This is a genomic window from Psychromonas marina (assembly GCF_030161115.1).
In the GTDB taxonomy this organism is placed as follows: domain Bacteria; phylum Pseudomonadota; class Gammaproteobacteria; order Enterobacterales; family Psychromonadaceae; genus Psychromonas; species Psychromonas marina.
Genome location: NZ_BSPQ01000001.1, coordinates 634,384 through 692,054 on the forward strand (window position 1 = coordinate 634,384; position 57,671 = coordinate 692,054).

Here is a 57,671-nt window from a genome sequence, read left to right on the forward strand (position 1 = left end):
CATCTTCTATTGGGCTTGGTGGATCTCGTGGTCACCATGTGTCGGCATGTTTATCGCACGCATCTCTAAGGGGCGAACAATCAAAGAGTTCTTATTAGGCGTTTTGTTTATCCCAACAATTATCACGATGTTTTGGATGACGGTATTCGGCGGTAACGCAATTGATCAAATGGTGAACAAAGTGGGTGAGCTAGGTCAAAACGGGCTATCTGACATTACATTATCTTTATTTCATGCTTTCGATGTGATGCCGATGAGCATGGTTACTTCGCTATTATCGATTCTCTTAATCATGGTGTTTTTTATCACCTCATCTGACTCTGCAACACTCGTTATCGACAGCATTACGTCAGGCGGAAAAGTTGATGCACCGGTTCCACAACGTATTTTCTGGGCTACAACACAAGGCGTTGTTGCAGCGGCATTATTATGGATTGGTGGCACGGAGGCAATTCAAGCACTGCAAGCAGGAACGGTTTCAACCGGGTTACCGTTTACGATTATTCTGCTACTGATGTGTGTCAGTTTGTTAATGGGATTAAAAACAGAGTTACAACTTCAAAAACAAGGTTATGCTCAATCAGCAACGGTTTAATGCGACTGAATAGTTTTTAGCATCTGGCATCGTGATGATACCTGAATGGATAATCATGCTCTCTATAGCGAATAGAGAGCATGCGAGAGCTTCTAATATAATACATTCCCCCCACATATTTAGATAAAAATAGGTGGAATATGGTAATTTTTCTATCGCCAGAAAAATCAAACTAGTTTCCGTATTAAGACTTTTTTATTTGCTTGTCTGCGCTGGACGGACTTGAACTTTTTTGTCTCGAGCCGCTAAATTAGCAAATAAAGTACATAATAGTGCGACGGCAGCAATAGTGAGTACCGGCACAGCCCAGCTTTCAGTCTCCGAGTGAAGATAACCAATAAGCGAAGGCCCTGTTGCCGCCAAGCCATAACCAATACATTGTGAAAGCCCGGACAGCGCAGCCGCTTGCCCTGAATTTGCCGTTCGCATACCAACAAATGAAATAGCGATAATAAACGTGGCACAATTACTTAATCCAAATAGGCTAACCCAAAGCAGTGCATATTGTGGAGAAAAAACCATTCCTACTAGCGAAACAAAAACAGAAAATGCACAGATTGAAATAAGTGATCTTTGATTGTTGGTTTTTGAAAGAATAGGAAGTAATAAAAGCCCAGGAATCATGGTTGAAAATTGTAGTAATCCATATATGTAGCCAGCATCTATCTCATTATACCCCTGATCACTCAATATTTTGGGTAACCACCCTGCCAAGGAGTAAAATGTGAAGGAGTTTAGTCCAATTCCTAGCGTCACTTGCCATGCAACCGGACATCTAAGCAATTGAGTAATAGTCGTTTGATTATGATCCGTTTGTATTTTTTGCTTATTAGTTTGTGTTTTTTTCTTATGACTCAACACTAATGGCAAACAAATCGCTATTGCTAAAACTGGAAATATTAAATTAAATAATAAAGCTATTTGCCATCCCCCCATATGAGCAAAGCTGATATTTGAAAGCGGCACCATTAAGCTTGCACTTAACGTCGAACCAATCCCCATAGTAAAAACATAAAGTGACGTTATAGTGGCGATTCTAGTTGGAAAGTTTACTTTGACCACAACAGGAAGCAAAACATTGCCAGTGGCGATGCCTGCACCTATCAAGATAGTGCCTAAATATAAGGGGATTTCAGTCCCATAAGAACGAAGTACAATGCCACTAGTTATCGCTACAAGAGCAGCTAATAAGCTTGGGTACAACCCTAACTTACGAGATAAACCTGCCGCTAAGGGAGAGAAGAAAGCAAATGTCAGTAGAGGCAGCGCTGTTAACATACCAGCGGCAGATGCTGAAAGAGTGAGGCTTTCCATAATTTGACCAAGAACAGGCGCTAAGCTGGTAAAAGGCCCTCGAAGGTTTAAGGCAATAAATAAAATCGCAGCAAAGGCGAAGATTTTTCCTTTATTAGAAGTTGGCATTAAAATATCCGAAATATGAGAAGGTTTATGGGCATATAAAAACAGAAAAGTCCTAAAAGGGCGAGGACATATATTTAGAGCATATTACCATAGCGTCAAAAGTTAGCTTAAAAATAAAACACTATTCATCAATTTTTGCCTTTGCCGTACCACTACATGCTCACCATCGTAAATTTCAATTTCAGAGAAAATTTCACCGTTATTTTTATGACTTAGCTTCGATGCTTTACCACCAGTATCAAACCATAAGCACATAGTTGAGTACCAAACGAGAAGAAAATTAGGGGGGTAGAGGCCGGTTGGGATTAAGGCAATTCGCGAAGTATCTACTTATAATTACATTTTTGTAGATATAACAAAGCCCCAATATTTATTCTTATAAGAGATCGAGGCTTCATCCTTTGTATGGTACCGCTGGACGGACTTGAACCATCACTTCTTTCGCATACTTTGAGGTATAGAGATTTTGAGGCTGTTAGTTACTTCCTTACAGATACAAAAAAACCGATATTCATTTACATAAATATCGGTTTTTTTGTTTGTTTGGTACCGCTGGACGGACTTGAACCGTCACTTCTTTCGAAATCGGATTTTGAATCCGACGTGTCTACCAATTCCACCACAACGGCATTTAGTTAACTAAATAAAATAGCTGACTAGTTAGTGAGATTGATTATACCCATCGATAATATACAAACAAGTATTTTTAACCCAGCCACCACTAACCGCTCAAAAAGAGAGCAATCAGGCTAACTTATCTCAATTATGTTAATCACATAATTAATATTTGCGCTCTTATAATTGCATAACAAAATGCTACACTGCTGACTTCTATTTTCAGAGGAACAATCATGGCTAAGCGTAATCAGAAAAAAGTATCGAAAAAAACTCTCCAAGAACAATATCAAACCTGCCCTCGCGCAAATCTATTTAAGCGCTTAGGTGCCTATATTTATGATCTCTTTGCACTGGCTGCGGTATTAATGTTCTCGGTGATTTTTGCAATACTGGTGGTTATTATCATTAACAATATGGGTTTAATTAACTTAGACGCTTACCAAGATATCGCTGATTACCTTTCACGAAGTGGTGTATTCGCGGCTTACCTAACCCTTGTTATCGTGGGTTTCTATGGTTACTTTTGGAGTAAAGGAGGTCAAACCATTGGTATGAAAGCATGGCGTTTACGTGTGCAAAATAGTGATGGAAGCAACATTGGCTTCACCCAAGCACTGATTCGTATGGCAACCTCTGCATTCGGACTAGGCAACTTGCTAGTACTAATGAAAAACCGTAATGCATTCCAAGATTTATGGGCTGAATGTGAAGTGGTTGTATTAACCAAAGAACTCAGCACTTGGAAAGGCTTTAAAGGGATGGGTTTTATGGACGAAGATAAAAAATAGCTGTAAGGCTTTAAGGCTGTTGCGCATTATGCGTTCCAGCCTTCTAGCTTTAAGCGTTTTTTAGCTTTGCCTTTTAAGTAGATACATCGCAATTGCTAATACCAATATACTCGGTAGCAACGCCCCTAATATTGGCGGCAGCCCAAAGACCAAACTCGCAGGACCAAATAACTCCCCCGACACATGGAAAGTGAAGCCACTAGCGATACCAAAAATAAGGCGAGTTCCCATCGTTACTGTTCGTAACCCACCAAAAATAAATGATACAGAAAGCATCATCATAACAACGATGGTAAAAGGCAGTACCGCTTTACGCCAAAAAGTTAACCAATAACGGTTGGCATCTTGATCATTGATCTCTAGATAAGTGATGTAGTTATAAACATCGCGCATCGACATTTTATCCGGATCGCTTAAAACAACCTCTAACTTTTTAGGGGTTAATTCAGTTTTCCAGGTATAGTCATCCATCACAGACACTTCCATTTTATTGGCTGAAAAATAAGAGCTGCTGACATTAGTCAAATCCCAGTTCCCCTGTTGATAAACCGCTTTTCTTGCTAAAACAGCACGCTCAAGTTGCATCGTCTTATCAAAGAAATACAGCTGCAGATCAAATAGCTCTGACTGACTATTCATGCGACCTATGCTAACAAATGCGTCGCCATCTTTTACCCAGACACCATATTTATTGCTCACTTTCACTTCGCCATTACGCGCTTGATCACGCATCGAATAGGCTTCTTTATCGGTTGCAGGAGCGACAAATTCACCTAATACCATCACAGCGAGCACCATCGGTATCGCCGTTTTCAATACTGCGCCAGCGATACGCATTTTAGATAGCCCAGCTGCTTGCATCACCACCAACTCACTACTGCTTGCCAGGCTTCCCAAGCCAATTAATGCACCAATTAATGCCGCCATAGGAAAAAACACAGCAATCTCAACGGGCATTTTAAGCAACACAAAGTAAGCGGCACTCCATACATCATAAGTACCTTGGCCGACATTTTTCATCTGCTCAACAAACTTGATAATGCTGCTTAATCCAATTAAAACAAACAGGCTCAAAAAGGTAGAAGCAAAAATTGTTTTACCCACATAGCGATCGATAATTCCCATCATATTATGCTTCAGCCTTGATTATTTTTTTACGCTTTTTAGGACCTGAAAATTTACCTAATGCTTGTAAGTGCAATATAATACCAGCCCCCAAGAAAAGTAACTGCACCATCCAAATAGTGAACGCAGGTAACGTGCCGTCTTCAATTAAGCTCCTTGATGTACTTAGCAAAAGGAAAAACGTCAAATACAGTGCAAGTGCTGGTAGTAGTTTTGCATATCGCCCCTGTCGAGGATTCACTTTAGCCATTGGAACAGCTAAAAAGGTGATCATTAATATCGAAATAGGGATCGCAAAACGCCACTGCAGCTCAGCTTGGTAACTTGGATCTTTAACGGAAAATAGTTGCGCTGTTGTTAATGCCTCTACACCACGTTTCTTTTCAGTCACTTCACGGTTGGCAATATGTACTTCGAATTTATCAAAGTGACTATTATCAAAATCAGCTTGTCCAACGATGCCGGCATAACGTTGCCCATCATTCAATGTTAGCCAGGTGCCATCTTGTTTATTATCAACACTGCCGGTCAATGAGGTAATCACAGAAGGTGCTCTATTTTCCTCTTTAGGCCAATGCGCCGCAAAGACACGCTCTAATTGTTGCCCTTTATTAAATTTTTCAACATACACAACACCACCTTTATCGGACGTTTGATGGAAACGCCCTTCGATGAGTGTTGCTGCACCGGCATCGGATTCAGCCTCTTCAATCACGCTAACCATTTTGTTTTCAGCAAGAGGAGCAAGATATAAACTATTAAATGATGCAAAAGCAAAGGTAAATAGTGATAACACCAAGGTCGCTTTTAATACTTTATTAGGGCTATAACCACATGAGGTCATCGCCACCATTTCGCTCTCGCCATGCAAGCGACCATGCGCAAAAAGTATTGCCAAGTAAAAACTAATTGGCAGCATGAGTGTGCCAAGTGTCGGTAAATTAAGATAAAGCAATGTTAAAACAAGATCTGGAGGGATAACGCCATTAATCGCCTTTTCAAGAATCACAATAAATTTTTGGCTTACAAAAATAAGCAGTAAAACAAATAGAATACCCACTTGGCTTTTAAATGTTTCTAGCATGAGGTAACGAAGAAGTATCACCCTGTTCTCCAGTCTGAAATTAGAATTATTAAAATGGTGGATTAAGCAAGTAATTACGGTAAAATTGCTGTTTATCGAATTTAAATATAATGACTATATTGTAACGACTCAAACTTACAAAAAACAGATAAGTTTTTGTAAGTTGAATAGTAAATAGTCAGAGCGAAGCTATTTATAGTTCATTCAAACTAAAAAAGTGTAGTTGAATGTTTTAAATAAGCATTTCGCAATTTATAAGTGAGCTTAAATAACAATCACCTAAGTGATTACTTTTCAAATAACGGCTCTCTATTTTTGTAAATATAGCATTATTAATATAATTAAAATCACCGCATTAAGGGTATATATGGAATTTCTTGTAAAAAGTGGTAGCCCAGAAAAACAGCGTAGCGCATGTATTGTTGTTGGCGTATTCGAACCTCGTCGATTATCAGGTGCAGCTGAATTATTGGATGAAATCAGCGATGGCTACTTAACGGCACTATTACGCCGTGGTGATATTGAAGGAAAAGTTGGGCAAGTACTATTTTTGCATCATGTGCCTAACGTGCCAAGTGAACGTGTATTATTAGTAGGTTGTGGTAAAGAACGCGAATTAACAGAAACACAATACAAGCAAATTATTGCTAAAACGATTGCAACCTTGAACGATACGGGCTCTTTAGAAGCAATCTGTTTTCTTTCAGAGCTGCATATTAAAGGGCGTGATACTTACTGGGCAGTACGCCAAGCGGTAGAATCGGCACAGGACTCGTTATATAGTTTTGATCAGTTCAAAACCAATAAAGATAAGTCACGTCGCCCACTGCGCAAACTAACCTTTAACGTACCAAGCCGTAAAGAGTTACCCCGCGCAGAACTTGCACTGCAGCATGGTATTGCCATTGCATCGGGTTCAAAAGACTGTAAAGACTTAGCAAATATGCCGCCAAATATCTGTACGCCGCTGTATTTAGCAGAGCAAGCACAAGCATTAGCAGAGCGTTTTGATAAAATTGAAACTGAAATTGTTGATACAGAGCAAATGACTGAACTGAAAATGGACAGTTATTTAGCGGTGGCACGTGGTTCTGATAACCCTGCATACATGTCTATCATGCGTTATAACGGTGGCGAAGCGGATCAAAAACCAATCGTATTGGTTGGCAAAGGTTTAACCTTTGACTCAGGTGGTATTTCACTCAAACCAGGCGCAGGCATGGATGAGATGAAATACGACATGGGTGGTGCAGCTTCTGTTTTTGGTACCATGAAGGCATTAGCAAAATTAGATCTACCGATTAATGTTATCGGTATTTTAGCGGGCGCAGAAAACATGCCGTCGTCAAATGCTTACCGTCCAGGTGATATTTTGACGACTATGTCAGGACAAACCGTTGAAGTATTAAATACCGATGCAGAAGGTCGTTTAGTATTATGTGATGTACTCACTTATGTTGAGCGTTTTGAACCTGAATGCGTTGTTGATATAGCAACACTAACAGGTGCGTGTATTATGGCATTAGGTCATAATATCAGCGCAATGTTAAGCCCACATAAAGGCTTAGCACATGAACTATTAACTGCAGCAACGCAGTCTAGTGATAAAGCATGGCAATTGCCGATGGATGACGAGTTCCAAAAACAGATTGAAAGCCCGTTTGCCGATATGGCTAATATTGGCGGACGACCTGCAGGTACTATCACTGCGGCTTGCTTCCTTTCTCGTTTCACTAAAAAATATAACTGGGCACATTTAGATGTGGCTGGGACTGCATGGCGCCCAGCGGGCGCTAACAAAGGCTCAACAGGTCGCCCTGTTCCTTTGTTAACGCAGTTTTTGATTAACCGTAGCGAAAACGAAAATAGCGAAGTATGAGCCAAGTAACTTTTTATATTCTCGATGAGTCTCCTAGCGAACAAATTCCTGCGCATTTTGCGCAGGCCTGCTCGTTAGCGGCTTTTTATTATCAGCAGAATAGAAAAGTCTTTATCTATACCGATAATCAACAAGACGCGTTTATGGTCGATGAATATCTTTGGCAATTTGATGGGGATAGTTTTGTACCCCACAACTTGCTTGGCGAGGGGCCAGCGTTTGGCACGCCCGTAGAGATAAGCTGGATGCCACCGACACATCCGTGCCCGGTATTGATAAATTTAAGTTTACAGTTGCCCGATTTTTCCAGTAATTTTCAACAAATTATTGATTTTGTTCCCAGTGATGAACAATTAAAAATGGCAGCACGTTTACGCTATAGCGCCTATAAAAAATTAGGCCACTCACTATCAACAGAAAAACTTTCAGCAGATGAACCTTCAAAAGAAGTGTCATCCACCGAAACTGCTGATACTCCAAATTCAAACAACCAAACAGAAGATAAGTAATGGAAAAGACATATAATCCAAGTGCGATAGAGCAAAAGAACTACCAAGACTGGGAAGAGAAAGGTTATTTCAAACCACACGGTGATACGAGCAAAGAAAGCTACTGTATCATGATCCCACCGCCAAACGTCACGGGTAGTCTGCACATGGGTCATGCTTTCCAAGATACGATCATGGATACCTTGATTCGTTACCAACGTATGCAGGGTAAAAATACCCTTTGGCAAATGGGTACGGATCACGCAGGTATCGCAACACAAATGGTTGTTGAACGTAAACTGTTTGCTGAAACAGGTCAAACACGTAAAGAGCTCGGTCGTGAAACCTTCATCGACAAAATCTGGGACTGGAAAGCAGAGTCAGGCGGTAACATCTCTAAGCAGATGCGTCGTTTAGGTACCTCTGTAGATTGGGATCGTGAGCGTTTTACGATGGATGCAGGTCTATCGGAAGCAGTTAAAAAGACCTTCGTTGACCTCTTCAACGATGATCTTATCTACCGTGGTAAGCGTCTGGTTAACTGGGATCCAAAACTACAAACTGCGATCTCAGATCTAGAAGTTGAAAACAAAGATGTTAAAGGTTCAATGTGGCATTTCCGTTACCCACTTGCTGATGGCGTATTAACTGCTGATGGTAAAGATTACATTGTTGTTGCAACAACACGTCCAGAAACAATGCTCGGTGATACCGGTGTTGCGGTAAATAAAGATGATCCACGTTACCAATCAATTATCGGTAAATTTGTAAAATTACCATTTACTGATCGTCTGATTCCAATCATGAGCGACGAACACGCTGACATGGAAAAAGGCACCGGCTGTGTGAAAATAACACCAGCTCATGACTTTAACGATTACGAAGTGGGTAAACGTAACAAACTTCCAATGATCAACGTATTAGATTTTGAAGCAAACATTCGCACTGAAGCAGAAGTGTTTAACAGCAATGGCGAAAAAAGCGATGATTACGCAACTGATATACCTGAACAGTTCCAAGGTTTAACACGTGAAGCTGCACGTAAATTAGTTGTTGCTGAACTTGAAACATTAGGTCTATTAGACGAAATCAAACCACACGATTTAACCGTTCCTTATGGTGACCGTGGTGGTGTTGTTATCGAACCGATGCTAACTGACCAATGGTATGTACGTGTTGCACCACTAGCTAAAACAGCTTCTGAAGCGGTAGCTAACGGCGATATCAAATTCGTACCACAACAGTACGAAAACATGTACAACTCTTGGATGAACGATGTACAAGATTGGTGTATTTCGCGTCAACTTTGGTGGGGACATCGTATCCCAGCTTGGTACGACGAAACAGGTAAAGTCTACGTTGGTCACGATGAAGCGGCTGTGCGCAGCGAAAACAACCTTGATGACTCTCTCGTATTAACACAGGACGAAGATGTATTAGATACTTGGTTCTCATCTGGCCTGTGGACATTCTCTACGCTAGGTTGGCCACAACAAACCATGGATCTTAAAACCTTCCACTCGACTGACGTTTTAGTAACTGGTTTTGACATCATCTTCTTCTGGGTTGCGCGCATGATCATGATGACCATGCACTTCATGAAAGATGAAAATGGCAAACCACAAGTGCCGTTCAAAACCGTTTATGTAACGGGATTAATTCGTGATGAAAATGGCGATAAGATGTCTAAATCTAAGGGTAACGTATTAGATCCGCTAGACATGATCGACGGTATCGATTTAGAAAGCCTAGTGACAAAACGTTGTGGCAACATGATGCAACCACAAATGGCGAAGAAAATTGAAAAGCAAACGCGTAAAGCCTTTGAAGGTGGTATTGAAGCACATGGTACCGATGCACTACGTTTCACACTAGCAGCAATGGCCTCTACGGGTCGTGATATTAACTGGGATATGAACCGTCTAGAAGGTTACCGTAACTTCTGTAACAAACTATGGAATGCAAGCCGTTATGTATTGATGAGCTCAGAGGAAAATCCTTCTGGTTTCGGCGCAGATGCAGGTAACGAAATGCAACTTAGCCTTGCGGATCGCTGGATCCAGGGTCAACTGCAAAATACCATTGCTGAATACACGCATGCTCTCGATACTTTCCGTTTCGATTTAGCGGCGAACATCTTGTACGAATTCACTTGGAGTCAGTTCTGTGGCTGGTACCTAGAACTAACTAAACCGGTATTGTTCAAAGGCAGTGAAGCGGAGCAACGTGGTACACGTAATACGCTTATCTCAGTTCTAGAGACACTGCTACGTTTAGCACACCCAATCATGCCGTTCATGACCGAAGAGATTTGGCAGCGCGTGAAAGGTGTTACTGGTTTAGGTGGCGAGAGCATCATGCTTGAAAGCTTCCCTAAAGTAGATGAAGCACTTAACGATGCACAAGCGGTACAAGATCTTGAGTGGGTTAAACAGGTTATCGTTGCGATTCGTAACATCCGTGGTGAAATGGATATTAGTCCAAAAACACCGCTTAACTTGTTAGCTAAAAACGCATCTGCGGAAGATCAACGTCGTTTCGCTGAAAACGACGCTTTCCTAGCAGCACTTGCCAAACTTGATTCGGTAACGATTGTTGCAACGGGCGAAGAAACGCCTGTTTCTGCAACCGCATTTGTGGGTGAGCTTGAGCTATTAATCCCAATGGCGGGATTAATTGATGTTGATGCTGAGCTTGCCCGTTTATCTAAGCAGTTAGAAAAAGCGGATAAAGAGCTAGGTAAAATCTCAGGTAAATTAAGTAACGAGCGTTTTGTTAGCAATGCACCAGAAGCGGTTATTGCGAAAGAGCGTGCGAAACAAGCTGAGTTACAAACAACTTGTGACAAGCTAAATGAGCAAATTGCGACAATTAAAGCACTTTAATAAGTGCATTAATTACGCGCATTAAAAAAGGGATAATCGCTAAGCGATTATCCCTTTTTTTGTATCTGTCTTTTATTAATACAACAAATTAATCCTGCGCTTTGGAAATATAAAAGTGCTGCACATCATTACTCCAGAGCTGTAAAAACTTACGTTTTTTATCCTTACTCTGTACGCATTTTGCGAACATAATAAACCCTGCGCCCTCTAGATCCCGAGGTTCATGAATATCAAAACGTGTTAATAGTTGATCACGATATTTAGCAATAGGAATTGAAACGCTGCGCTCCTCTGCTGGATTCAACCAATTCAGGTTTTTATCTGCATGAGAGATGGTTCCCCAATACATTCTTGGTGCAGCATTATCCGTTGGAACGGCTTCATTAACATTCACAAACAGGTTTTTAGCACGCCACTTATGCTTTTCACTGGTATAGACCCAAACATCAGAGCTAGCTAGCGAACTACCACGTAATAAACTTACTAGCAGTTTTTTCAACCCCTGTTTATTAACCGTTAACTCACTCTGTGTATTACCACCCTCACTCTTTTTTTTAGCGTCCGGCTCTTTCTCTGCCGATTCGTGTACTCGTTTAGGGTCTATTTTCTGTATTTTTTTTGATGAGATAGGCGCATTAAAATTTATCTGTAATGAATCAGCTTCAAGTAATAAAGCTTCCACTTCCAGTATCTGCTTTTCCTCCTCCGATTTACGTGCAGAGGGATTAAACTCAGTACAATCACTATTATGGTAACGGCTTCCAAAACAGGCCTGCTTACCATCCCGAGATGCCTTTCTGAAATACGCTTTCTGCCTACAAACAGGACATAACAGTGAGTAGCGTAACTTATCTATCTCGGTTTCAGGTAATGCCTTAAACTCAAAGATAGAGAATACTTTTTCTCTAATATCGCTATCATTATTTTCAGTAAAGTAACAAATCGCATCTAGCATCAGTAGCTCCTTTCCTTTGTGCCTGAATCAATAGGTTACGTGGTGTCATCTGTTCATCGCAAAAAGTAGATAGTGTAACGTGATAACCCGATTCTTGCAGTGACAGTGCTCGATCATGAACTAACCAAAGTTCTAATGGACGTACAAAGAATTGGCTAATAAGTTCCATACGACGAACTTTTTTAAGCCGCTGCTGCGCTGACAGTAAAAAGGGTTGTAACGATCTTGGTAGTGCAAATGAGAGAGACTTTTCCTGCATTGCCCATAAAACAAAAGCATTAAAATCTTCTGATAATAGTGTTTTAGGAAAACTAGGCAGTGGAAAATAGGATGTGGTGTTCAGACACTGTTTTTGTAATTCATCAAAAGCTAAGCGCCATAAAACCTCTTGCTCACTCAAACGACTTTGGCGTTTGCCAGTAGTGGTTTGCTTATTTACCGCCAACTTTAACCTTTGTTTAGTAATGATTAATGATGATTTTTTTCCTGATGATGAGCAAGGTTGATAAATAGGCTGACTAGTTAAATGATAACAGCAAGGACTAATGGTGAGTTGCGCGGGTTTATGTGTTTTAGCTAACGCGATAAGGCGCAGGTGCAGATCCCCACAAGCATGTAAGGCAACCGCATGACAATTAGCATCAATACAACTATCAGCCTCACCCTTTAATACATCTGCCTGCTTAAACTGCTGCATCAATTGCATTTTGTTGGCTTCTGCAGCACCTAAATCACACAGTGTTTGTTGCCATTCAATAGAGGTCACGGATAGCTTTTGTTGCCAACTAATCAAGCGTCCTAAATGCCCTTTACCTGCACACCACTCAACGACAGGGTTTTGATCTTGTATCTGCAAGGCAAACGCAGAAATTTGAGACCACTTGCGCCCTTTAATACCGTTACTTAACCAAAATGGTGTATCGGGTTCAACGAACGAAAGTGGTTTTACATTAAACAACGGATCATTAAGCGCACGTAATGATCCTATAAAAGCGTTTAATAAAGGCTGAAGCTTTTCAGGTTGTTGCTGATAAAGTTGCAACTCCTGCTCAGATAGATTATCTAAAAAATCGCAAAGGGCAGGATCACTAACGTGCCAAGGATAATCATGATGGTGAAACGCTTCAAATTGCCAGAAGCGCTGTAAACTCACCAAATAGCTATCTAATTGTTGAAAGGTGTTATTGTACAAACTTTATTTTTCCATCTTCAACATCAACTAAAATTTTCTTTCCTTTAATCAATTTTTCAGAAATTATCATTTCCGCTAATTGATTCTCAAGCAACTGCTGAATCGCGCGTTTAAGTGGTCTTGCACCATAAAGCGGATCATAACCAGCATTCACTAATAGCTCAATTGATGCATCGTTAAAGGTCAGTTGATAATCGAGGCCTTTCAAACGTTGTTGTAGCTGATGCAGCTGAATCGTCGCAATCGATTTAATATGCATCTCAGCTAACGGATGGAAAACAACCGTCTCATCAATTCGATTTAAAAACTCAGGTTTAAATTGCCCGCGTAATATTGTTAATAGCTGCTCTTTTACCTGATCGTAGCTATTTCTGCCAAACTGCTCATGAATAATATCTGAGCCAATATTCGAGGTCATGATAATGACCGTATTTCGAAAATCAACGGTGCGCCCTTGCCCATCGGTTAAACGGCCATCATCAAGCACTTGCAGTAAAATATTAAACACATCGGGATGCGCTTTCTCTATCTCATCCAGTAAAATCACCGAGTAGGGTTTACGACGTACCGCTTCAGTCAGATAGCCCCCCTCCTCATAACCCACATAACCCGGAGGTGCGCCAACTAAACGCGCAACAGAATGCTTCTCCATAAATTCAGACATATCAATGCGCACCATGCAGTCTTCGCTATCAAATAGGAAATGCGCAAGTGCTTTGCAGGATTCTGTTTTACCCACCCCAGTTGGACCTAAAAATAGGAATGATCCAATTGGACGATCCGGATCACTCAAACCTGCACGACTACGGCGGATCGCATTAGAGATCGCGTCGATCGCTTCATTTTGACCAATCACACGGCTATGCAGATGTTTTTCCATTTTCAGCAATTTATCGCGTTCACCTTCCAACATTTTATCCACTGGAATACCCGTCCAGCGCGCAAGGATCTCGGCGATCTCATGCTCTGTTACGCTATGCTTAAGTAGCGTCATCTCTTGCATTTCAGCTTGAGCTGCAAGATCGAGCTGTTTTTCAAGCTCAGGGATCTTACCGTATTGCAGTTCAGACATACGTGTTAAGTCGCCGGCACGTGTGGCGATTTCTAGATTTAAACGTGCTTGCTCTAATGCTTTTTTAATATTCTGTGTACCAGAAAGTGCCGCTTTCTCCGCTTTCCAAACTTCATCAAGCAGTTGATACTCTTTACCTTTTGTTTTTAAAGACTTTTCAATGCTATGCAAACGCTCAACCGTGGCTTCATCGGTATCATTTTTAAGTGCTTTTTGCTCGACAGTTAATTGGATTATTTTCCGACCTAACTTATCTAAACTCTCTGGTTTAGAGTCCATCTGAAGACGAATGCTTGATGCAGCTTCATCAATCAGATCGATCGCTTTATCTGGTAACTGTCGATCCGAGATATAACGGTGTGACAAAGTAGCTGCAGCAACAATGGCAGGATCGGTGATCTCTACTTTATGGTGTAACTCATAACGTTCTTTTAGTCCGCGTAAAATAGCAATGGTATCTTCAACGCTTGGTTCATCAACCTGTACTTTCTGAAAACGGCGCTCAAGTGCGGCATCTTTTTCAATATATTGACGATATTCATCTAAAGTAGTTGCACCCACACAATGTAGCTCGCCACGTGCAAGGGCAGGTTTAAGCATATTACTGGCATCCATCGCACCATCAGTTTTACCCGCGCCAACCATGGTATGCAACTCATCGATAAACAGGATCACTTGCCCCTCCTCTTTAGAGAGTTCAGCAAGTACTGATTTTAAACGCTCTTCGAATTCACCACGATATTTTGCCCCTGCGATCAGCGATCCCATATCCAACGATAATACACGTTTGTTTTTGAGTCCTTCTGGGACTTCACCGTTGATAATGCGTTGTGCAAGGCCTTCCACGATCGCTGTTTTACCGACACCTGGCTCACCGATAATTACTGGGTTATTTTTGGTGCGGCGTTGTAAAACCTGAATCATGCGGCGCACTTCATCGTCACGTCCGATCACCGGATCTAACTTACCCTGCTCGGCACGCTCGGTGAGATCGATAGTAAATTTTGCTAATGCCTGCTCTTGCCCATCACTATTCTGATCGTCTACATTTTGCCCATCTCGGATCTTATTAAGGGATTTATTTACCTTCTCTTTGGTTAAGCCAAGATCTGAAAGTAATTTTCCAAGTGATCCTTTATCTTCACAAGCTGCCAATAAAAACAGTTCTGAAGAGATAAATTTATCTTTATTTTTTTGTGCAAATTTATCACAAAGATTAAACAATATGCCTAATTGAGCAGAGAGCTGTATATCTCCACCAATGCCAGAAACAGCAGGAATACGATCTAATTCGGCAGAGAGTTGTGAGCGTAGTTGATTAAGGTCGATCTCAAGATCGGCCAAAATGGGACGGATTGATCCACCATTTTGATTGAGCAACGCCAACATAAGATGACTCGACTCGATATATTGATGATCTCGTCCTAATGCGAGCGATTGCGCATCGGAAATCGCTAGTTGGAATTTACTGGTCAGTTTATCTAAACGCATAATCGCCTCCTGAAATGTCCCACTGCCCAAGCAACCACTTGAAAATAAAAGGAACTAAATTTGGTATAACTATAAGATGAGGACTAATCGACGATATTACAAGGTGGCTGTTTAAATTTCGTGCTGTTCAATATAAATAATAGTTGCCATACGCCCGGTTTTTCCATCACGACGATAAGAGTAAAAAAGATCCGCTTCAGAGAAGGTGCAATGGTCGCTAGCGGTGATCTGTGCAACATTAAAAGGAGCTAAACGTAATCGAGCAAGCTGGTGAAGATCCGCCAGATAACGATCTTGGTGAACAGTAAAAGCAGACGTAGCTTGTGCATCAAATTGAATAAATTCATCTCTGACTTCACTGCCAACTTCAAAAGCGGTTTTACCAATACAAGGACCAAGCCAAATCAAACAATCTGTCGTTGCTACTTTTAATTTAGAACAAACTTCCTGCAATGATTTTTCGATAATACCATCACATAACCCACGCCAACCAGCATGAATGGCACAGACAAAGCTACCCTGTTTATCAGTAATCAATACCGGTAAGCAATCTGCTGTCATCACAACACAAACCTGTTTATTTAGATCTGTCCATGATGCATCAGCCTCTATACCTTGCTGAGTATGATTATCTATTTTTAATAGCAGTGTGCTATGAGTTTGATTTAACCAACAAAGTGGGGATGGTAAAGCGAGGTGTTGATTTAACAGTAGACGGTTTTGTTGTACAACTTTAGGGTTGTCATCAACGTGTGAACCTAAATTTAATCCTTGAAAAGCCCCCTCACTTACTCCACCAATGCGGGTAGTTGAAAAGGCTTTAATATGCGCAGGCGCCGACCAGTTAGGAGTGATTAAATTAAGCATAAAAAGGCTCCTGAAAAGCTATCAGCTATCAGCCGAAAGATAACAAACTAACGACTAATAACTATCATCTAATATCTAATTTTTACTGTTCGTAGAAAATAGCATCCGCACGTAACACTGCAGCTAATTTTGCCATATCTTCTGGCACTGGCGCATGCCATTCCATTAACTCACCCGTGATTGGATGCTCCAAACGTAACATTGTTGCGTGTAACGCTTGGCGTTTAAAGGCACGTAGTGTTGTTGTTAACTCTTCAGCAGCCCCTTTTGGTGGACGAGGACGACCACCGTAAACTGGGTCGCCAGCCAGTACATGACCAAGATGTGCCATATGCACACGGATTTGGTGTGTACGGCCCGTTTCTAAACGTAAACGTAAACGTGTATGCGCACGGTATTTTTCAGCAACACGATAATGAGTAACGGCATGTTTACCGCCCACAGTTGCAACAGCCATTTTTACACGATTCACTTTATCACGACCAATAGGCGCCTCAACACGACCACCGGCAGTAAAGATACCCATCGCAATAGCATCATATTCACGTGTAATTTCACGTGCTTGTAAACTTGTTACTAGATGAGTTTGTGCAGGAATTGTTTTTGCGATAACCATTAGACCCGTTGTGTCTTTATCTAAACGGTGCACGATACCTGCACGTGGTACTTCAGCAATTTCTGGGTAGCGGTATAACAGCGCATTTAATACAGTGCCGTCTGGATTACCTGCACCAGGGTGAACCACTAAACCAGCTGGTTTATTGATTACTAAAATATGTTCATCTTCAAAGATAATATCAAGCTCGATATTTTGCGCTTTAAATACAACTTCGTCTTCTAGAAAGGCATTTACTTCAACTGCTTGATGAGTATAAACTTTTTCACGAGGAACATTGATCACTTCGCCATCAATTTGAACCATTCCTTCTAAGATCCATTCTTTAATGCGCGTGCGAGAATAGTCAGGAAATAACGACGCTAGCGCTTTATCTAAGCGGAAACCTAATTGTTGTTCGGTCACTTCGGCGGTTAGGTGTAACTCTTGACTCATATTATCTTCTCTTCTTTTCACATTTAGCACGACTATAAGGCGCTAATATCTATTAATAAACTTGGATTTGCGCATTGTAGTGCAATCTTGTCACATTTTGTCTTTTTTAACTTTTCTTTTTTAGGTCGATAGCAGATACTGTGTCCCTATCAACTCGATTTTTAGAAAGGCATTACAGGCATTATAACACTTATGAAAAAGATCCTCAGACTAATAACGACCTCTACTTTCATTATTTTTTTTACCGTAGGCTGCTCTTCTAAAAAAAATGAAGCTCCTAAGGTTGATGATAAGCCACCCGTTGAACTTTATCGTGATGCACAAGATGCACTTGAGTCAGCAAACTATGAAAAGGCAGCTGAAGTATTAGAGGCCTTAGATAGCCGTTATCCTTTCGGCCCGCATTCAGATCAAGTTCAAATGGATCTCATTTATGCTTACTACAAACGCGATGAAACTGCGTTGGCACTGGCAAATATAGACCGATTCATGCGTCTTAATCCGGCTCACCCTGATCTTGATTATCTTTATTACTTACGCGGCTTAACTCATATGGGAACGGATCAGCAGTTTTTCCAGAATATGTTTGGTATTGATCGTCATAATCGCGATCCTAGCCATTCAATACAAGCCTTTAAAGATTTTAACCATCTTATTAAATACTACCCAAATAGTCGCTATGCGGTGGATGCACAGCAAAGAATGGTATTTATTAAGGATCGCTTAGCACGTTATGAAGTTTCTATAGCAGAATGGTATATTCGACGTGAAGCTTACGTTGCGGCAATTAATCGTAGTAAATTAGTGTTAAATAACTATCCTGATACATCATCAGTACAAGATGCACTTAATCTGATGATCATCGCTTATGATGAATTGGGTTTAGTGGAACCGAAAGAGAATGCATTAGCGGTATTAAAATTAAACTACCCAAATAGCCGAACAGTCAAAAGAAGTGAGCGTTGGACACTATTTGATTGGTAGAAAACAGATTAATGAATACTCACTATTTTTAGAATAAAAAAAAGCTGTCAGCAAATTACTGACAGCTCATAATGAAGTAAATACTACAGCGGTTATACCGCTTCAGCATCCTCTTCACCGGTACGGATACGAATAACACGCTCTACTGGCATTACAAATATTTTACCATCGCCAATCTTACCTGTTTGAGCAGTACTCATAATCGCTTCGATACAACGCTCAACATCTTCTTTATTTACCACTAGCTCAATTTTAACTTTTGGTAAAAAGTCGACCATATATTCAGCACCACGATACAGTTCAGTATGACCTTTTTGACGGCCAAAACCTTTTACTTCCGATACCGTCATCCCTGTAATATCAATATCAGCCAACGCCTCACGTACATCATCCATTTTAAAAGGTTTAATTATCGCTTCAATTTTTTTCATGACACTCTCTTTATTATTAAATAATTATTTTCTACTTAAATACTAACTGATAACAATATACAGATAGAAAATTAAAAACAACATAACACTCAAACATTATACTTTTCTATCAACAATTTCACAGCTATGTAGCTCACTTTTCCCTCATAGAACAGAGTAAACTAATAAAAAAGGCTACTCGCTTTAACCGATATGATTAATACGAGCAGCCTTTTAATATATAACTTCGATTATGGGCACAATAAAAATAACGCTTTGATATTTATATATATTACGACGCTATTAATCAAAAATTAGGTTAAGTAATAAAACCCTCACTATGGCTAGTATAACTGGCGCCAACTGATTCTCCCTGTTGGGATCATATCGTCTTCAATACAAAAGGACTTACCTGTACTCAACATCGCACAGTTCATTATCTTTAATTCCTCTTGAACGCGTTCTTCGTCTCCATCCTCATTAATAATTGTAGTAAAAGGAACTGCAATCACAGATCTTATATCGGTCGCAATTCCGTCTACATGTCGATGAGAACTATCACTAGGGATTGATTCATCAACATCAGGGGTACTAGGATCATCTTCTTCCACTGTGCCTACATTCCAAGTTTGTCCCGTATATAAATTTAATTCCATATACCATCCAGAACCGCCAAACTCACAAGCATCTTCATTAGGAAGTAGCGTTATAAAACTCACTTTATTAGAAAATAACGCGCTATTACCAACTTGTCGCTCACCATAGTTGTCACTATTACTATCTGCGGTATTCACTAAATCAAGATAAAAGCCACTCACACTATCCCAATCTACAGCATTAGAAGATAACACTCGACCAGTGTCATTCTGTTTTACAATTGATTGTGCTTGCAAGTCAGTAAACTTATTCTCGTCACTGCTATCTCTCGATGCATTAACCACAGTACCATCTAATTTATCAGCGATAACATAAAAGCTCTGTGTCGCTTGATTCGATACCTCGGTATCTGAAAACTCAACATACTTACCCGTACCAAATGCGACCAATACGCCACTACCACTTGGATGACGAGCGACAGAAGGGCGACTTGTTATTGATTGTGGCAGGTAAACACTATTTTCCATGGTTGGACTATAAGCGGTAAATAATGGGTAGTTATCCTCATTTAATATCCCCCAGTCATCAGTATCATCACTAGAAATATCAAATACCCACATATTACCAAATAGATCACCAACGAAAATATGATCCCCAATACCATCACCATCATTATCGATAATAGTCGGCTGAGCTAATGCATTAGGTCTACCTAATCCAGTTGGATCTGTTTGATCACCCACACTTAGCTTTTTAATTAAACGACCATCGCTAAGATTGGCAATATAGATAGCGCCATCCGTTTCACTTGAGTTATAACCATTATTGAAAATAACACCAACTTTAGAAACACCACTATCTTCAATCGCTAATTTAACTATTGTCGGTGATGAAATACTGTAACCAAGCCCTTCGAAACCGGTTGTCTTCTCAGTTATCTCCCAACTCATCATCGCTGCAGTAGGGGTTCCTATTTTAGATACATCAATGGCATATAAACCTTTCACCCCAAGACCTAAACGCCCCACAACGGTTGTTCTGCCAACTTTATCCGTCAAACCAATATTAATTAAATCATTCTCATCAGAGTAAGCGCTTATACCACCATCCACAGAATATTCATGGATATACTCATTCTGCGCGTAGTTGGCTAGCGTGTCGTAGATACCACTCGGTATATAAGCAGCAAGTTCTCTACCATTAGCCGCGTTAACAATATGTACCATGCCATCGTTAGCACCAAAAACAAGTACCTCTTTTTTTACATCATGGCCATTTTGGCTAGACACATGGTAAGGCGTTGAGTTAATAATATCCCCTAAGCGACTGCTGCGCTCTCTAAAGTCATAATTAGTATCTTCAGCTTCGTGGTAACGTTTCCCTTGGATATATTTAATAAGTTGTTCACGGTAATTATTTTTATTTTCAGTCGTTCGACCAATCAATAAACTAGCCCATTGTGAATCGGTAAAAATAGTCTTGGCTTCTGCGGCATCTCCTGACGGCCATTCAAATTTGAATACAGTGCCCTGAACATCATTACGGCGGCTAAATATATTGCGCTTCCCCCAGCCCATTGCATCTAACTTCTCTGCGGCACTCCATGTTTCAGTTGTTGGATATACACCATCAGTATCTGCTACATAAGCCTTAACATCGCCACTCCAATTAATCTCTTCAAATGCGGTCTGATACACTAATGTACCACTTACTAAAAAATTTGAAGAGAATACAGGCGCAGTACCACTTGCAGGACCATCAAAAGCAAGGTCAAAAGCCGCAGCAAGCTGCCCTCTTAACTCACCCGCATTAGTCACTGGGAAGTAATTATCTGGATCACCATCGGCACCACCGTCCTTTGCACCACTTACATCCCATTCTGAAGATTGATCCGGTGTTCCGCTATTATTGTCATCAACGAATCCCCCCCATTTAGCCGCATACCAAAGTGGAGAGGGCAAAAATTCAGCGGCGTCAGTTTCACTTGGAAAAAAGTTTCGTGTCGCTGTTAGCCCTAAGTTTTCATTACTATCAGTGGTATCACGGTTACTAAAAACATCACTATCCGGAGTATCTAGGTAATACTTAACATCGCGACCATGTAGATCTTTTACTTCAAGATACATTCCATCATTCGTCGTACCAGAAATAATATAACCAGCATGTTGATCAATACCACCAGCCGCATAGGTAGAATCAAGTGATATTTCTACGCCCTTTTTAGTTTTACAACGGCCATTATTGTATTCAAAGCAGAGGTCTTTCACTTCATAGCTATATTTAACGATCATATCCATATCGTGATCGGCGCCCTGCTCAACATCTTCAAAGTTGATACGAAAAGTACCTTTGTCTGTTCCAATTGATTCAACATACCAATCAACAATTGTATTAGTTGGCTGGTAGCTACTTTCACTGCTATTAATACTACTCCCGCCAACAGACTTGGCAAAAGGAACAATTTTTACAGTATCACCATCAACATTTATAGAAATTTCTGGCAGATTAGAAGCGAGGGCGACGACCATCGTAGTGACATTTTGCTCCTCTGCTTTATTCGGATGTATGTCGTTATTAAGGCCAAAATAAGCGACCGCAGCAGAGCTATAACTGCCTTGTTTGGTTGGCTCTGCAGGCGCTAACCCGCGTATAGAACTGAGCCCTAAAATATTTTTCTCGGTAGGAGCACCATCATAAGTCGTACCAGACTGACCAATGAAATAGTCCCCAGATATACTTTCAGCACCTGATATAGCATTCAATAATGTAGTGAGATTAAAACCGGTGCCATCATCCCCTTGCAAAACACTACCGCTATAAGTTGAAGCAAAGGTTGAATAAGCACCTGGTAACTGATCGGAGTCATATGACGGGTTTATATCACTAACTAATAAGGTATTAGGTCGCGAGCATGTACCACGGCTTTGATAGGGGTCATCCCATGTAACTGCAGTTAAATTCAATGAAGCATCGTAAGTATTATTACCATTAGTATCATAGGTTGCGCTCGGACTTGAAGCACCGGAAAAATAACGCATAGTTTCATAAAGCATCTCGCCAACAGGGTTCCCCCAAGAGGCACACTCCCCTTCATTAATAGTCCTTGTTGTTATCCAACCACAATTGGTATTATAATCTTGATTACTGTATCGAAAACCATGAATTTTTAATTTATCAATCGTTGCAACAATGCCTTCTGACGCTGAAGTGAATTGTCCCGTATCAGAATTTATCTCTTCAGAAAACTGACTAATCGCTTTTCTTAATACCCCTCCAGATAGATTTTTATCATAGCTACCGGTCAACAACCCAAATAACATTTGATCATCTTCACCATAATCATGCAATAGCCCTGTCGGTTTATAAGTAATAGCTCCATCATCATCGGTATAAGGTTTACAGTTACTTTCAAGTAAACCATCTACACAGACCTCAACGGTCACTTTAAAATTCTCTTTATCAACATCACCTTGTTGATGCAGATCATAAAGAGAACTTATCCCATCTTTATTAGCCTTATTCTTATCTAAGTTCAAAACAGGGCGCTCAGTCGATGCCCACGTCCATACTCCCCAGTCGTCTAAGTTATTCACATTTTTAGCATTTTTTATTACTTGTAATGATGGTAACTCACTTTCGCTCGTATATGTGACAGAAGCAAAGAAGTGTTGAGCATCACTATCTGGCAGATCGAATGGTGTATAATCACGAATATCATAACCATCTATAGCTATAGAGCTATAAGCCTTAGCCCAACTATGCGCATCTTGAGGAATAAACATACGCTCTAAAATGGTTTGATCCTCATCATCAATTTTGCGCATCCCACCATAAAGCACCTTACGTAATACATCCATGCGAGTCATGGTTACATAATTAAGAAAGTTACCACTCCATTCATTGGACTCAGTACAGGTATCGGCAATACGCTTAGGTACAAAAACATTAGATTCTTGTTTATAACACTTCACTGAATCAAAATAACCTTCGTAGACGTAACCGGGTTTAAATTTAATATCAAGCCCATCAATATTATCGAGATCAGAGGCATCATTATATGCTTCGTAGTATAAGGTGTGATCGCGCCCCATCACCAACATCATCATCGGTGCTTCGGTTGTTCCTGTATATAATGGTTTATTCGCTAACGCCATATCACCGGCATTTACCATACTCGCGGTAAAAAAGAGAGACGATGCTAATAATGTTCTATTTGATAATAACTTATTCACAATAAATTCCTTTTTCTACCAACAACCGGTAGTACTCGCACTGGTAATGCCCGTATTTGTAATGGTCAATGTACCGCAGTCATCACCGCTTTGTGCGCCACTTGCAATTGGTGTCGCTGTTAAAGTAAATGACGTTGCTGCAGTAACTCCCGTTAAATTATAATACTCATCAAAATCTGCATTGGTTGTAAAAATAGTAACCGCACTAGCAGATACCGCATTACTATAATTCAAATTCATCGCATAATAACTTTCCATTATTTGTGAAGCTTCAAGCAATGTTCTCTTCGCTTCTTCGCGTCGCGCTTTTTCCATTACGCTAGTATAACTAGGGTAAGCAACTGCACTTAGAATGCCGATTATCGCAATTGAGATTAAGAGTTCAATCAGAGTAAACCCTGCTATGTTGTTTTTTTTATGTTGAATATTCAAATAATTACTCCGGCGTCGCATAATAAGCTTGTAGGAAAGCCACTGACTCCCCTTTTCCCTGTGCCCTTGCCGTCACTCGATAATAATGCATTCGAATAACAGTCGGATCCCCAATGGCAAGGTTGATGGTATCTAGTCCAGAATCCTCAATAAGATAAGCAGGTGACACAGCTACATCTTCCACCTGTGTTACATCCGTCGCCGCCCCCCAGTTATTAATATCGCGCCACCAACTACCTGCTTGCAAAGGTGTAGAAAGTGCTTCGATGACATCAGGCGAAGTTATGTTAGCGTCAAAAACACTACCTACAGTTGCTAAAGCGGACTCAGCGTGATCAAGGCTTAACGTATAATCATAATTAACCGTACTTACTTTTTTTAAAGCAATAACTTGTTTACCAACTGCAACACCTAATATCGAGATAACCACAACAATTAATAAAGAGGTAATTAATGCAGCGCCTCTTTGCTTATTATTATTAATATAATTCACATCACCCTCCTTGGTTTTCAATAATGACAGTTTCGACAACGACTGTTCTATAGTTGGTATCATTAGCCGCACTCACAGTGTGATTAAAAAGTGTATAGCTATTGTTATTCTCTAAATGATTTGCAGAAACCTCTTGAGATAATAATAAGCCAACCTTAATACGATTAACCGAGCTCCAATCAGCGACATCATTTGCGCTAAAATAACGTGTTGGGTTATCAGTTGTGCCATACATTAGCTCTAAAAACTCTACCGCCTCATCTAGAATTAATGCTGCATCTGTATTATCTCGACACCTTAGCTGATCATGATCATCAACATATAGGGTTATTTCATGCATCACTGCAGAAGCAATATCATCACCTGCGCAAGAAACGATGCCATCAGTAGCGGCACCTGAAAAGCGTAACGCAATGATATCTGAATCTGTTTTATTATCTGTGATCGTTGCAGAGCTGGTTGTTCCTTGCATTATTTGCCCTGCCTCCCAATTCCAAATTGTTGCAGCAGAAACATCTGCGTCATAAACAGTATTTGCTTTTAATGCTTCAATATCTCTGAATCCAGCTTGTTGAATGTAAAGCCTTAATGTATTAACTGACATCCTACTTTTAGCAACTAAATTTTGTGTTCCTCTGGCAGACTCATAAGCTTTTAAATCACCAATCACTGAATAGAAAAGACTCGCAACGATTAACAACGAAGCAACCATCGCGATCATTAATTCAACTAAGCTAAAGCCCTTATTGGATTTTTTTAAGGAATCCATACTTCCATACTCCCACATTTATATGAATCATCATTAGCCATAACACAGCCTGCAGTCCCAGTCCCAGATTGTGCTGTATCCCAAATTAAAGTGAGGGTATAAAGGTCAGTGCTTTGTTCGACAGAGAAACGGGGAGAGGGAAGATTATTTTGCAGATGATTAAACCACTCCGCTAGCTCTGATTGTGCAAATTGTGCATTAGTACAAACAGCTGCTGAGCAATCCACATTCGCCGCTATATCGTTACCATTAGCAAGATTGGTGACAACGAAATCGCTTGCTAAATCAGCATTGGCTCGCATTCTTTGTGATAAATCTAACAGAGCTGTATTAGCGACCTGAGAAAAACTAGCTTGCTGCGCCACATCCATTGATTTCATCTGCATTTTTGCATGCCCCAGCACACCAATAGCAACAATAAATAGTGCAATTAACACCTCAATTAACGTTGTTCCTTTTTGAGTATTCATGGGCAACCTCCAGTTGGAGTCAGGTAACTAATTCGTCCCATACGCGTTAATTGTATTTGATAAGCAGCAGTGCTTTCTGTATTACTGCAAATTTGGAATATATTAGCGGTTGAGTGACCAGTAGGAGAAAAAGCAATTTGTAATTCATTACTAATGATTAGATCTGTTTCAGAAGATACATTTGCAAAAACAATATCACCATTACTCAGGTCATCGGAATCATCTTCATCTTCATATGCAAGCCAGTTACTACCCCAACTATTAGCACAATTAATATCATCAGTTGTTGGGCAAATGTAAACGGTTCTGCGCTTACTTTGTGCTTGCTGTTTTGCTGCAAAGATTGAACTCACGAGCAAGTCACGTGTTGCACGCTCCTTGCTAGATTCAATAATCCCTGAAAATGAGGGTACAACAACGAACAATAAGATCATGGCCACTGCGATAGTGACCATTAGCTCTACTAAGGTAAAGCCTTGTTTGTTTGTATTAAACCGATTCATAACATTCCTTGTTATAACAGTAAAAAAAATGTCACTCAAACAACATAGAATAACATTTATACAACTATTTGAAACAAAATTAAATATCTAAATCTATTATTCTGTGATCCATCACTAAACAGGTGTACGAATACCTAATATTAACTTTTAGTTTACCTCTCTAATACGCAGTTCAGGTGGCACTTCAAAAACGGTATTTTCTTGTACACCTGGATTTTCAATGATTAAATTACCACCGAGTGTTTTTAACTTATCAATCACTGCTTTTACCAAAACCTCTGGCGCAGAAGCACCTGCTGTTACCCCGACTTTCGATACGTTTTTAAACCAGTCATGGTTGATGTCAGACGCGTTATCAATCAGGTATGCATTCACCCCTTCACAACTTGCTTTTTCACGTAGACGGTTAGAGTTTGAAGAGTTCGTAGAGCCAACCACCAACACCAGATCGGTAATATTGGCAAGATCCTTCACTGAGTCCTGACGGTTTTGCGTTGCGTAACAGATATCATCTTTACGAGGCCCTTTAATCTCAGGGAATTTTTCACGTAATGCATCGATTATATTAGCAGTATCATCAACAGACAGGGTTGTTTGTGAGCTATAACAAAGGTTACTCTGATCTTTTACCTGTAATTTAGCCACATCTTCAGGTGACTCAACTAAATAGATGCCACCCTCAATATTATCATATTGCCCCATCGTACCGACCACTTCAGGATGTCCTTCATGGCCAATTAAAATACACTCTTGGGCACGACGACTAGCACGCGTCACTTCCATATGTACTTTAGTTACCAATGGGCAGGTTGCATCAAACACTTTCAAATCACGACGTTTCGCTTCATTTCGCACTGACTGCGCTACACCATGAGCACTGAAAATAACAATATTATCGTCTGGTACTTCATCGAGTTCTTCAACAAAAACAGCACCGCGTGCTTTTAAGCCGTCAACTACATATTGATTGTGTACGACTTCATGACGCACATAAATAGGCGAAGGAAAAAGGTCTAATGCACGCTCTACAATTGAAATAGCACGATGCACACCGGCACAGAAACCACGTGGGTTAGCTAAAATAATTTCCATAAAAACTCCAAACTAAGTACTTAAAGTACTTCCAGTACATCAACTTCAAAAGTCAGTGTTTGCCCTGCAAGTGGGTGATTGAAATCAACCGTTACACTATCTGCAATCACATCACGAATAATACCTGGTAATTCACTACCATCTGGTTGTGTGAAAGTAATAATGGTACCTACTTCAGCAGGGACATCATTACTAAATTTACTCAGTTCTAAGTGATGAATATTGTCAGGATTAGGTAAACCAAAGGCATCTTCTGGTGGTAGCGTAAAAGTTTCAGACTGCCCCTCTGCTAAGCCCAGCAAACACTTTTCAAAATTAGGCGTTAAACTGCCATCGCCCATCACAAACTTAGCGGGTTTATCGTCGACCTTGCTACTGTCTACTGCAGAGCCATCGGCTAAACGAATCGAGAAGTGCATCATCACTTCGCTGTTTGAAGATATTGTATTTACAGCATTAGTCATTATTTGTTTTCCTTTTCATCTAATTTTTCATCTGCCGCATCGGCTTTTTGTTCAGGGTAGATAATAGAACCAAGAATAATCATCGCAGCACCAATAAATATCGCAATATCTGCAACATTAAAGGTTGGCCAACGGTAGAAACCTAAATCAAAATCTAAAAAATCAACCACATAACCAAATATTACGCGATCCATCGCATTACCTATCGCCCCAGATAGTACCAGACTAAAAGCGATGTTTTCCCAACGCTTATCAAAACGGTTTTGCTTTAGCGAGTAAAGTAAAAAAGCAGAAACAGCAAAAGCAATGCCTGTAAATAGGTATTTCTGCCAGCCACTTGCATCACCTAAAAAACTAAAAGCGGCACCAAAGTTACGTGCATAGGTAAAATTAAAAAATGATAACACTTGGTAAGACTCATAAAGGTCAAGTGCCTGTACCGTCCAATATTTAGTCGCCTGATCTAAAATTAATAGAATTACTGTAATCCATAACCAGCGTAATCCTGTTTTTTCTATTATCTCTGTCATCTAATGTCTCTTAATTAAAAGCTAAAAAAAACGCCTTAATAGTAAGGCGTTTTATAGAATAATGAGTGCTTAGTATTTATTAAGCAAACTGACGTTGCTCGCCTTCACCTTCAATATTAGTGATACAACGAATACATAGTAACGGATGTGTTTCATCCTTGCCTACTGTTTCGTTATGGTGCCAACAACGATCACACTTCGCATGTACACTTTTAGCAACGCTAACAACTAAACCATCAATCTCTGTTTTAATTGCATCTTGCGGTGCTTCAGCAAGTGGTTTAACAGCAGCTTTAGACGTGATTAATACAAAACGTAACTCATCCGCTAAGCCATTTAATAGACTCGTCGTTTTATCATCAGCGTAAAGTGTCACTTCAGCTTCTAGACCACCACCAATGACGCTCTCTTTACGCGCAAGTTCTAATGATTTATTTACTTCAGCACGAACTGCGATCAGTTGATCCCATGCTTCATTTGAGATCGCTTCGTTATCGCTTAAACCGAATAAACCGTCATACCAAACACCAGTGAATACAAATTCATCACGTTCGCCCGGCATGCGTCCCCAAATTTCATCAGCAGTGAAGCTTAAGATAGGTGCCATCCAACGTACTAATGCTTCTGCTAAATGGTACATGGCAGTTTGACAACTACGACGTGCAATACCGTCTGATTTAGCGGTGTACTGTCTGTCTTTAATGATATCTAAGTAGAAGCTACCTAATTCAATTGAACAGAAATGCGTTAGTTTTTGATGTACTGCGTGCAAGTTGTAATCATTGTATGAAGCAATAATCTCTTCTTGTAACGCATCTGCTTTTGCTACGATCCAACGGTCTAAAGCCACCATTTCATCATTTGCTAGCATATCTGTTTTTGGATCAAAACCGTTCAAGTTAGACAGTAAGAAACGCGCAGTATTACGAATACGGCGGTAACTATCTGCGCTACGGTTTAAGATTTCATCTGATACTGTAATTTCGCCAGTGTAATCTGTAGAAGCAACCCATAGACGTAATACATCAGCGCCTAAGTCATTCATTACTTTCTGAGGAGACATTACGTTACCCACAGATTTAGACATTTTCTTACCGTGTGCATCAACCACAAAACCGTGCGTTAATACCTCTTTGTAAGGGGCTTTATCTTTAATCGCAACACTAGTCATTAGTGAAGATTGGAACCAACCGCGATGTTGATCTGAACCTTCAAGGTAGAGATCGATATCAGCAACTTTCTCGCCATCTTTATATTCATCACGAGCATCAACAACAGCCGAGTGAGTAGTACCTGAGTCAAACCAAACATCTAGTGTATCTGTAACTTTACGGTATTGGTCAGCTTCAAAACCTAATAGTTTCTCTGCATCTAAATCCCACCAAGCTTGAATCCCCTCTTTTTCAATTTTAAGGGCAATCAGTTCCATCATTTCAACACTGTTCGGGTGTAATTCATCTGTTTCTTTATTTACAAACAGTGTAATTGGCACGCCCCATGTACGTTGACGAGAAACACACCAGTCAGGACGACCTTCAATCATCTTCTGAATACGTTGCTCACCCCAGCTCGGGATCCACTTAACGTCTTTGATTTCACCTAATGCGCTATCACGTAAACCTTTTTGGTCCATCGAGATAAACCATTGTGGCGTAGCACGGAAGATAATTGGCGTTTTGTGTCTCCAACAATGCGGGTAGCTATGCTTTAATACTTGCTGATGAACCAGTGCATTTTTTTCAGTTAGCACTTCAAGTACTTTATCGTTCGCTTTAAATACATGTAAACCAGCAAAAAATTCAGTATCTTCACGGAATACGCCGTTATCAGCAACAGGGTTAGCCACTTCTAAGTCGTATTTTAAACCAACAGAGTAATCGTCTTGACCGTGGCCAGGCGCGGTATGTACACAACCCGTACCTGCATCAATCGTTACATGATCTGCAACAATCGCTGGTACTTGGATGTTTAAGAATGGGTGGTTGAATAGTTGTTTCTCTAAATCAGCACCAGTACAAATCGCTAATGTTTTAGCGTCTTCAATGCCGTAACGCTGCATTGCACTATCAACTAAATCAGTTGCTAAAATCAGACGACGTTCGCCAGCTTGTACTAATGAATATTCAACTTTAGCTGCTAATGCAACCGCACGGTTAGCAGGCAGCGTCCAAGGTGTCGTTGTCCAGATAACGGTACAAACATCGCCATGGCCTACGTCATCACCTTCAGGATTAAAACAAGCAATAACCGCTTCATTATCAACAGCTGTAAATGCTACATCAATAGCTGGTGAGTTTTTATCTTCATACTCAACTTCAGCTTCTGCTAATGCAGAACCACAGTCTGTACACCAATGCACAGGTTTAGAGCCTTTATGCAGGTGATCATTTTTAATGATTTTAGCTAACGCACGCACGATGTTTGCTTCAGTGTCAAAATTCATTGTTAGGTATGGGTTTTCCCAATCACCTAATACACCTAGACGTTTAAAGTCTGTACGTTGACCATCAACTTGACGCGCAGCATATTCACGACATTTAACGCGGAATTGAGCTGCTGTTAGTTTTTTACCTGGCTTGCCGTGTTTTTTCTCAACTTGAAGCTCTATTGGTAAACCATGACAGTCCCAACCTGGGATATATGGCGCATCAAAATCAGAAAGCGTTTTCGATTTAATAATAATATCTTTCAGGATTTTATTTACCGAGTGACCGATATGAATATCACCATTTGCATAAGGAGGGCCATCATGCAAAATAAATGTTTTTTTACCTTTTTTAGCCGCACGAATCTTTCCATAAAGATCGTTGCTGTACCAGTTTTTCAACATGTTTGGTTCACGATTCGCCAAGTTTGCGCGCATCGGGAAACCTGTTTTAGGCAGGTTTAATGTACTTTTATAATCACTCATCGGTTTTTATTCCATCTTACGATTTAATTGTTAATTGTGTTGATGCTAGCGTTTTGATGCCATCGCTTAGCGTCTTCTATATCTTTATCGATCTGAACCTTTAACTCGGCAAAGGAATCAAACTTTACTTCACCGCGTAATTTTTTCTCTAATATCACTTCAAGTTGCGCTCCGTAGAGATCCCCCTCAAAGTTAAAAACATGTACTTCTAATTGCTGTCTTTCACCGTCAACGGTGGGGCGAGTACCAATATTAGCAACACCATGATAATTGTTATTATTAATGCCTTGAACAGTAACAACGAATACGCCGGAAACAGGTGATACACGGCGTTTTAAAAACAGATTCGCAGTTGGCACACCAATCGTGCGCCCTAGCTTACGACCATGACCAACTCGACCGGTAATACTGTATTTTCGCCCGAGCATGTTAGCGGCAGAGTCTAGTGCGCCCTGCGCTAATGCATCACGAATACGTGTGCTACTAATACGCTGCGATTGTTGTACGAGACTTTGTGTATCAACGACTTCAAAACCGTGCTTTTTACCCGCTTCTTTTAGAAGCTGAAAATCGCCCTTACGTTGGTAACCAAAATGGAAATCATCACCGATTACCAGAAACTTCACATTCAACTTATTAATCAATAACTCTTCAATAAAATCTTGAGCACTGATATTGGCAAATTGACGTGTAAATGAGACACACAACAAACGGTCTAATTTTAATTTTTCAAGTTGTACAAACTTGTCACGCAAACGACTTAACCGAGCAGGCGCATTATTGCCTAAAAACAACTCTTCTGGTTGCGGCTCAAAGGTCATCACCGTCGCAGGTACATTAAGACGCTTAGCTTCACTTAACAAACGCGATAAAACCGCATTATGCCCAAGATGAATACCATCAAAATTACCAATACTTAAAACACAACCTTGATGCTGTGCTTTAAGATTATGAATGCCACGCACTAGTTCCATTGTTCTACTTTTATAAACAGACGCAAAAAAGGGGATTATATAGCATAGTGGTCAACTTATCAGCTCTCATTTTTTGTCTTTTGGGCACTAATTTTAAAGTGCCTCATGCGTAAACCAATTAAGCCAGCGCAGACAAAATAGGTCGCAACACCCGTTGCGATCAATGCAAACAGCCTAGTCGCTGATTCAAATAGATTAAATTCAGCCCATTGTTGTAGCGTAGGGTTAAAATAAAGCATCACTGCAGACATCACTAAACCGGACGCGATAATGCGTAATAATACTGAGATAGTCTCTGGTTGCTTCCGGTAAACACCAGCTTTGTATAACCCCCCCCATAACATGCCGGCGTTTAACGTTGCTGATAATGAAGTCGCAATTGCAAGTCCGACATAACCAAAGGGAATGGCAAAAATAATATTCAAAACCATATTACTCACCATCGCAATGATGCCAAATTTAACCGGCGTTTTAGTATCTTGACGCGCGTAATAACCCGGAGCCAATATCTTCACCATCATAAAACTCAACAAACCAGAGCCATAAGCAAACAGACTCATCGACGCCATGCTGACATCATCAACACCAAATTCACCACGCATAAACAGTACGCGTAACATGGGCTCTGCGAGTACGATTAATCCAAGCATTGCAGGGAAGCCGAGCATGCAAACCATACGAATGCCCCAATCAATCGTTTTGGCAAAATGGTCATCTGACTTGCTAACATGTGATGAAGAAAGACTAGGTAAAATAACCGTCGCAATCGCAATACCAAATAGACCGAGTGGGAACTCTAACAAACGATCGGAATAATAGAGCCAACTGATCGATCCTGTTTGTAAGAAGCTGGCAATAAATGTATCGAGCAATAGATTAATCTGACTGACCGACACACCAAATAGTGCCGGAATCATCAAAGTGCGGATTTTAACTACGCCAGGATGATGCCAATCCCATTTAGGCTTCACTAACATGCCCTCTTTTGCCATAAATGGAAGTTGGAAAAAGAACTGAATAGCACCACCTAAGAAAACGCCAATTGCTAAACCAAATTCAGGCTGTGCTAACTGGGGGGAAACAAACAGTGCACAACTGATGATGGCAATATTTAAAAATACTGGCGTGAAAGCAGCGATCGCAAATTTTCCAAGGGTGTTTAAAATCGCACCAGAAAGCGCAGTAAAGGTAATAAACCAAAGATAGGGGAAGGTGATTTTTAACATATTTGACGCTAATTCAAACTTATACGCCTCTGCGCCGTCATGATACCACTCTAAAAACCAACCAAAACCAAACATCGCAGTCAATACGCCAGAGCCTAACACCCCTAAAATAGTGATCACCGTGACAATGGTTCCCAGAGTCCCCGACACCGCAGCGATTAACTGTTTGACTTCATTTGGAGACTTGGTTTTTTCATACTCAGTTAATACCGGTACGAAAGCCTGCGCGAAGGCACCTTCGGCAAATAAACGGCGTAAAAAATTGGGGATTTTATTAGCAAAAAAGAAAAGATCCGCTGATGCACCAGCACCGAGTAAATTTGCGACAACCACATCACGCACTAAACCTAGCACGCGAGATATCAGGGTCATCGCACTGACTATCATCCCTGATTTTAATAATTTTTTACTCACAGCAGCACTTCCTCGCTAAATTTGGAAGGTCATTTTATAGCGAAAGGCAGATAATACCAACTTCACTAATGAGATGATTAGTAAGCCTGCTTAAAAAAACAAAATAACATTGATAATATTGGCGAACTTGCTTCAAGTTAGCTGTTTTTTATACACAAAACATGAGCACTAACCAAATGTAACGGTGCTAATGTAAATAAGTAACAAAATTAATCGTAAAAGAACACGAATAAATTGACTGTAAATTTGCATCTAGCCACCGTAGAGTATAAAATGCGCGCAGTTTAACCACCTGTCAGGATTCATCGCAGTTTTTTCAGCGGTTAAAAACTACTTCTAAACTGTGACAACTTAGCACTAAGCGATTACGCTTAGTTGAAGGCAAAGGGCAGTTTAGTCGTCTCAAGCAAACATTATTCAATATTGAATGGGTTTAATGACGACGGAATGAGTAGTTAAAATAAGAAACCATTTGACAATACACATGTTACAAGGCATATTCCTCGACCTTTGATTATCCCTTGTATACAGAATTTAGGAGTTAAGGTCTTGGCTAATATCAAGTCTGCTAAAAAACGCGCTATTCAATCTGAAAAACGCCGTAAACATAACGCTAGCCGTCGTACAATGATGCGTACTTTCATCAAGAAAGTTGTTGTTGCTATCGAAGCTGGTAATAAAGAAGTTGCTGCTACTGAGTTTGTTACATTACAAGCTACTCTAGACAAATTCGCAACTAAAGGCTTAATTAGCAAAAACATGGTAGCTCGTAAGAAAAGCCGTCTTTCTGCTAAAATTAAAGCTCTTTAATATAAGCGGCTTTTATAGCCAATTATATTAGAGTTTTAAAAAGCTTAAAAAAACCGACTTTATGTCGGTTTTTTTGTATCTAAATTTTGAGCTTAAATCTAAATACCCATTCCCGATAACGCCGTCATTAAATCTTTAATCACTTTACCTACTAACGGATTACTCTCTTCAAACACTAATAACTGTTGAGTCAGTTTTTTATCACGAATTAACTGCGCAGGATCACGCGACAAAATAGCTTCTTGTAACTGATCATGCACCGCACGCAACTCTCCTGCTGTACATTCATCGGCAATAACATCATCATTAAGAATATCAGTGAGTTTTTGAACTTCAGATTTTACTTTAGTAATTGGCATAACGACCTCTACAATAGCAATGGGGTAATACTGCAATTGTAGTTCGCAAATAAAGAGTTATTTTTTGTTAGCTTTAAAAAGGTGATCTAAATAGCGACCTAAAGCTAAAAAACCAACAACAAACAGCAAGCTAATGACCATCAAACCGACTTTAAACCAGCTTTGTTGATCATAATATTCAGAAAAGAGCATCGATAAATAGATAGCCACCAGCCAATAAATAATTCGAATAGCGTAAGCCCACAATGAATAGGCCTTATCAGTTAGCCATAACTTAGCCATTATTATGCTCCTTTGATGGTGAAACTGACTACATCATCGATATGCGCTTGTTTAGTGGCAAGCATTATCAAGCGATCAATGCCTAATGCCACTCCAGCACAATCTGGTAGTGTATTTAATGATGCTACAAAACGGGTGTCGATTGGCATTTCGGGGAGGTTATTCTGCTTACGCAATACATTATCCTTTTTAAAGCGTTTCAGTTGCTCTTCGCTATCGCTAAGTTCATGAAAACCATTTGCTAACTCAATACCTTGGTAATACACCTCAAAACGCTCCGCAACACGAGAGTCTTCAGGGCTAATGCGAGCAAGTGCCGCTTGAGATGCAGGGAAATTATAAACAAAACAGGGGAAATCATTGGCAATCACGGGTTCAATCGCAAAACAAAACAGTAACTGTAATACCGTATCGTAATCAGTTTCATTGTCTAATACGTCACCCAAATTAAGCACACTACCGGATTGCTTCAACAGATCAAGTGAAGCAGATAACGGATCTACATCAAGTACCTGCATAAATGCCTGTTGATAAGTAATACGTTGCGCTGGCTGACAACGCAATACCAACTGTAAAAGCTGATCCATTTCATCCATTAACTGGAAATGATCAAAGCCTACTCGATACCACTCTAACAGCGTAAATTCTGGATTATGGTAACGCCCAGACTCCTCATTTCGAAATGCTTTTGCTATTTGAAAAATAGAGCCACTACCTGCTGATAACAGGCGCTTCATATGAAATTCTGGTGAGGTTTGGAGGTACAGTGGCACACCTAATGCTTCAGGTTTCAGGTCTGATATTTCAGGACCAATAAAATGGGTTTTAAAACAGAAAAGGTGCTGATCCGTCACTCCAGCTTGACTTAAAGAGGGCGTTTCCACCTCTAGTAACTCACGCGTAATAAAGAAGGTTCTTATTTGTTGGATAATGGTGGCACGTTTCTTTAATAGCTGTATGTCAGCATTTGGTAGCCAATTCATATTTTTTCCTCACTGTTGAAGAGAGGCAGTCTAACAAAAAATTGATTGAGGGTAATGAAAAGTGAACTAATAAAATACAATATTAAAAACCATACTATTCTCACGGATTTTTAAAAATCCATTGCTACACTGAGTACTTACCTTTTTTCGATAGGAGAGATGTGTGCAAATAATTAAAACTGATGTCGCCATTATTGGTGCGGGAGGCTCTGGCTTAAGAGCGGCCATTGAGATAGCAGAAAATCACCCTGAACTTGATATCGCACTTATCTCCAAAGTATACCCAATGCGCAGCCACACTGTTGCAGCAGAGGGTGGAGCGGCTGGTGTTGCACAGGATCATGATTCACTCGAAAACCATTTTAATGATACGGTTTCCGGTGGAGATTGGTTATGTGAACAAGACGTAGTCGAATATTTTGTAGAGAATGCAGCTAAACAATTAACCCAATTAGAACATTGGGGTTGTCCTTGGAGTCGTAAACCTGATGGCTCTATCAATGTGCGTGCTTTTGGTGGCATGAAAATAGAACGCACATGGTTTGCCGCAGACAAAAGCGGTTTTCATATCCTGCACACACTTTTTCAAACCTCAATTCAACACCCTAAAATCACTCGTTTTGATGAACACTTCTGCTTAGATTTAATTGTTGAAGATGGCAGTATTCAAGGTGTGATCATTTTAGATATTGCAGAAGGTGAAGCTAAACTTATCCAAGCTAAATCAGTGATCATGGCCACCGGTGGTGCAGGTCGTGTTTACAGCTACAACACCAATGGTGGAATTGTAACCGGTGACGGTATGTCTCTCGCATACCGCCATGGCGTAGCACTACGTGATATGGAGTTTGTTCAATATCACCCTACTGGTTTGCCAGGCAGCGGTATTTTAATGACCGAAGGCTGTCGTGGTGAAGGTGGTATTTTAGTTAACAAAGATGGCTATCGCTATTTGCAAGATTATGGTCTTGGACCTGAAGTGCCGGTTGGACAAACTAAAAACAAATATATGGAACTTGGGCCACGTGACAAACTCAGTCAGTGTTTCTGGCAAGAACAGCAAAAAGGTAACGTTATACAGGGTGAACGTGGTGATTATATCCATTTAGATCTTCGCCACTTAGGGGAAGAAAAAATCAATGAACGCCTACCCTTCATTCGAGAATTAGCCAAAGCCTATGTCGGAGTAGACCCGGTATACGAGCCAATTCCGGTAAGACCCACGGTACATTACACCATGGGTGGCATTGCTACTGATGCCAAAACAGCGACCTCTCTTTCCGGATTATACGCCATTGGTGAGTGTGCTTCCGTCGGCCTACATGGCGCTAATCGTTTAGGATCAAACTCACTAACAGAGCTTGCCGTATTCGGTCAGTTAGCGGGAGAGCAAGCGGCTGAACACGCCAAAACTATCAAGCATGGCAAAATTTCTCCCATTAAAAAACAAGCTGAAGCCATTATCAAACGTACAGAAGCGCTGCTACACAGTAATGGCACGGAAAAAATGGCTGATATTCGTCAAGAGATGGGCGATAGCATGGAGGAAGGGGTGGGTATTTACCGCACCAAAGAGTCGATGCAGCAAACTGTCGATAAATTAGCGGAGCTTAAACAGCGCTATAAAAACATTAACATTGAAGACAAATCGAGTGTATTTAACACTGAATTTTTATATGCGATAGAGCTAGGTTACTTACTCGATACCGCTGAAGCGATGGCACATAGTGCACTGTTGCGCGAAGAATCGCGTGGTTCGCACCAACGTATCGATGGTTTTGAAGCACGTGATGATGAGAAATTCCTTAAGCACTCACTCGCTTATTATCAGCAAGATAAAGCCCCTACCATCGCCTATAGCGATGTCACTATCACGAAGAGTCAACCTGCAGTACGTGCTTATGGCGCTGCTGGTGATAAATCTGCGCAGGAGAGTAAATAATGAATCAGAAAATTATTGAGATAGATATTCTGCGTTATCGCCCCGAGGAAGATGACCATCCCTTCACACAAACCTTTGATGTCCCTTATAGTGCTGATATGTCTATTTTAGAAGCGTTACAATATATCAAGGATCACCTCGACAGCAGCATTAGTTTTCGCTGGTCTTGCCGCATGGCTATTTGTGGTAGTTGTGGATTGATGGTGAATGGCGTGCCTAAATTAGGTTGTAAGGCATTTTTGCGCGATTACTTCCCAAAAAGAATTAGTTTAGAGCCACTCGCTAACTTTCCTATTGAACGAGACTTAGTGGTGGTAATGGATGATTTCATTAATAAACTGGAAGAGATCAAGCCCTATATTATTCCAGAAAAAAATGAAGCGGGTGATAAAAAATGTTTGAGCGAAGGCGCTTACAAGCAAACGCCTGAACAGATGGAAAAATACCGCCAGTTCTCTATGTGCATCAATTGCGGCTTATGTTACGCCGCTTGCCCGCAGTATGCGCTAGATAAGAAATTTATAGGACCCGCTGCCCTTACCCTGCTTGCTCGATATAACCGTGACAACCGTGATGCAGGTAGTGCTGAACGCATGAAAATAGTAAATCAAGAGGAAGGTGTTTGGGGCTGTACCTTTGTTGGCTACTGCTCGGTAGTTTGCCCAAAAGGCGTTGATCCTGCCGCCGCTATCCAGCTATTAAAAGTAGAAAGCAGTAAAGATTACTTAATTGGTATGTTTAAGCCTGAATAATTAGCCAGCTTGAGTTAGATACCTAAACAGAAGAGATATTTATAACGAATTAGCAATAAGGACGAATGCAATGAGTAAACGTAAACCTTATACACGAGAACTGCCGACTGACTGGTGGATGAAGCAACTTTTTTATACCAAATATATGCTGCGCGAAGGCAGCAGTGTATTGATCAGTATTTATAGCTTGATATTAGCTTGGGGTGTACTGAGATTAAGCCAAGGTGAAGTGGCATTTAATGGCTGGCTTGAAGCATTACAAAACCCTTTTGCAATTTTATTACATCTAATTGCTCTGGTTTTTGCACTCTACCACACCATCACCTGGTTCTCATTAGCGCCTAAAGCGGTTGATCTGTGGATAAAAGGAAAACGCCTTGATGACAAAGTGATTATCTCCGGGCATTACGCCGCGTTTATTGTCGCAACGGTTTTATGCTTATTAATTATCACGCTATAGGAGTGAATGATGACTGAACAAAAAGAGAAAAAGTATATTCGCTCACACGAACCTATTTTTTGGGGGCTGTTTGGTGCCGGTGGCATGCTCACCGCATTCTTAACACCAGTAATGATATTAATTACCGGTCTATTAATCCCACTGGGTATTATCGACAAGGGTAACTTTAATTATCAGACCCTACATAGCTTTGCGACCAGTTGGTACGGCGCTGCCATTGTATTAGTGTTAGTCGCCTTACCGTTATGGCATACCCTGCATCGTATATTCCATGCTTTGCATGATCTTGGTGTAAAACGTGGGCGAGATTGGCAACAAGTACTATGTTATGGATTCGCATTTGCAGTGAGTGTGTTTACTTTCACTATCTTGCTACAAATGTTTTGAAGTAGCGGTTAATGAAAATAAAATATAAAAGTGTCACCTGTGTGGCACTATTACTTTTAACACTTAGGCTCTGCAGAACGAATAACAACGAGCAATAAACATATACCACAGGGATAGATAATCTTTCTATTTATGACATAAAAAAACCCAGATAAACTGGGCTTTTTTAATAATAACGTTAGGTATTATTATTTTTTAACGCGGCCAACATACTCAGCACTACGTGTATCAACTTTTACTACTTCACCAATTTGGATAAACAGTGGCACACGAATAATTGCGCCCGTTGCTAATGTAGCAGGTTTACCGCCAGTACCAGCAGTATCGCCTTTCAGGCCAGGATCTGTATCTGTAACTTCAAGTTCAACGAAATTGGGCGGTGTTACCACGATTGGGTTGTCGTTCCACAGCGTGATCGTACAAGTATCTTGCTCAACTAACCATTTAGCCATATCGCCAACAGCTTTTGCTTCAGCCGCAACTTGCTCAAATGACTCGTTATTCATAAAGTGGAAAAACTCACCATCGCTGTATAGGTAAGCAAGTTCAATTTCCATTACGTCAGCAGCTTCAACAGACTCCCCTGACTTAAATGTTTTCTCTACTACTTTACCTGATAAAAGTTTACGGAATTTAACACGGTTAAATGCTTGGCCTTTACCTGGTTTTACTAATTCATTGTCAATAATTGCACAAGGCTCTTTATCGAGCATGAATTTTAGCCCACCTTTGAATTCACTGGTACTATATGTAGCCATAACAACCTCTTTATAAAATAATTTAAAATGACAGAAATAATTACCATGAATAATACCGATGTGGCGCCCTCTTGGCAAAAGGAACTGGCGAATGCAGTCAAAAATCCAGTGCAACTTTTACAATTATTAGCAATTGAACCAAAAACTGTTCCATTAAGTGAAGCTGCGCGTAAAAGCTTTGCCATGTTAGTGCCGATGCCCTTCATCAATAAAATGAAAAAGGGTGACCTTTCTGATCCGTTATTACTACAAGTATTGCCCGTTGAGAATGAAACAAGAGTTATTGAGGGTTATAGTTTAGACCCTCTAGGTGAACATCAAAATGGTATTCAGGGGCTATTACATAAATATAAAAGCCGCGTATTACTGATTTTGAAATCCGGCTGTGCAGTTAATTGTCGCTACTGTTTTCGTCGTCATTTTCCTTATCAAGATAACAATCTCAATAAACAGCAATTTAAAGAAATCTTAGATTACTTAAAGCAACACCCTGAAGTAAATGAGGTAATTTTAAGTGGTGGTGATCCACTAATGAGCAAAGATGACTTTTTACAATATATCGTCTCTGAGCTTGATAAATTGCCACAGTTAAAGCGTTTACGCATCCATACTCGCCTTCCGGTTGTTATTCCGCAACGAATTACCGAACAATTATGCTTGTTATTGCAACGTAGTCGCTTAAAAGTGGTGATGGTTTTACATATCAACCACGCCAATGAAATAGACGAATTGTTCACTAGCGCAATGCAAAAGCTTCATCAAGCGGGGATTCAGTTATTAAATCAAAGCGTATTACTTAAAGGCGTTAACGATAGTTGTGAAGCATTGGTTAACCTGAGCGAAGCTCTTTCACAGGCAAATATTTTACCCTATTACCTGTTTTTATTAGATAAAGTACAAGGTGCTCAGCATTTTGATTTACAAACAGAAAAAGCATTACAACTGATAAAACAGATAAGTGCAGAGCTGCCTGGCTACCTGGTCCCTAAGTTAAGCAGAGAAATTGCAGGAGAAAAGAGTAAAACACTAATAAATTCGCTATAATTTTAACGTTAACCTTAACCGGTATAATTACTAATTAGGAAGCCAGATGAGCAAAGAGACCGTATTAAAGCATTTACAAGAAAACGTTAAGATTATTTATCACAAAGCAGTAGATGCAGATAAACAGATTGAGATGCTGCGTGAACAGAAAAAAGCGGGATTTGCACAGATTTTTTCTGCTGATACCGCCTTTAAAAATCATTCAGATACTTTTTTACCTTACGTTGAAGAGTTAGCGGCAGATCTACAAGAAATTCAAACTGATGATGAAGAGCATTATAAAAAATTATTGCCAAACATTGTCGTTAAAATTGAATTACTGTTTAAAATGTTAACCACATTTAAAACCAATCTAAAATAGATTTAGGTCGTTAAGAGCGATGCCTAGCGCATTGCTCTAACAACCCGACTCCTCACCATTTACCAGCCTGATTTTTCTAATCTGGCAAAATAATAGCCGCTTACTGCACCAACAATGGCACCTAATAGGTGACTTTCAAAGGAAACGCCGGGTGTTGTCGGTAACACGCCAAAGACCAATCCACCATAAAATAACAACGTAGCGACAGAGATAACGATATGCAAAAACTGTCTGCGCACAATGCCATAAACAATCAAGTACCCCCAAAATGCATAAATAACCCCACTCATGCCAATGTGGACGCTGTTACCACGGGCAAATAACCACACTAAAAAACCGGTACTGAGCACATGAAGCATAAACAAAAGCCAAAAACGCTTTTGACTTTTTAAACCGATTAACCCGCCTAAAATAACAAAAGGCAAAAAGTTACTTAGTAAGTGCGACAAGCTACCGTGTAAAAAGGGAGCAAACACAATACCAGAAAGGTGCGATAATGAACGTGGCACAATGCCAAACTGGTTTAAGTTGATAGGTAATAGTGTATTTAATGCAAAAATCACTGTACAAATAAGCATTATAATAAGACTAACTTTGCCACTTTGTAGATACTGCTTCATTTCACTCTCTTTCTTATATAAAATTGCTTTTTATATTGCCCCGAAACCTTAAGGATTACCATGCGCACTACCAATTATTTACTTTCAACACAAAAAGAAGCACCGAGCGATGCAGTAATTGTGAGCCACCAGCTAATGTTACGCGCAGGTATGATCCGTAAATTAGCATCGGGTTTATACACTTGGTTACCGACAGGTTTACGCGTATTACGTAAAGTTGAAAACATTGTTCGTGAAGAGATGGAGCGAGCAGGTGTTGTAGAGATTTTAATGCCAGTAGTACAACCCGCTGACCTTTGGGTTGAAACAGGCCGTTGGGATAAATATGGTGGTGAGCTTTTACGTGTAAAAGATCGTCATACACGTGACTTTGTTTTAGGTCCTACACATGAAGAAGTTGTAACAGAACTAGTACGTAAAGAAGTGAACAGCTACAAGCAGTTACCACTTAATCTTTTTCAAATTCAAACTAAATTCCGCGACGAAACACGCCCACGCTTCGGTGTAATGCGCGCACGTGAATTTACCATGAAAGATGCTTACTCATTCCACCTTGAGCAAGAGTGTCTAGAAAAAACTTACCAAAATATGTACGCAGCTTACTGCCGTATCTTCGAACGTTTAGGTCTTGAATACCGCCCAGTTATTGCTGATACAGGCAGTATTGGTGGTGATGCTTCACATGAATTCCATGTACTAGCGCAAAGCGGTGAAGATGCAATCGTATTCTCAAATGAGAGCGATTACGCAGCGAATGTAGAGAAAGCTGAAGCATTAGCACCAACATTTGATCGTCCTGCAGCAACAGCTGAAGTAACAACGATCGATACACCAAATGTACACAGCATTGAAGAAGTGTGTGCAGCGCTTAATGTTGAAGCAACACAAGTCGTTAAAACATTATTGGTTGAAGGCTCATGTGAAGAAGGTGAAACAGCACCTGTTGTTGCACTAGTCTTACGTGGCGACCATAACCTCAACGAAATAAAAGCAGAAAATATCGAAGGTATTGCTAGCCCACTACTATTTGCTACCGAAGCACAAATTAAAGCGGCAGCGAACTGTGATGCAGGCTCTATCGGCCCTAAAGGATTAACAATTCGCACTATTGTAGATCGTAGCGCTGAAAAACTGGCTGACTTTATCTGTGGTGCAAACGAAACAGGTAAACACTTAGCGGGTGTTAACTGGGATCGTGATATCACTGATTATGAAGTTGCTGATATTCGTGATGTTGTTGAAGGTGATGCTAGTCCTTGTGGTCAAGGGACACTTTCGATTGCACGTGGTATCGAAGTGGGTCATATTTTCCAGTTAGGCACGACTTATTCTGAAGCGATGAAAGCGGCTGTATTAAACCAGCAAGGTAAAAACCAGACCTTAACAATGGGTTGTTACGGTATTGGTATCTCACGTATTGTTGCTGCAGCGATTGAGCAAAGCAATGATAAAAACGGTATCATCTGGAATGATACGCTAGCGCCATTCTCGGTTGTTATTGTACCGATGAATATGAAGAAATCGCATCGTGTTGCAGAACTTGCAGAGAAATACTACGCAGAGCTTCAAGCAGCAGGTATCGAAGTCTTACTTGACGATCGTAAAGAGCGCCCAGGTATCATGTTTGCTGATGCAGAGCTTATCGGCATGCCACACACTCTCGTTATTGGTGATCGTAGCATCGATAATGGCGTGATTGAGTATAAAGATCGCCAATCTGGTGAAAAACAAGAAGTTAAAATTGATGAAGTGATCGACTTCATCAAAGCAAAACTAGCTTAATCTAGGTACAGAGATAGCGACTTACCAAGTAAACAATTAAAGATAAACCACTGAATTTATAGTGGTTTATCTTATTCTTTTAAAGATTCCTCTAACAACAACTGAGCCTGTAGCTTTTTAATATAAGCTTCTTGAGAACTCAGATTAAAACTATCCTCAACTGACTGCCACTGTAATTTTTCATTTTCTAAGGTTAACGCATTTACCTGAGATTGCTGGAAAAAAGCGAAACTAATCATTACAATAAATAACAACACGATTATCAAAGCTGCATCATAATGCAGGGTAAACTTCTTTTTCACAAAAAAACCTCAAAAAAAATTAATAACTTACCATTTCAAGCTATTGTTATTAACATACTTAAACCTAACTGCTGAGATATTAAATGAAAGCTAAAAAGTATGCACTATTATTAACCTCTTTATTTTTATTTCACACAACCTGCAGCGCTGCGAATTCAGACATGATAAATAATCCATTTAATTTAAATACCGAATCAACACTCAGCAATAATTACAATGCTGATATTGATGCTTTTTGGCAGCAGTATGCGCAAGCAAATACCTTTCAAGGGATCGACGAAAAAAACATACATACCATTGCTATTACAACCGGAAATGATAAAGCAATTGTGATTAGCCAAGGTCGTAATGAGAGTGTTTTAAAGTATAAAGAGGTCGCCTATGACCTCAATTTAAAAGGTTACGACCTATTTCTTATCGATCATCGTGGGCAAGGCTTATCTGAGCGTTTTGGTGGAGACCAATACCGTGGGCACGTCATTCATTTTCAGGATTATGTTGATGACCTTAATCAATATGTTGATTCACTCGCATTAGAGAAAAACTATACACAACGCTATTTAGTATCCCATTCGATGGGAGGGGCGATTAGTGCTCTTTATTTAGAACAATATAAAACGCCTTTCCAAGGTGCTATTTTTTTCAGTCCAATGCTCTCTATCAATCTCGGTGGTTTACCCCCTTTTATTGCTAAAGCAGTAACCTATAGCAGTGCTGAAATCTGTAGTTGGTTTAGCGATAAAGCTTGTTATGTACCAGCTGGAGAAGGTTATACGAAACGTCCTTTTGAAGGTAATCAATTAACCCACAGTGAAAAGCGCTTTTACTCGAGTCAATATAGCTTTGAAAATATACCAGCTACGCAGCTTGGTGATGCAACAATGCGTTGGGTAGCGACGAGTATCAGCGCAACAGAGCAAGCAATTAAAGAAGCCAATAAAATTAATATCCCAATATTGCTTATTCAAGCAGGCGCTGACGAAGTTGTTACTAGCCAGGGACAAAAAGATTTTTTTGATAATATCAAGAATTGTAAAGATAGTCAGTTTTTAACCATTGATGGGGCAAAACATGAGATATTAATAGAAAGTGATAAGTACCGTATCACTGCACTTACTCATACCCTTCAATTTTTAATTTCAGTAGCACAAGGTAAACGAACATGTACAAAGTAGCTATTTCAGACCTTGACGGAACATTACTTGGACCTGATCACAAAGTTTCTGCACAAACGAAAAAAAGTATTCATAACTGGATAGAGAGTGGTCGTAAATTTGTTATTGCAACAGGCCGCCACCATATCGAAGCTAAGAGTTTACAAGATGAACTTGGCGAACCCATTTACCTCATCACATCAAATGGTGCACGTGTTCACAACAAAGCTGGTGAAATCATTCTAAAACAAAATTTACCCGCCTCTATTGCAACCGAAATTTGTAATATGAACTTTGATGAGAAGGTACAAATCAACCTTTTCACTGATGATCACTGGTACGCAAATTTTCGTGAACCAGACCTAGACGGTATGGGACTTGATGCAGGATTTACCTGTCAAGAAACCAACTTAAAAACACTCGATAAAAGTAATACGATTAAGATTTTCTTTTGTTGTGATGCTGAAACACTGCAGTCATTGTATGAACAATTAAAAGCTCATTTTGGCAATAGGATAAATCTCACCTTTTCGTTATCGATATGCTTAGAGGTCATGGACGCAAATACCAATAAAGGTACGGCTGTCGCTGCCGTATTAAAAGAAAAAGGGCTAACCAACGAAGATGCTATCGCCTTTGGTGATGGAATGAATGATGTTGAAATGTTAAACCTTGTTGGGAAACCGGTATTAATGGCTAACTCTCAAGTAGAGTTACGTAAAGCCCTACCAGAAGCCGAAGTGACGCTATCGGCGAAAGAACACGGCGTATCAGAAAAAATAAACCAATTATTAGGTTAATCCTCCCCCCTCATAACTTATCCGAACATCAATAAAACGTGCTTCTGCACCGAACAAAAAGCAAACGAATAAGTAATATGAGGGGAAAAACCCCTCGATAACAAGTAATTATTACATTTGTCAGATATATTTAATTGCTACAGGATGAAATATATGTAAGCGCTGTTATACTCAATGAGGCTACCAATTACTTTTATGGAACAAAGGTTTATTTATGCGTCTATCACTCTTGCTATTAACCACACCACTACTTATTACAGCATGTAGTGCTCCACCACCAATACCAGTCGAAGAAAAGCCGATACCTATCGTTACTAAAAAAAACTTTTCTCAAGTTTTAGAAAGTAACTTTCGAGGACAATATGTATTTGGTGATGGAAAAGGTTACTTTAAAGCCTGTGATACTAACCAAAAATTCTCTGTTGATTCAAGTTTTGTTGTCGATAAGATTTACCAAAAAATAGCCTCAACCCCATACACTCCTGTTTATGTTGAATTTGCTGGAGAAATATCTTTTAGCAGCACAGAGCAAAAAGATAATAATGTCATGATGCGCATAGACAGAATACATCACATGGCATTAGCTAAAGCCTCTTTACAGTGTGCTAAGCCTACAGATACTTTTTTATTCAGAGCAAGTGGCGATGATCCGCATTGGCGTATAAATATCGATAATGAAAAACTCTTCTTTTCAACTAAGGCAAGCAACCAAGCTTACGATGTGGAGAATTCTAACTTTAGAAGTACGCAAATAAACTACGTTTACGCGACCAATAAAAAAGGGCAAAAGCTTAAACTTTCCATTCAGCCAAGCCATTGTTATAACCCTAAGAATAATGAGTATTGGGGATATGTAACAAAAGTGAACAGCGTTTGGGGAGCATTTGATGGCTGTGGTGAACCTGGCTGGCCACTTAAGGATCAATCTATTATTGGCTATTATCTAAGTAGCAATAATAATACCACTACCAACTTAGCCCTTAATGAAAACTATACCGTTGAATATAGCGAAACGATTAATAATATAACCACCGTGAAAACGGGTTACTGGAAGACTAATTCACCGAAACACATTTCTGTAATACTATCTAAAGAAGCAGATAAAAACATTCGTCAAGAGCTGATATTAGAGCGACAAGGGCTATCGTTAAGCACCACAACAATAAACAACAACAATATTGTTGAAGTCATCGAAGGTGATGCCCTCGTGCTTAATAAAATGAATGCCAAGGAGGGAGATGAAACCGTTAAAGTTGATCACATAAATCGAGAATTCAGTGCACAGAATATCGTACCTGATAATGAAGTGGATATTGAAATCCAAGAAGCGGTTAATAACTACTTCAACATTCATCGTACCGATCCTAAAAACACAAAATTTAGCGCGGTAAAATATGATTTAAATGGCGATGGTGTTGATGAAGCAATTGTCTTACTTGACTGGTGCTCTAATAAAAATGGCTGTGAAATGCTTATTTTTGAAGGTCAGTCAGACGGATATCGTTTCTCAAGCCGTGTATCGCGTATCCATGCCCCAATAATCATTTCCACAGCCCAGCATTATTTCTGGCAAAGCTTACTTGTTCAAACTGGCTCAGAATGGTCACAACTCAATTTTGATGGGTTAAGCTACCCGATCCACACGCGAGACTTAAGCGCGGTGAGTAAACAAGATTATTCAACCGATGTTGCACTTTTCAGTGACGGAAAACCCACACAATGGTTCCCCATTAAAATGTAATCGTATCAATGCTAATACTAAAGAGGCCAGTGGCCTCTTTTTTTATACAAAAATACTATTTAGCGAGTGGAGTTCTTAAAATAGTTTCGAAGAACGCGTTTTCAAAAAGATACTTAGATGCCGCTTTATCACGTGCTAACTCAGAGGTTAAGGCTGATTGAGGCTCACTATAGCCATTGAGTGTCAACACAAATAGACGATCACCCTGCTCTGCTCTTACTACGCCTAATAGATTAGCAACGCCTTTCATCGATCCCGTTTTAGCAATCACTTTACCTTTAAATTGCTTCCCCCTGACACCACGATGATATTTTAGGGTGCCATCTACTCCAGCCACCGAAAAACTAGATAACAGGTCAAACTGCACATCATTATTATAGATAAACTGTAATACCGACATAAACAACTCTGCACTCATTAGGTTATGACGAGATAATCCCGAACCATCTGCTAAGTATGCATTTTCTAAGTCGACGCCTTGTTCAGAAAGAACGGCTTTAACCGCTTGTGCGCCATTTCTAAAATTTCCCGAACGCTGAAAGTAACTGCCACCGATAGTTTTAAACAGGCTATCCGCAATTAAGTTATCAGAATTTTTCATCATGATTGCAAGTAACTTATCTAACTTAGGGGATTGATAACTTGCTAATATTTGATTATCCCCCCCCTCATATTGTTTACTCTCCAAACGCACCTTTCCATTCAATTTGATGCCTAACCGGTGTAATTCATTATCGAGAATTTGTGCTACATAATGGAAGGGATCATTAACGGAAAAGGCCAATCCAAAAGCACGATCTCGGGGAACCACACACCCCCATAAGTGATAGCTATTTTGGCTGTTTCGCGTCACCTCTAAATCACAGAATTGTGCTACTCGCTGCTCTTTAGTGACCACATCGACATCGGCACTGATCGACACGGGTTCATAATCAGGAATAAACAAGGTCGCTTTTTTAGCCCCTTTACCCTTTATACTTAAATTACCCTGCACACAGTTTCTATTAACAATAATGGCGTTAGAGGGAGATGTATAACAGACACCTAAGTCATTCCACGCTTGACCATTACTCCACTGATAACCACTAAAGTGAGCATCATTAACGATAAAGTCTCCGGTTATCTCTGTTATTCCCTGTTGTTTCAACGAGACTAACATGGCGCGGATATCGGCACGTTTGAGCGTAGGATCACCCACAAAATTTAAACGAAGATCCCCCTCATAACGTCGTTGTTTTATTTGTTCTTGAGCGCCAAGTAAATTCGTCTGGTAATGGAAATCGCTACCTAAATGTAATTTTGCCGCCGTTGCTGTGAGCAGTTTTTGCATACTCGCAGGTGTACGTAATGTTTCTTGCTCATATTTAGCTAATATTGCTTCACTATTTGCATCGACCACCATGTAAGAAAACTGTGTTCCTTTAGGCAATAAAGCATGTAATACCGACCATTCATTCGCATAACTATTGGCGGAACAGAATAGACAAAAGGTGAGTAAAAACCGAGTTAACATTATCGACATTCCAAAAATAAGAGATTCTGCATCATAACCTCAATTTATCGCTAAAACACTTAAAGAATTAAGTTATAATAGAGCATCTTCACAGGTTAACCATGAGTCTAAAACAATGAATAACCCGCTATACCAACAGAACATTATCTCGATCGCTGACCTAACACGTAGCGACTTAGAACTTATCCTAGAAACTGCCCACTCACTCAAACAAACTCCTCAGCCAGAATTACTTAAAAATAAAGTTGTTGCGAGCTGTTTTTTTGAAGCGTCCACACGTACTCGTCTCTCTTTCGAGACGGCAGTGCAACGCTTAGGAGGCAGCATTATAGGTTTCGACAGTGGCGGCAATACCTCACTTGCTCAAAAAGGCGAAACACTTGCCGACTCTGTAAAAGTAATTAGCTCTTATGCGGATGCATTTTTTATGCGTCACCCACAAGAGGGCGCTGCACGCTTAGCCTCTGAGTTTACTGATATTCCGGTTATCAATGGTGGTGATGGTGCTAATCAACACCCAACTCAAACATTACTGGATCTGTTTACCATCTATGAAACACAGGGTACGTTAGACAACCTCAATATTGCCTTTGTAGGTGACCTAAAATATGGCCGCACCGTGCACTCTTTAGCACAAGCGTTATCTCGTTTTAACTGTAAACTCTTCTTTATTGCGCCAGAAGCACTAGCAATGCCTGATTATATTATTGAAGAGCTGAATGATAAAAGCATTGGTTACTCTGTTCATAGCAGCATTGAAGAGGTCATTGATTCACTAGACATTTTATACATGACACGTGTACAAAAAGAGCGCTTTGATGAAACAGAATACCAACATATCAAGTCAGCCTTTTTATTAGACGCGTCTATGTTAAACAATGTGCGTGATAACTTAAAAGTATTACACCCGCTACCACGTATTGATGAAATATCGACAGACGTTGATGAAACCCCTTATGCGTATTATTTTCAGCAAGCACAAAATGGTGTTTATGCACGCCAAGCATTATTAGCCCTGTTATTAACTAATCATTTCCAAGCAAAGGTTTAAATCATGAGCGACTACAAATTACAGGTTGAAGCAATTCAAAATGGCTCTGTTATTGATCATATTCCAGCCCACCGCGGACTAAAAATATTAAAATTTTTTAAACTTGCACAGGCGAATGAAAAAATAACAGTAGGTTTAAACCTCAACAAAACCAATGGTCAACAAAAGGATCTGATCAAGGTAGAAAATACCTTTATTAGCGATGAACAAGCTAATCAGTTAGCTCTTTTTGCTCCAGGGGCAACGATTAACCAAATTAAGAACTTTAAAGTGGTTAATAAATTTAAAGTACAGCTACCCGAAGCATTTGTTGGTGTACTTGCCTGCCCAAACAGCAACTGTATCAGTCATAATGAACCGGTAAACACGCAATTCTATGTCAATAATCGTACCGAATTGACACTAAAGTGTCATTATTGCGAAAAATCATTCAATCGTTCGTTTTTTAATGAGTTAGATTAGCTTTTGATTGAAATAGAATTGTAAATGAGTGCGTTACGTTTATACTAAAATCATTACTTACAACTACAGGTGGGCTACTCATGGATTATAATACCTCTTTGCTTTGCGACATTTATGCTGAAACTATCGATGTAGTTGAGCCCCTATTAACTAACTTTGGCGGACGTAGTTCATTTGCCGGTGAAGTAGTTACGATTAAGTGCTTTGAATCCGTTGGGCTTATCTATAAAACACTAGAAGAGAATGGTGCTGGCAAGGTATTACTCATTGATGGTGGAGGTTCGTTACGACGCGCACTGGTAAATGCTAATATTGCTGAATTTGCAGTTGAAAACAACTGGGAAGGTATCGTCGTAAACGGTTGTGTACGCGAAGTAGATGCACTTGAAGAGCTAGATATTGGTATCCAAGCTATTACCGCTATTCCTGTTGGCGCTGAAGACAATGAAGTGGGTGAGCTTAATGTACCGGTTAATTTTGCGGGCGTGAGCTTCTTACCTGAAGATATTCTTTATGCAGACAGCACGGGCATTATCATCTCACCTGAGCCATTAGCACTTGATGATTTAGAAGAGATCGAATAAAAATTTAAGTCAGTAGTAAACATACAAATAAAAAGCCCAATGAATTTAACGATTCATTGGGCTTTTTGTTATTCAAATCTAAGCTAAAAAACTACATTGTTTCTTCGACTTCTTCGATTTTTCCAACTAATGCACTTAAACGAGATTGCCACTGTTGATGCTCTTCAGTTAATTTACTGTTTGCAAATTGTAGCTCTTCTGTTGTTTTAGATAATGCTTCTTTATCTGATTTTAGCTCTTCAACTTCCATCTGTAATAAAGATATAGTATCTACTGCATTTTGAATTTTTTTCTCTAATTTTTCTAATAACTCTAATGTCATGAATTAACCCCTTGAAAATTTGCTGTCAATCCAGTGAGAATAAGCATTACAGCAGGCTTATTCAACCATTGTTTTTGATTTAGGAGAATAAAAGCCAATATGTTAGGATTTTAGGTAAATAATCAGAGCTCAAGACAAGCAGCACTTCATCTTCAAATTCAAAAAGGGAAAAATATGATCAAGCTTGGAAAATATCAGCACTATAAAGGCAGCTTTTATCGGGTAGAAGGTGTCGTAACGCACAGTGAAACAGAGGAAAAAATGGTGCTTTACCGACCTTTGTATGGCGAACAAGCACTTTGGGTAAGACCCTTTGATATGTTTCAAGAAACGGTAAATATAAACGGAGTTATAACACCCCGTTTTGCGTTTGTTGAATAACGACTCATTTTAGCTATTTAAGTAAATCAGATATTTTGCTCCATCGATAACGAAGGCATTTCGCATGAGGGGCGTCCGACGATTTTGGCCGGGACGCCGGCCACGGTAGTATGTGCAGGCACATGCTCTAATACCACGCTACCTGCGCCAATTTTTGCACCAGTCCCTATTTCTATATTACCAAGTACTTTGGCGCCAGCACCAATCATCACCCCTTCACGAATCTTAGGATGGCGATCACCACAGTCTTTGCCCGTACCACCAAGAGTAACACCTTGTAATATTGATACATTATCCTCAATCACAGCTGTTTCACCAACCACGACACCTGTTGCATGGTCAAACATAATACCTTTGCCAATACGCGCAGCAGGGTGTACATCGACCCCAAACAATTCTGAACTGCGATTCTGTAAATAAAGCGCTAACGGAACACGCTTTTCATTCCATAACCAATGTGCAACGCGGTATATTTGAATCGCATGAAAACCTTTTAAATATAAAAGCGGAATAGAAAAATGTTCAACCGCAGGATCTCGCTCCTGAACCGCAACAATATCTATCATTGCTGCATTAAGTATCCCGGGTGATTTTGTAAATGCTTCTTCAATGACTTCACGCACTAAAATTGCAGGCATAGTATGGCTATCTAAACGATTAGCTAATTGATAGCTTAATGCAGATTTAAAATTGCTATGGTTTAAAATAGTTGAATGAAAAAAACTTGCTAATATTGGCTCATTAGCCGAGCTTTCCCACGCTTCTTTGCGTATTTTATTCCATAATTCCTGTTGCTCAATATGCATTAACCGTCATCCTTTACGCTACTATCTAGCTTATTTGTATCATTAAATTTTATGTTCTCTGCCTCTACAACAGAGAGAGGATCTAAATGAATTAACACATCCGCATGCGGAAAATGTTTCTTTAATTCAACTTCTAAAATATCTGCTTTATTGTGGGCTTCAAATAAACTTTGATCATCATCCAACTCCAAATGTAGCTGTATAAATTTGGTATTACCTGACTGGCGAGTGCGTAAATCATGGGCTCCGCGAACACCTTCCACTTTATAAGCTGTTTTTAGAATTAACTCATGATCGGATTTTGGCAGTTGCTTATCCATGAGTGCATTGATCGATTGAACACCAATTTCCCATGCACCATATAAAATATAAAAACTCACAATAATTGCAAACAAGCCATCAGCCCAATACCAACCGATACCAGCCAATACCAAAGCAACTAAAACAGCCCCATTTAAGAACACATCAGTACGGTAATGAAGTGAATCTGCTTTAATTGCCATGCTGCCGGTTTTCTTCACGATATAAGTTTGAAAACTCACTAATGCAATCGTCACCACAACAGAAAATATCATCACGCCAACACCGAGGTTAGAAGCGGTTATTTGATTGCCATTTATTAAAGAAGAGATACCATTTAGCATTAATAATACTGAAGAGCCTGAGATAAAAGCGGCTTGAGCAAGGCCTGCTAAACTTTCTGCCTTCCCATGCCCAAAGCGATGGTCATCATCAGCGGGTTGCAGTGCAATTTTTATTGCAAAGAGGTTAATAATGGAGGTAGTTACATCCATTAATGAATCAGTTAATGCCGCTAAAATACTTGATGACCCCGTAGCAAACCAAGCAAACAATTTAACCAGGATCAATAAAGAAGCAGCAGCAATTGCAGCACGCCCCGCAAGCGTAACTAAACGAGAATATTCCTCTTTACTTATATTTTTTTGCAAAGAAACACCTTCAAAATATTATGTTATGAAGCAGTTATTATACACAACAGATAACCATTAGCCTTTATTTGTTATTGTTTTTATATTGCTATCCATGTTCACTTTTTATCTTTATCTATTAGCGAACTGAAGTGTCAATGAACAGTAAGTTTTTACTGAATACGATTCGTTGTTAGCGACACTACACGATTCTGACTTTACACTACAACATCAGTACCTTAGCCTAGTTGTAACAAATACATCGGCTTAATACGGCTACTTTAATACACTCATTCATTTACACTCCACCTTTTTCTTGATCACTTTTTTTGTTATTTGTGATGGGCATCTATATAATAACTTCATTTTTAGCTTGCTGTGCATGATTAGGTTTTCTGCTTAGGCATAGCCCCAAAAAGGCCTCTGTTAACACACAAAAACATAAGATACTGAAAATAAATGAAAAACAATATCAGTGGTCAGCTGTTTGATTAACTTCAACAGCAATGATGATGTTATTTTCAATCGTTTCTATACAAAATATTTTGCTATAAAAGCGCGTTGTGTAAATAAGTGTAAATGAGATAACAATAACCACAAAAAAAGTGTTTAATAGCCCCATCAAATAAAGATACATCACACCTCTTTGACTTCAAACGGACTTGATTTAGAGACGAATTTAATTTTGCCTCTCTGAAAGCATGTTGCTGCTTATACGAGAATGACGATAAGGCTTGACCATGAAAAATCTTCTCTTAATAGATGACGATAAAGAACTTGTATCACTGCTCGCTGAGTTCCTATCACTTGAAAACTTTAATATTGATACTGCACCAGATGGTGAAAATGGCTTACAAAAAGCATTAACAGGCAATTACGATTTAATCTTACTTGATGTAATGATGCCGCGTTTAAATGGCTTTGAAGTATTAAAGTTACTTCGTCAAAAAAGTGATACGCCAGTATTGATGTTAACGGCAAAAGGCGATGAGATCGATAAAGTACTTGGCCTTGAAATGGGTGCTGATGATTACTTAGCTAAACCGTTCAGTGAACGTGAATTACTTGCTCGTATCCGTGCTATTTTACGTCGTACTCAACATAAAAACTCAGAGTCTCCAAGTAAGCTGACGCATTTAGATATCGAACTATTTCCTGCTCAGCAACAAGCGGTCTGCCAAGATTTCACTATCGAACTAACGGGCACAGAGTTGTTATTATTAGAAAAATTTCTTGCTCATCCTGGCGAATTGTTCTCAAAAGCAGAGCTTAGTGAAGAAGTCCTTGGTAAAAAATTACAGCCATTCGATCGTAGTATCGACATGCATTTAAGTAATATTCGTCGTAAATTACCGACTCGACAAGATGGCCAAACACGCGTGAAGAACTTTAGAGGCCGTGGCTACATGTGGGTTGATGGCGAACTGAATTTATCCGCAGCGAGCTAATAGAAGCACACGATTTATGCCTATACTACTTCAAGCTGCACAGACAGTAAGGTAATATGGGCATCATCGTACTTTTATAAGGATCGCGCTGTGCAATGGAAATCTACTAACTCTCTTTTTGCCAAAATATTTGCCGCATTCTGGTTATTAATCGCTTTACTGATTAGTGCATTAATCCTTTTACCACAACTAGATAGTAGACAGCTACAGCCGATTAAGACCGCTGGCTCAGAATTAATTCTGTATCAATCATCAAAACTAACATCCTTACTTGATAAAAATCCGCTATTAGGCAGCCGTTCTATTTTGCGTTTATTAGCAAATAATAACGATTCAGATCAACATACTGAGGTATTTTTAACCGATACCACAGGGCACCTTATCAATGCGACCGCACCACGTAAAATTCGCCAATTTATGCTGGATAGCCAATCCCCCCAAAAACCATTACAAAAAATTAATACCTATAAAACTTATTATGGACCACGCCTACTAGTACACAATCAACATGAATATCTGATATATATTTCCACACCCAATCAGAAAAAATCACTCGAGCTAGTAGAGTGGTTACTAGATAACCCTCTGCTACTTATATTCACCGGTATTCTCGTTACGATGCCTATTTGCGCCTTTTTTGCGTGGCATTTAACATTACCTTTGCGTCAACTACGTATTATCTCAACCAAAGTAGCGCGTGGTGAATTAGATATTCCTTTTCCGGAAATAAAAAATAGTGATGAATTCACTATGCTGGCAAAATCGATGCAATTGATGGTGCGATCATTAAAAAATATGCTTAATAACCAGCAGCGTTTATTAAGTGATATCTCCCATGAATTACGCTCCCCTTTAACGCGACTGACGTTAGCTGTTGCCATTACCAAAAAACATACGGGTGATACAAAGGAGTTACAACGCATTGAATTAGAAGCTGAGCGGATGGAGCAAATGATTGCTGAGATGCTTAACCTTTCACAGATTCAATTACATCAAGCTAAAAAAGAAGATCTTGCACTTGATGATTTTTTAGAAGATCTCTTTTTAGATGCACAATTTGAAGCTAACGAATATAGTAAAACCTTCAGTTACCCAACTCTTAGCAAGGTATCTATCAATATTTATCCAGAGCTCGCTTATCGCGCAATTGAAAATATTATTCGTAATGCGATCAAGTATGCTAAACAACAGATCTCGGTCAAGATTCACATTACCCCGCACACTATCACGCTAACAATTAGTAACGATGGCCCGCTTATTCCAGAAAAAGAATTAGATAATATCTTCCGCCCTTTCTATCGGCTCAATGAGTCACGAGAACGCGAAACCGGTGGCGCAGGATTAGGGCTAAGTATTGCTGAAAACGCGATATTTAAACATGGGGGTAAAATTTGGGCAGATAACCTTGGTAATCAGGTATCGATGCATTTACAATTCCCCCGATTTAATTAATTGATAAACTGAGAAACCATGATTGAAATTGCACTGTTTGAACCTGAGATCCCACAAAATACTGGGGCAATTATTCGCTTATGCGCTAACACAGGCTGTGCTCTGCATTTAATTGAGCCTTTAGGATTTGATTTCAATGAAAAAAGAGTTCGCCGTGCGGGCTTGGATTATCA

At 39.8% G+C, this 57,671-nt stretch carries 55 protein-coding genes and 1 tRNA gene (2 of these 56 only partly in view); 24 read left to right on the forward strand and 32 right to left on the reverse strand.

What is annotated here, in order from left to right:
* Window positions 1–595, forward strand: the 3' end of a protein-coding gene (locus QQK09_RS03025; RefSeq protein ID WP_284202639.1) for a BCCT family transporter. 1,013 nt of this gene lie to the left of the window's left edge; the window shows 595 of its 1,608 coding nt (coding positions 1,014–1,608); its start codon lies off the left edge, out of view; its stop codon occupies window positions 593–595.
* Between the two features lie 195 nt (window positions 596–790).
* Here the strand turns inward: QQK09_RS03025 and QQK09_RS03030 are convergent, their stop codons facing one another.
* Together QQK09_RS03030 and QQK09_RS03035 are read right to left on the reverse strand one after the other, a co-directional pair.
* The gene (locus QQK09_RS03030; RefSeq protein WP_284202640.1) at window positions 791–2,017 is read right to left on the reverse strand and encodes an MFS transporter; all 1,227 of its coding nucleotides are present in this window, start codon (window positions 2,015–2,017) and stop codon (window positions 791–793) included.
* 544 nt (window positions 2,018–2,561) lie between these two features.
* Window positions 2,562–2,646, reverse strand: a tRNA-Leu gene (locus QQK09_RS03035).
* Window positions 2,647–2,868: 222 nt separating this feature from the next.
* Between QQK09_RS03035 and QQK09_RS03040 the strand changes: the two genes are divergently transcribed.
* A complete protein-coding gene (locus QQK09_RS03040) occupies window positions 2,869–3,423 on the forward strand; it encodes an RDD family protein (RefSeq protein ID WP_284202641.1) in 555 nt (184 codons plus the stop codon).
* Window positions 3,424–3,483: 60 nt separating this feature from the next.
* On the opposite strand, the gene lptG is transcribed toward QQK09_RS03040, so the two are convergent.
* The gene (gene lptG, locus QQK09_RS03045; RefSeq protein ID WP_284202642.1) at window positions 3,484–4,551 is read right to left on the reverse strand and encodes an LPS export ABC transporter permease LptG; all 1,068 of its coding nucleotides are present in this window, start codon (window positions 4,549–4,551) and stop codon (window positions 3,484–3,486) included.
* Window position 4,552: 1 nt separating this feature from the next.
* Window positions 4,553–5,653, reverse strand: a complete 1,101-nt coding sequence (gene lptF / locus QQK09_RS03050; RefSeq protein ID WP_284202643.1) for an LPS export ABC transporter permease LptF — start codon at window positions 5,651–5,653, stop codon at window positions 4,553–4,555.
* 346 nt (window positions 5,654–5,999) lie between these two features.
* Between lptF and pepA the strand changes: the two genes are divergently transcribed.
* Genes pepA through QQK09_RS03065 form a run of 3 tightly spaced genes read left to right on the forward strand, consistent with a single transcriptional unit; the run spans window position 6,000 to window position 10,884 of the window.
* Window positions 6,000–7,511, forward strand: a complete 1,512-nt coding sequence (pepA, locus tag QQK09_RS03055; protein ID WP_284202644.1) for a leucyl aminopeptidase — start codon at window positions 6,000–6,002, stop codon at window positions 7,509–7,511.
* Window positions 7,508–8,020, forward strand: coding sequence for a DNA polymerase III subunit chi (locus tag QQK09_RS03060; RefSeq protein WP_284202645.1), 513 nt, complete (start codon window positions 7,508–7,510; stop codon window positions 8,018–8,020). Before pepA ends, QQK09_RS03060 begins: the two co-directional genes overlap by 4 nt.
* Entirely contained in the window at window positions 8,020–10,884 is a 2,865-nt protein-coding gene (locus tag QQK09_RS03065; protein ID WP_284202646.1) for a valine--tRNA ligase, read from the forward strand. The genes QQK09_RS03060 and QQK09_RS03065 overlap by 1 nt, the downstream gene beginning before the upstream one ends.
* Window positions 10,885–10,972: 88 nt before the next feature.
* Here the strand turns inward: QQK09_RS03065 and QQK09_RS03070 are convergent, their stop codons facing one another.
* From QQK09_RS03070 to rluD, 5 genes are all read right to left on the reverse strand, one after another.
* Window positions 10,973–11,839 carry a hypothetical protein gene (locus QQK09_RS03070; RefSeq protein WP_284202647.1) on the reverse strand — a complete coding sequence of 289 codons (867 nt, stop codon included), beginning with the start codon at window positions 11,837–11,839 and terminating at the stop codon, window positions 10,973–10,975.
* Window positions 11,811–13,031, reverse strand: a complete 1,221-nt coding sequence (locus tag QQK09_RS03075) for a methyltransferase (RefSeq protein ID WP_284202648.1) — start codon at window positions 13,029–13,031, stop codon at window positions 11,811–11,813. Before QQK09_RS03075 ends, QQK09_RS03070 begins: the two co-directional genes overlap by 29 nt.
* Window positions 13,021–15,594 (reverse strand): ATP-dependent chaperone ClpB, encoded by a 2,574-nt coding sequence (gene clpB / locus QQK09_RS03080; RefSeq protein WP_284202649.1) that lies wholly within the window; start codon window positions 15,592–15,594, stop codon window positions 13,021–13,023. Before clpB ends, QQK09_RS03075 begins: the two co-directional genes overlap by 11 nt.
* A 111-nt stretch (window positions 15,595–15,705) precedes the next feature.
* Window positions 15,706–16,461 (reverse strand): peptidoglycan editing factor PgeF, encoded by a 756-nt coding sequence (gene pgeF, locus QQK09_RS03085; RefSeq protein ID WP_284202650.1) that lies wholly within the window; start codon window positions 16,459–16,461, stop codon window positions 15,706–15,708.
* Between the two features lie 82 nt (window positions 16,462–16,543).
* Window positions 16,544–17,512, reverse strand: coding sequence for a 23S rRNA pseudouridine(1911/1915/1917) synthase RluD (gene rluD, locus QQK09_RS03090; protein WP_284202651.1), 969 nt, complete (start codon window positions 17,510–17,512; stop codon window positions 16,544–16,546).
* A gap of 192 nt (window positions 17,513–17,704) precedes the next feature.
* Between rluD and QQK09_RS03095 the strand changes: the two genes are divergently transcribed.
* The gene (locus QQK09_RS03095; protein WP_284202652.1) at window positions 17,705–18,496 is read left to right on the forward strand and encodes an outer membrane protein assembly factor BamD; all 792 of its coding nucleotides are present in this window, start codon (window positions 17,705–17,707) and stop codon (window positions 18,494–18,496) included.
* 92 nt (window positions 18,497–18,588) lie between these two features.
* On the opposite strand, the gene glnB is transcribed toward QQK09_RS03095, so the two are convergent.
* The 13 genes from glnB to murJ all read right to left on the reverse strand — a co-directional run bounded on the left by glnB (window position 18,589) and on the right by murJ (window position 34,013).
* A complete protein-coding gene (gene glnB, locus QQK09_RS03100) occupies window positions 18,589–18,927 on the reverse strand; it encodes a nitrogen regulatory protein P-II (protein ID WP_284202653.1) in 339 nt (112 codons plus the stop codon).
* Between the two features lie 323 nt (window positions 18,928–19,250).
* On the reverse strand, window positions 19,251–23,735 hold the full coding sequence (locus QQK09_RS03105) for a pilus assembly protein (RefSeq protein WP_284202654.1): 4,485 nt from the start codon (window positions 23,733–23,735) through the stop codon (window positions 19,251–19,253).
* A 15-nt stretch (window positions 23,736–23,750) separates the two neighbouring features.
* Window positions 23,751–24,167: a type IV pilin protein gene (locus QQK09_RS03110; RefSeq protein WP_284202655.1), complete on the reverse strand. Its 417-nt coding sequence runs from the start codon at window positions 24,165–24,167 to the stop codon at window positions 23,751–23,753.
* Window positions 24,168–24,171: 4 nt separating this feature from the next.
* Window positions 24,172–24,660, reverse strand: a complete 489-nt coding sequence (locus QQK09_RS03115; RefSeq protein WP_284202656.1) for a pilus assembly PilX family protein — start codon at window positions 24,658–24,660, stop codon at window positions 24,172–24,174.
* 1 nt (window position 24,661) lies between these two features.
* The gene (locus QQK09_RS03120; RefSeq protein WP_284202657.1) at window positions 24,662–25,429 is read right to left on the reverse strand and encodes a PilW family protein; all 768 of its coding nucleotides are present in this window, start codon (window positions 25,427–25,429) and stop codon (window positions 24,662–24,664) included.
* Window positions 25,417–25,899 carry a type IV pilus modification protein PilV gene (gene pilV / locus QQK09_RS03125; RefSeq protein WP_284202658.1) on the reverse strand — a complete coding sequence of 161 codons (483 nt, stop codon included), beginning with the start codon at window positions 25,897–25,899 and terminating at the stop codon, window positions 25,417–25,419. The genes QQK09_RS03120 and pilV overlap by 13 nt, the downstream gene beginning before the upstream one ends.
* Entirely contained in the window at window positions 25,896–26,402 is a 507-nt protein-coding gene (locus QQK09_RS03130; RefSeq protein ID WP_284202659.1) for a GspH/FimT family pseudopilin, read from the reverse strand. The genes pilV and QQK09_RS03130 overlap by 4 nt, the downstream gene beginning before the upstream one ends.
* A 147-nt stretch (window positions 26,403–26,549) precedes the next feature.
* On the reverse strand, window positions 26,550–27,494 hold the full coding sequence (gene ispH / locus QQK09_RS03135) for a 4-hydroxy-3-methylbut-2-enyl diphosphate reductase (RefSeq protein WP_284202660.1): 945 nt from the start codon (window positions 27,492–27,494) through the stop codon (window positions 26,550–26,552).
* 20 nt (window positions 27,495–27,514) lie between these two features.
* Window positions 27,515–27,958, reverse strand: a complete 444-nt coding sequence (gene fkpB, locus QQK09_RS03140) for an FKBP-type peptidyl-prolyl cis-trans isomerase (protein WP_284202661.1) — start codon at window positions 27,956–27,958, stop codon at window positions 27,515–27,517.
* Window positions 27,958–28,488, reverse strand: a complete 531-nt coding sequence (gene lspA, locus QQK09_RS03145; protein ID WP_284202662.1) for a signal peptidase II — start codon at window positions 28,486–28,488, stop codon at window positions 27,958–27,960. The genes fkpB and lspA overlap by 1 nt, the downstream gene beginning before the upstream one ends.
* 79 nt (window positions 28,489–28,567) lie before the next feature.
* Window positions 28,568–31,399 (reverse strand): isoleucine--tRNA ligase, encoded by a 2,832-nt coding sequence (gene ileS, locus QQK09_RS03150; protein WP_284202663.1) that lies wholly within the window; start codon window positions 31,397–31,399, stop codon window positions 28,568–28,570.
* Window positions 31,400–31,422: 23 nt separating this feature from the next.
* Window positions 31,423–32,373, reverse strand: a complete 951-nt coding sequence (ribF, locus tag QQK09_RS03155; RefSeq protein WP_284202664.1) for a bifunctional riboflavin kinase/FAD synthetase — start codon at window positions 32,371–32,373, stop codon at window positions 31,423–31,425.
* Between the two features lie 59 nt (window positions 32,374–32,432).
* The gene (gene murJ, locus QQK09_RS03160) at window positions 32,433–34,013 is read right to left on the reverse strand and encodes a murein biosynthesis integral membrane protein MurJ (protein WP_284202665.1); all 1,581 of its coding nucleotides are present in this window, start codon (window positions 34,011–34,013) and stop codon (window positions 32,433–32,435) included.
* A gap of 549 nt (window positions 34,014–34,562) precedes the next feature.
* On the opposite strand from murJ, the gene rpsT reads away from it, so the two are divergent.
* Window positions 34,563–34,823 (forward strand): 30S ribosomal protein S20, encoded by a 261-nt coding sequence (gene rpsT, locus QQK09_RS03165; protein WP_101108805.1) that lies wholly within the window; start codon window positions 34,563–34,565, stop codon window positions 34,821–34,823.
* Window positions 34,824–34,921: 98 nt separating this feature from the next.
* Here rpsT and QQK09_RS03170 read toward each other — a convergent pair whose 3' ends face one another.
* Genes QQK09_RS03170 through epmA form a run of 3 tightly spaced genes read right to left on the reverse strand, consistent with a single transcriptional unit; the run spans window position 34,922 to window position 36,447 of the window.
* Window positions 34,922–35,182 carry a DUF4404 family protein gene (locus QQK09_RS03170; RefSeq protein WP_284202666.1) on the reverse strand — a complete coding sequence of 87 codons (261 nt, stop codon included), beginning with the start codon at window positions 35,180–35,182 and terminating at the stop codon, window positions 34,922–34,924.
* 57 nt (window positions 35,183–35,239) lie between these two features.
* A complete protein-coding gene (locus QQK09_RS03175) occupies window positions 35,240–35,464 on the reverse strand; it encodes a hypothetical protein (RefSeq protein ID WP_284202667.1) in 225 nt (74 codons plus the stop codon).
* Window positions 35,465–35,466: 2 nt separating this feature from the next.
* Complete coding sequence (gene epmA / locus QQK09_RS03180; protein ID WP_284202668.1) at window positions 35,467–36,447, reverse strand: elongation factor P--(R)-beta-lysine ligase; 981 nt, start codon at window positions 36,445–36,447, stop codon at window positions 35,467–35,469.
* A gap of 163 nt (window positions 36,448–36,610) precedes the next feature.
* Between epmA and frdA the strand changes: the two genes are divergently transcribed.
* The 4 genes from frdA to frdD all read left to right on the forward strand — a co-directional run bounded on the left by frdA (window position 36,611) and on the right by frdD (window position 39,988).
* The gene (gene frdA / locus QQK09_RS03185) at window positions 36,611–38,389 is read left to right on the forward strand and encodes a fumarate reductase (quinol) flavoprotein subunit (protein ID WP_284202669.1); all 1,779 of its coding nucleotides are present in this window, start codon (window positions 36,611–36,613) and stop codon (window positions 38,387–38,389) included.
* Entirely contained in the window at window positions 38,389–39,141 is a 753-nt protein-coding gene (locus QQK09_RS03190; protein WP_284202670.1) for a succinate dehydrogenase/fumarate reductase iron-sulfur subunit, read from the forward strand. Before frdA ends, QQK09_RS03190 begins: the two co-directional genes overlap by 1 nt.
* A gap of 70 nt (window positions 39,142–39,211) precedes the next feature.
* Entirely contained in the window at window positions 39,212–39,601 is a 390-nt protein-coding gene (locus QQK09_RS03195; protein WP_284202671.1) for a fumarate reductase subunit C, read from the forward strand.
* A gap of 9 nt (window positions 39,602–39,610) precedes the next feature.
* Window positions 39,611–39,988, forward strand: coding sequence for a fumarate reductase subunit FrdD (gene frdD, locus QQK09_RS03200; RefSeq protein WP_284202672.1), 378 nt, complete (start codon window positions 39,611–39,613; stop codon window positions 39,986–39,988).
* A 188-nt stretch (window positions 39,989–40,176) separates the two neighbouring features.
* On the opposite strand, the gene efp is transcribed toward frdD, so the two are convergent.
* Window positions 40,177–40,746: an elongation factor P gene (efp, locus tag QQK09_RS03205; RefSeq protein ID WP_284202673.1), complete on the reverse strand. Its 570-nt coding sequence runs from the start codon at window positions 40,744–40,746 to the stop codon at window positions 40,177–40,179.
* 36 nt (window positions 40,747–40,782) lie between these two features.
* On the opposite strand from efp, the gene epmB reads away from it, so the two are divergent.
* Both epmB and QQK09_RS03215 read left to right on the forward strand, forming a co-directional pair.
* On the forward strand, window positions 40,783–41,790 hold the full coding sequence (gene epmB, locus QQK09_RS03210; RefSeq protein WP_431312575.1) for an EF-P beta-lysylation protein EpmB: 1,008 nt from the start codon (window positions 40,783–40,785) through the stop codon (window positions 41,788–41,790).
* 46 nt (window positions 41,791–41,836) lie between these two features.
* Window positions 41,837–42,151, forward strand: a complete 315-nt coding sequence (locus QQK09_RS03215) for a hypothetical protein (RefSeq protein ID WP_284202675.1) — start codon at window positions 41,837–41,839, stop codon at window positions 42,149–42,151.
* A 59-nt stretch (window positions 42,152–42,210) separates the two neighbouring features.
* Here the strand turns inward: QQK09_RS03215 and QQK09_RS03220 are convergent, their stop codons facing one another.
* On the reverse strand, window positions 42,211–42,771 hold the full coding sequence (locus tag QQK09_RS03220; protein WP_284202676.1) for a rhomboid family intramembrane serine protease: 561 nt from the start codon (window positions 42,769–42,771) through the stop codon (window positions 42,211–42,213).
* Between the two features lie 60 nt (window positions 42,772–42,831).
* On the opposite strand from QQK09_RS03220, the gene QQK09_RS03225 reads away from it, so the two are divergent.
* Window positions 42,832–44,553 (forward strand): proline--tRNA ligase, encoded by a 1,722-nt coding sequence (locus QQK09_RS03225; RefSeq protein WP_284202677.1) that lies wholly within the window; start codon window positions 42,832–42,834, stop codon window positions 44,551–44,553.
* Window positions 44,554–44,624: 71 nt separating this feature from the next.
* On the opposite strand, the gene QQK09_RS03230 is transcribed toward QQK09_RS03225, so the two are convergent.
* The gene (locus QQK09_RS03230; protein ID WP_284202678.1) at window positions 44,625–44,855 is read right to left on the reverse strand and encodes a hypothetical protein; all 231 of its coding nucleotides are present in this window, start codon (window positions 44,853–44,855) and stop codon (window positions 44,625–44,627) included.
* A gap of 83 nt (window positions 44,856–44,938) precedes the next feature.
* Between QQK09_RS03230 and QQK09_RS03235 the strand changes: the two genes are divergently transcribed.
* The 3 genes from QQK09_RS03235 to QQK09_RS03245 all read left to right on the forward strand — a co-directional run bounded on the left by QQK09_RS03235 (window position 44,939) and on the right by QQK09_RS03245 (window position 48,550).
* Window positions 44,939–46,030: an alpha/beta fold hydrolase gene (locus tag QQK09_RS03235; protein ID WP_284202679.1), complete on the forward strand. Its 1,092-nt coding sequence runs from the start codon at window positions 44,939–44,941 to the stop codon at window positions 46,028–46,030.
* Window positions 46,018–46,809 carry a Cof-type HAD-IIB family hydrolase gene (locus tag QQK09_RS03240; protein WP_284202680.1) on the forward strand — a complete coding sequence of 264 codons (792 nt, stop codon included), beginning with the start codon at window positions 46,018–46,020 and terminating at the stop codon, window positions 46,807–46,809. Before QQK09_RS03235 ends, QQK09_RS03240 begins: the two co-directional genes overlap by 13 nt.
* Window positions 46,810–47,023: 214 nt before the next feature.
* The gene (locus QQK09_RS03245; protein WP_284202681.1) at window positions 47,024–48,550 is read left to right on the forward strand and encodes a hypothetical protein; all 1,527 of its coding nucleotides are present in this window, start codon (window positions 47,024–47,026) and stop codon (window positions 48,548–48,550) included.
* Between the two features lie 55 nt (window positions 48,551–48,605).
* Here QQK09_RS03245 and dacB read toward each other — a convergent pair whose 3' ends face one another.
* Entirely contained in the window at window positions 48,606–50,063 is a 1,458-nt protein-coding gene (gene dacB, locus QQK09_RS03250) for a D-alanyl-D-alanine carboxypeptidase/D-alanyl-D-alanine endopeptidase (RefSeq protein ID WP_284202682.1), read from the reverse strand.
* 115 nt (window positions 50,064–50,178) lie between these two features.
* On the opposite strand from dacB, the gene pyrB reads away from it, so the two are divergent.
* The 3 genes from pyrB (at window position 50,179) to rraA (ending at window position 52,160) form a co-directional block, all read left to right on the forward strand.
* A complete protein-coding gene (pyrB, locus tag QQK09_RS03255) occupies window positions 50,179–51,114 on the forward strand; it encodes an aspartate carbamoyltransferase (protein ID WP_284202683.1) in 936 nt (311 codons plus the stop codon).
* Between the two features lie 3 nt (window positions 51,115–51,117).
* Complete coding sequence (gene pyrI / locus QQK09_RS03260) at window positions 51,118–51,576, forward strand: aspartate carbamoyltransferase regulatory subunit (RefSeq protein WP_284202684.1); 459 nt, start codon at window positions 51,118–51,120, stop codon at window positions 51,574–51,576.
* Window positions 51,577–51,656: 80 nt separating this feature from the next.
* On the forward strand, window positions 51,657–52,160 hold the full coding sequence (rraA, locus tag QQK09_RS03265; protein WP_284202685.1) for a ribonuclease E activity regulator RraA: 504 nt from the start codon (window positions 51,657–51,659) through the stop codon (window positions 52,158–52,160).
* Window positions 52,161–52,251: 91 nt separating this feature from the next.
* On the opposite strand, the gene QQK09_RS03270 is transcribed toward rraA, so the two are convergent.
* The gene (locus QQK09_RS03270; RefSeq protein ID WP_284202686.1) at window positions 52,252–52,482 is read right to left on the reverse strand and encodes a cell division protein ZapB; all 231 of its coding nucleotides are present in this window, start codon (window positions 52,480–52,482) and stop codon (window positions 52,252–52,254) included.
* Window positions 52,483–52,656: 174 nt separating this feature from the next.
* On the opposite strand from QQK09_RS03270, the gene QQK09_RS03275 reads away from it, so the two are divergent.
* Complete coding sequence (locus tag QQK09_RS03275) at window positions 52,657–52,863, forward strand: DUF1653 domain-containing protein (protein ID WP_284202687.1); 207 nt, start codon at window positions 52,657–52,659, stop codon at window positions 52,861–52,863.
* Window positions 52,864–52,889: 26 nt separating this feature from the next.
* Here QQK09_RS03275 and cysE read toward each other — a convergent pair whose 3' ends face one another.
* Together cysE and QQK09_RS03285 are read right to left on the reverse strand one after the other, a co-directional pair.
* On the reverse strand, window positions 52,890–53,669 hold the full coding sequence (gene cysE / locus QQK09_RS03280; protein ID WP_284202688.1) for a serine O-acetyltransferase: 780 nt from the start codon (window positions 53,667–53,669) through the stop codon (window positions 52,890–52,892).
* Entirely contained in the window at window positions 53,669–54,619 is a 951-nt protein-coding gene (locus tag QQK09_RS03285) for a cation diffusion facilitator family transporter (RefSeq protein WP_284202689.1), read from the reverse strand. The genes cysE and QQK09_RS03285 overlap by 1 nt, the downstream gene beginning before the upstream one ends.
* 719 nt (window positions 54,620–55,338) lie before the next feature.
* On the opposite strand from QQK09_RS03285, the gene QQK09_RS03290 reads away from it, so the two are divergent.
* The 3 genes from QQK09_RS03290 to trmL all read left to right on the forward strand — a co-directional run.
* The gene (locus QQK09_RS03290; protein ID WP_284202690.1) at window positions 55,339–56,046 is read left to right on the forward strand and encodes a response regulator; all 708 of its coding nucleotides are present in this window, start codon (window positions 55,339–55,341) and stop codon (window positions 56,044–56,046) included.
* Window positions 56,047–56,136: 90 nt separating this feature from the next.
* Window positions 56,137–57,498: an ATP-binding protein gene (locus QQK09_RS03295; protein WP_284202691.1), complete on the forward strand. Its 1,362-nt coding sequence runs from the start codon at window positions 56,137–56,139 to the stop codon at window positions 57,496–57,498.
* 18 nt (window positions 57,499–57,516) lie between these two features.
* Window positions 57,517–57,671 carry the 5' end (the start) of a tRNA (uridine(34)/cytosine(34)/5-carboxymethylaminomethyluridine(34)-2'-O)-methyltransferase TrmL gene (gene trmL / locus QQK09_RS03300; RefSeq protein WP_284202692.1) on the forward strand. Its footprint extends 310 nt past the window's final position, so only the first 155 of its 465 coding nucleotides appear in the window; it begins with the start codon at window positions 57,517–57,519; its stop codon lies beyond the right edge, outside the window.

What these genes read in the sequence shown, in the direction of transcription:
- QQK09_RS03030 (WP_284202640.1), bottom strand. Translation starts at nt 2,017, where the DNA reads ATGCCAACTTCTAATAAAGGAAAAATCTTCGCCTTTGCTGCGATTTTA.
- QQK09_RS03040 (WP_284202641.1), top strand. Translation starts at nt 2,869, where the DNA reads ATGGCTAAGCGTAATCAGAAAAAAGTATCGAAAAAAACTCTCCAAGAA.
- lptG (WP_284202642.1), bottom strand. Translation starts at nt 4,551, where the DNA reads ATGATGGGAATTATCGATCGCTATGTGGGTAAAACAATTTTTGCTTCT.
- pepA (WP_284202644.1), top strand. Translation starts at nt 6,000, where the DNA reads ATGGAATTTCTTGTAAAAAGTGGTAGCCCAGAAAAACAGCGTAGCGCA.
- QQK09_RS03060 (WP_284202645.1), top strand. Translation starts at nt 7,508, where the DNA reads ATGAGCCAAGTAACTTTTTATATTCTCGATGAGTCTCCTAGCGAACAA.
- QQK09_RS03065 (WP_284202646.1), top strand. Translation starts at nt 8,020, where the DNA reads ATGGAAAAGACATATAATCCAAGTGCGATAGAGCAAAAGAACTACCAA.
- QQK09_RS03070 (WP_284202647.1), bottom strand. Translation starts at nt 11,839, where the DNA reads ATGCTAGATGCGATTTGTTACTTTACTGAAAATAATGATAGCGATATT.
- clpB (WP_284202649.1), bottom strand. Translation starts at nt 15,594, where the DNA reads ATGCGTTTAGATAAACTGACCAGTAAATTCCAACTAGCGATTTCCGAT.
- pgeF (WP_284202650.1), bottom strand. Translation starts at nt 16,461, where the DNA reads ATGCTTAATTTAATCACTCCTAACTGGTCGGCGCCTGCGCATATTAAA.
- rluD (WP_284202651.1), bottom strand. Translation starts at nt 17,512, where the DNA reads ATGAGTCAAGAGTTACACCTAACCGCCGAAGTGACCGAACAACAATTA.
- QQK09_RS03095 (WP_284202652.1), top strand. Translation starts at nt 17,705, where the DNA reads ATGAAAAAGATCCTCAGACTAATAACGACCTCTACTTTCATTATTTTT.
- glnB (WP_284202653.1), bottom strand. Translation starts at nt 18,927, where the DNA reads ATGAAAAAAATTGAAGCGATAATTAAACCTTTTAAAATGGATGATGTA.
- QQK09_RS03120 (WP_284202657.1), bottom strand. Translation starts at nt 25,429, where the DNA reads ATGGATTCCTTAAAAAAATCCAATAAGGGCTTTAGCTTAGTTGAATTA.
- pilV (WP_284202658.1), bottom strand. Translation starts at nt 25,899, where the DNA reads ATGAATACTCAAAAAGGAACAACGTTAATTGAGGTGTTAATTGCACTA.
- QQK09_RS03130 (WP_284202659.1), bottom strand. Translation starts at nt 26,402, where the DNA reads ATGAATCGGTTTAATACAAACAAACAAGGCTTTACCTTAGTAGAGCTA.
- ispH (WP_284202660.1), bottom strand. Translation starts at nt 27,494, where the DNA reads ATGGAAATTATTTTAGCTAACCCACGTGGTTTCTGTGCCGGTGTGCAT.
- fkpB (WP_284202661.1), bottom strand. Translation starts at nt 27,958, where the DNA reads ATGACTAATGCTGTAAATACAATATCTTCAAACAGCGAAGTGATGATG.
- lspA (WP_284202662.1), bottom strand. Translation starts at nt 28,488, where the DNA reads ATGACAGAGATAATAGAAAAAACAGGATTACGCTGGTTATGGATTACA.
- ileS (WP_284202663.1), bottom strand. Translation starts at nt 31,399, where the DNA reads ATGAGTGATTATAAAAGTACATTAAACCTGCCTAAAACAGGTTTCCCG.
- ribF (WP_284202664.1), bottom strand. Translation starts at nt 32,373, where the DNA reads ATGGAACTAGTGCGTGGCATTCATAATCTTAAAGCACAGCATCAAGGT.
- QQK09_RS03170 (WP_284202666.1), bottom strand. Translation starts at nt 35,182, where the DNA reads ATGCCAATTACTAAAGTAAAATCTGAAGTTCAAAAACTCACTGATATT.
- QQK09_RS03175 (WP_284202667.1), bottom strand. Translation starts at nt 35,464, where the DNA reads ATGGCTAAGTTATGGCTAACTGATAAGGCCTATTCATTGTGGGCTTAC.
- epmA (WP_284202668.1), bottom strand. Translation starts at nt 36,447, where the DNA reads ATGAATTGGCTACCAAATGCTGACATACAGCTATTAAAGAAACGTGCC.
- QQK09_RS03190 (WP_284202670.1), top strand. Translation starts at nt 38,389, where the DNA reads ATGAATCAGAAAATTATTGAGATAGATATTCTGCGTTATCGCCCCGAG.
- QQK09_RS03195 (WP_284202671.1), top strand. Translation starts at nt 39,212, where the DNA reads ATGAGTAAACGTAAACCTTATACACGAGAACTGCCGACTGACTGGTGG.
- frdD (WP_284202672.1), top strand. Translation starts at nt 39,611, where the DNA reads ATGACTGAACAAAAAGAGAAAAAGTATATTCGCTCACACGAACCTATT.
- efp (WP_284202673.1), bottom strand. Translation starts at nt 40,746, where the DNA reads ATGGCTACATATAGTACCAGTGAATTCAAAGGTGGGCTAAAATTCATG.
- QQK09_RS03215 (WP_284202675.1), top strand. Translation starts at nt 41,837, where the DNA reads ATGAGCAAAGAGACCGTATTAAAGCATTTACAAGAAAACGTTAAGATT.
- QQK09_RS03220 (WP_284202676.1), bottom strand. Translation starts at nt 42,771, where the DNA reads ATGAAGCAGTATCTACAAAGTGGCAAAGTTAGTCTTATTATAATGCTT.
- QQK09_RS03225 (WP_284202677.1), top strand. Translation starts at nt 42,832, where the DNA reads ATGCGCACTACCAATTATTTACTTTCAACACAAAAAGAAGCACCGAGC.
- QQK09_RS03235 (WP_284202679.1), top strand. Translation starts at nt 44,939, where the DNA reads ATGAAAGCTAAAAAGTATGCACTATTATTAACCTCTTTATTTTTATTT.
- QQK09_RS03240 (WP_284202680.1), top strand. Translation starts at nt 46,018, where the DNA reads ATGTACAAAGTAGCTATTTCAGACCTTGACGGAACATTACTTGGACCT.
- QQK09_RS03245 (WP_284202681.1), top strand. Translation starts at nt 47,024, where the DNA reads ATGCGTCTATCACTCTTGCTATTAACCACACCACTACTTATTACAGCA.
- dacB (WP_284202682.1), bottom strand. Translation starts at nt 50,063, where the DNA reads ATGTTAACTCGGTTTTTACTCACCTTTTGTCTATTCTGTTCCGCCAAT.
- pyrB (WP_284202683.1), top strand. Translation starts at nt 50,179, where the DNA reads ATGAATAACCCGCTATACCAACAGAACATTATCTCGATCGCTGACCTA.
- pyrI (WP_284202684.1), top strand. Translation starts at nt 51,118, where the DNA reads ATGAGCGACTACAAATTACAGGTTGAAGCAATTCAAAATGGCTCTGTT.
- rraA (WP_284202685.1), top strand. Translation starts at nt 51,657, where the DNA reads ATGGATTATAATACCTCTTTGCTTTGCGACATTTATGCTGAAACTATC.
- QQK09_RS03270 (WP_284202686.1), bottom strand. Translation starts at nt 52,482, where the DNA reads ATGACATTAGAGTTATTAGAAAAATTAGAGAAAAAAATTCAAAATGCA.
- QQK09_RS03275 (WP_284202687.1), top strand. Translation starts at nt 52,657, where the DNA reads ATGATCAAGCTTGGAAAATATCAGCACTATAAAGGCAGCTTTTATCGG.
- cysE (WP_284202688.1), bottom strand. Translation starts at nt 53,669, where the DNA reads ATGCATATTGAGCAACAGGAATTATGGAATAAAATACGCAAAGAAGCG.
- QQK09_RS03290 (WP_284202690.1), top strand. Translation starts at nt 55,339, where the DNA reads ATGAAAAATCTTCTCTTAATAGATGACGATAAAGAACTTGTATCACTG.